This is a genomic window from Streptomyces sp. NBC_00009 (genome assembly GCF_045040855.1).
Taxonomy (GTDB): Bacteria; Actinomycetota; Actinomycetes; order Streptomycetales; family Streptomycetaceae; genus Streptomyces; species Streptomyces aureus.
This window is the reverse complement of the sequence record NZ_CP108312.1, coordinates 284,745-341,365: the sequence shown is the minus strand read 5'-3', so window position 1 is coordinate 341,365 and position 56,621 is coordinate 284,745. Positions and strand designations below refer to the sequence as shown.

Below are 56,621 nucleotides of genomic sequence, written 5' to 3'. Positions count from 1 at the left end.
TGCGGTACTTGGCGATGTGCAGGTCGCCGGGTGCCGCGAAGAGGGGTGCGGTGATGTCGGCGGACGGGCTGTCGCGTTCCAGGACTCTTGCCCCGGTGGGCAGTTGGGATCCGAGGCCGCTTCCGGTTCCTTCCTGGTCGTAGACGTGGAGGACGCCGGGCGGGAGGTTGGCGCGGTCGGGGCGGTTGCCCCAGTTGAGCCAGACGACGGGGACGTCGGCCTCCCGGAGGGCGGGGAGGAGCCGCTGGAGTACGGGGATGGGGGCGCGGGCCAGGGACACGTCCACGCCGATCGAGGCCAGCCAGCCGTCGGGCGAGCAGAAGTCGTTCTGCATGTCGATGACGACGATGGCCGTTGAGGCCAGGTCGAGCGTCAGGATTTGGGGCTGAGCCTCCACGGTCAGGGGGCGGGCCGGGCGTTGCGGGCGGCGGAGGTCGACGTGTGTGGCGTCCGCGCTCCAGGAGTTGCGGGAGTTGGGGCCGATTTCATGCATGGGTCAGCTCCAGGAGGGCGTGGTCCGTGCCCGGTGCGCCGATCGCGCAGAGGCCGACCGGGAGGTCGCGGACCCGCAGCCGGGGCATGGTGACGGCGGGCAGCCCGGCGAGCGAGGCAAGGCAGGTGAGGCGGAGGGTTGCGGCTCGTACGGTCTCGACCTCGGCCGGTGTCGCATCGGCGCGGGGGGCCGGGCTGCTCGTGGCGGGGAGAAGGAGCGCAGTGCCGGGCGGGAGGGCTTCGACGATGATCGAACGGGCGGACACGAGCCCGGAAGTGGCGTCACGCACTTCACCCTCCGCGACCTGGCTCCCCCCTGCGAACCGGGCCTCGATGTCGGACCCCAGCGCGCCTGGGTGCTTCTCGATCCACTCCCCATGCGCGGCCCACGCCTCGGCCGCCTGGACGGTACGGAAGGCGGGCAGCCACTCCTCCAAGTGGCGGGCCATGCCGGTGTCGGTCCGTACGAGCTCCAGGCCGATGCGGAGGGAGAGCGCCCGGCATGCCGCCTCGAAGGATGCCTGGACCTCGGGTTCGGCGAGCGCGGCGAGGGCGTCGTCGACCAAAAGCCTGGTTATCGGGGCTTCGTCGTCCCGGGGCAGCAGCACCTTCGCCGCTGTACGCAGCAGGTCCGGGTACCGGGCAAGCAGTCCCGCCGTGTCGAAGGACGGGGCCAGCGGGAGCAGGCCGCCGGTGGGGACGGCTCCGTGGGTGGGGCGCCAGCCGTAGAGGCCGCAGTAGGAGGCGGGGACCCGGATCGAGCCCGCGGTGTCCGTGGCCAGCCCCAGATCTGCCCAACCACGGGCGACCGCCGCCGCCGGGCCGCTGCTGGAGCCGCCGGTGATCCGGCCGGGGGCGGCGGGGTTGACGGGGGTGCCGTAGTGGACGTTGGTCCCGGCGAGACCGTAGGCGAGTTCGTCGGTTTGGGCGATCCCGGCGAGCTGGGCGCCGGAGCTGAGCAATTCCCTTACCGCGTCGGCGTGTTGGGACTCCATCGGCGCATCGGACAGCCACTGCGGGTTGCCCCCACCGATCCGCTGTCCGGCAACGGCGAAGAGGTCCTTGACGGCAGTACGTACACCGGCGAGCGGCCCCTCCTCCGCCCCGGCGACCAGCGGCTCACCCACGACCCGCCACACCGCGGGGTCCGGAGCCTCGTCCGCCACCGGATCCGGCACGGCGCTGACGTGCGCGGCCGCGATCCGCCAGCCCTCTCCCGTCAGCCGCCACACCTGAGTCTGTATCCCGCGCGACCCACCGGCCCGCAGCGTTTCGGCGGTCAGTACGGCGACGTCCTCGGCGATCCGCACCTCGTGGACGCGCTCGACCGTACGGGCCGGGGCTCCCCCGCCGCGGCCGCGCCGGAAGTCCGAGATGGCCGCGTGCCCGCTCAGCACCATCGAACCCTCGGCCCGCACCGTGTCCGGGGCGTCCAGGAACCAGTGGTCGAGGCCCGCCAGGTCATTGGCGCCGAGGGCCTGTTCGTACGACCAGAAGGCGTCGAGCAGTTCGCTGCGGTTCGCCCCGTCAGGGCGGTGGGGCGTGGCGGGCCGGCCCGCTTGCCCGGCCGGGGGTCCAGGGGTTGCCCCCCGGGAAGACACAGTGCTCATCGGGCGGCTCCGAGGACGGCCAGGTCCGCGTCGTCGAGCACCGCGCGGGGGCCGCGCTGGATCAGGTCGGCGAAGCCCTCGTCGGGGGACATGATCGTGAGGGTGTAGAGCCGGTCGGTGGCCGAGGTGTTGGTGATCCGGTGCTTGGAGCCGACGGGCAGGACCAGTACGTCGCCGGGTGCGAGGTCGCGTTCGTGCTCGTCGCTGACCGCGCGGCCCTCGCCCGCGATCACCACGAAGGTCTCCACGGACTCGGGGTGCCAGTTGAGCGGCTGGGCGCCGCCCGGTTCCCACACCTCGAAGACGACGGTGGTCGGTGAGCCGTCGGCCGGTCCGGTGAGGACGGCGAGCTTGACCGTGTCGCCTGCGGTGATGTGGTGGGCGGTGATCTCGCTGAGCGGCTTGTGGAGCGGGGGGATGGCCATGGCGGGTGTCCTCGACGTCAGGCGGTCAGGCAGGTGGCGGTCGGACGGGTGACGGTCCGACGGACAGTGGTGGAGAGATGGCGGTCAGGCGTACGGCAGGAAGCGGGCGCATTCGCGTAGCGCGGCCGCGTTGTTGGCGATGGCGGTGTCGACGAGCTTGCGGCCGAGTTCGGGGGTGGCTCCGGTGGGGTCGCCGATGATGCCGTTGCCCGTACCGAAGTCGTCGCTCGTCCAGCCGAACGAGACGGACTTGCCGAAGCCGATGTGCTCGTAGGCGGTGAGGTGTTCGGGGACACTGCGCGTGGCCAGCGACATGTCCACCGTCTCCGGGTGGAGGTGGAGCATCGCCGCGGTCTCGTTCAGCCCGCCGTGTACCCCCAGACCCAGCTCGCCGGACGGGGACGCGCCGCCCTGGTCCGCGGGGAGCGCGGCGTGCAGCAGGAAGGTGAACAGACCGTATTTGGTGCGGAGTTCGCGCAGAGCGACTCCCAGGAGCGCACTGTTGCCGCCGTGCGCGTTGAGGAACGCGAGCCGCCGGACGGGCCCCTTGGCGAGGGCTCGTCCGAGGTCGTCCAGTACCGCGAAGAGTGTCGAGGCGCTTAGCCATAGCGTCCCGGGCGACCAGGCGTGTTCGTCGGACTTGGCGTACGCGAGGCCCGGCAGCAGCGTGATGTCGCAGCTGTCGGATGCGGCCAGGGCGGCGCCCTCCGCTATAGCCTCCGCCATGAAGTAGTCGGTGGCGACGGGAAGATGGGGCCCGTGCTGTTCGATCGCGCCGACGGGAAGGACGGCCACGGTGTCGGCGGACAGGTCGGTGACCGACGGTCCGCTGAGGTCGGTGAAGCGGGTGAAGGCCATGGTCAGCGCGCTCCCAGGAGGTGGCCGGGGTTGAGCAGCCCCAGCGGGTCGGCGGTGCGGGCGGTGGCACGGACGAGGTCGAGGCGCCGGTCGACGTACCAGTTGTGGACGTCGTGGACGCCGACGCCCAGTGCCTCCAGGGCGGCGATCCCCTCGTACACGGTGGCTTCGTCCTGGTAGTGCGCCATGAGCATGCCGACGGTCCCCGAGCGCATCCCCTCCAGGTGCAGCACCGTCCCGGGGAAGACGGCCTTGACGGCCTCCGGGTCGCCGAGCAGTACGTCGCCGCCGATCTCCAGGTGGAAGTAGCCGTCCTGGGCCTTCATCAGGTGGTACGTGGGGTGGTTGAAGGAGAGCGAGGAGATGAGGGCGGGGCCGCGCGGTGCGGGACGTACCTCGGTCACCCGGCCGCCGTGCTTCTCGATGATCGCGCGGGCGTCGTCCTCGGCCCGCTCCTCGATGATCGCGCGGACGCTCAGCGCGGCCGGGTCGAGGGCCGGGTCGGCCTCGAAGGTCTCGACGAGGCCGGGCTCGTCGAGGGAGACCAGGCGCGGGGCGGGCTCCAGGCGTACGAGGTCGCCGAGCGCGGCGGTGGCGGAGGTCCACGTGTCGAAGGAGGCGAAAAGGCCGGTCCAGACGCGGGCCGGCTGAAGTGCGACGGTCGCGGTCGTGGTGATGCCGGTGGTGCCGTAGGCGTGGATGTACGGGAGTGCTTCCTCGCCGCGTACGGTGAAGGGCTCGGCCTCCGCTGTGCACGGGACGACGGTCAACTCCCGCACAAAACCGTCCCCGTTGGTGCCGTTGGCGAGCGATCCCGTGCCGCCGTTCCCACCGGAGAGGAAGCCGCCGAGCGATGTCCCGAAGGTGGAGGGGAACATCCACAGCTCCTGGCCCAGCGTGCGCGCATGCGCCTCCAGGTCGGACATCTTCGCGCCCGCCTCGGCCCTGATCCACCCGTCGCCCGCGCCCAGGATGCGTCCGCATCCGGTGAGGTCGAGGACGGCGCCGCCGTGCAGCGGGATCGCCTGGCCGTAGTTGCCGGTGCCTTTGCCGCGCGGGGTGAGCGGGATGCGCAGGCGGTGGGCGAGGGCGACGAGTGGCTGGATCTGCTCGTACGACGACGGGCGCAGCACCACCTCGGCGCGACCGGCGGGGAGCTTGGCGGCGAGGATCGGCGACATGTGCGCCCAGTCGCGGGACGCCTTGTCGAGGGCGGAGTCCTCGCGTACGACGGCATCCTCACCCAGGAGTGCGGCGGCCTCCGTACAGAATGCGTCGATGCCGGGGGTGCAGTGCGTGGCACCTGGGCCGGCGCCCAAAATCGCATCATCCGCGACCAGTTCGGTCATCCGGCGCAGTTCGGCGGCGGAGAGGGTAGTACCCCTGGAGTCGAAGGCCATCACTTCATTCCGATCTTGGTGTCGATGAATGCGTTGGTTGCCAGGTCGTCGGCGCTCAGCCCGGCCGGGATCTTGACACCGCTCTCGGTGAGGATCGGCCCGAAGGTCTTCAGGGAGTCGGTCACCCGCTTCTTGTCGAAACTCGCGATCGATCCGTCGGCCTCGTTGCCGAGGATGCCGAGCTTGACCATCTCCTTGGCGGCGTACTGGCCGGTGCCCTTGGAGTAGACCCAGCTCGTGCCGTACTGCTTGACGATGTCGTCGATGAGCGTGACCGCGGTGTCCGGTGCGGCGGCGAAGTCGGCGGCCGACTGCTGGATGACGGGGACCAGCTTCTTCAGGCAGGGGCTGAGCTTCTTCAGCGCACCGGTGCGGACGGAGAGTGCCTCCGGGTAGACGGTGTAGCCGACATCGGACAGCAGCTGGAACTTGACCGGCTTCTTCCAGGCGGCGACCTCGTGCTCATAGATGTACGGTTCCGCGGTCGCGAAGCCCTGCTGCGCGATGGAGGGGTCGGCGACGAAACGGGACGGTGCGCTGTCGTAACTCCCGTCCAACTGGCTCTTCTTGATGAGCCCCTTCGCCACCAGCATCGGGGCGAAGACCTCGCCGTCGCGGTACACGACCTTGGCGCCGCTCTTGCCGATGTCGGCGACGGTCTTCCAGCCCGGGTGGGTCTTGGGGTCCCACATCAGGACCTGCGGACTCTTCTTCATCAGCGCGGCGACCGCGGTGACGGGCTGCTTGCCGGCCGCCTGGATGGCGCTGTCGGTGGTGACCATGCCGAGGGTGATGGACTGGTCGATGTACATCTCCGAGGCGGGGGTCTGGTACCCGACGGCTGAACCTCCCGCCCGTACCTGGATCTTGACGCCGGTGTCCTTGCCGCCGATGACGAGGGGGCCGGTGACCCGCTTCTTGTCGGTGTCGACGGTGTAGCCGGGGCCGACGAGGTTGTAGATCGGACCATGTTCGGCCTCGGGCTCCCAGTCGGCCTGGACGACGACGGTGGCGGGGCAGACTTTGTCGAGGCGCTGGGCGGCGGGGGCGGGCTCGAGGTCGGCAGAGGACCCGGCTGTGGTGGCGCCGGCGCCGCAGCCGGTGGCGGCGAGGAGGAACGAGGCGCTCAGTCCCGCAACAAGGCTTCTTCTGGCGGAAATTGGCATGGCTGTCTCCCGGGAGGGGCTCTGACGAGGAAGCGGAGAGGAGGTGGGGCCGGCTCAGCTGCGGCCGGACGCGTGCCAGGAACCGACGGCGAGGCGGGACAGGAACGTGAAGAGCGCGAAGACGGCGACCCCGAAGAGGGAGGCGAGGATGATCGCGGCGAAGAGGTCCTCGGACTGGAGCCGTGAGCGGTAGACGTCCAGGACGGTGCCGATACCGGGCGCGCCCTGCTTGAAGAACATGTCGCCGACGATCGCGCCGATGACGGAGAGCCCGGAGGAGGTACGCAGCCCGGTGAAGATGGCGGGGAGCGCCGCGGGCAGTTCGAGCTTGCGCAGGCGGTCCCAGCGGCTCGCCTTCTGGAGGGTGAAGAGGTCGTGGTGGGCGCGGTCCACGGACTGCAGTCCGAAGAGGGTGTTCGCGATCATCGGGAAGAGGGCGATGAGGACGCAGACGACGACCCGGCTGGTGAAGCCGAAGCCGAACCAGAGGCCGATGAGGGGGACGATGGCCAGGATCGGGACGGTCTGCAGGATGACGGCGTATGGATAGAGGGAGCGCTCCAGCCAGCGGGCGCGGCTCATCACGACGGCCCCGGTGACGCCGAGGACGGCGGCGATGGCGAGCCCGGCGAGAGCGACCTGCGCGGTGAGGGCAAGGGCCTGGAGCATGGGCTGCAGGTGGGTCCAGTCGAGGACGGCGACCTGGAGGACCTGGTGCGGGGGCGGCACGAGGAAGCGGCGGGCAGGGGCGAGGAGCAGGTAACTCACCGCGTACCAGAGGCCGATGGCGACGGCGAGCGAGCCGATGGGGGCGAGCAGCGCGACGGTGCTGCGGCGTGTGCGAACGGACGCCTCGGCGGCCGGGAACGTCTCGACCGTGGCGCCGGCGGCAGCATCGGACTGGTGCCCGGGGGTCTTCCCCTCGTGGGCCGGAGCGGCAGCGCTCGAACCGGTGACGGCCGGTTCGGAAGCGGCAGACGGTTCGCCGCTCGGGCCGACGGTGGCCGAGGCGGCCGTGGTCGCATGGGCAGTCGGCGCGTCGGCGGCCGGGGTGTTCGTGGTCACTGGGCGTCTCCTCGCAGGGCTCCGGAGACCGCGCCCGCGATCGCGGCGAACTCCGGTTCGTAACGGAGCGATGCGGGCCTGGGGTGGGCGAACGGGACCTCGAATGCGGCGGTGATGCGTCCAGGTCGGGCCGACATCACCACGACCCGGTTGGCCAGGAAGACCGCCTCGGTCACCGAGTGCGTGATGAAGAGACCCGCGAACCCCGTCTCGGCGAAGATCCGCTGAAGCTCCTCCTGCATACGAAGCCGGGTCATCTCGTCCAGCGCACCGAAAGGTTCGTCGAAGAGGAAGAGCGCGGGGCGCATCATCAGCGCGCGGGCCAGCGACACTCGCATCCGCATCCCGCCCGAGAGCTGTCCCGGCAGCTGCTTCTCGAAGCCGTCGAGGCCAACGAGACGAATGGCGTCCCTGGCGCGCTCGTGCCGTTCGGCCTTGGGACGGCCGGCCAGTTCGGCTGGCAGCGTCACATTGGCGAGGACGCTGCGCCAGGGCAGCAGGGTGGCGTCCTGGAAGACGTAACCGATGTCCCCGCCGGGGGTGCTGATATCGCCCGCGCTGGGGGCATCGAGACCGGAGGCGAGCCGCAGCAGGGTGGACTTCCCGCATCCGGAGGGGCCGACGACTGCGACGAACTCCCCTGCACCAACGTGGAGTTCCACTCCCGAGAGCGCGGTGGTCCCGCCGTCAAAACGCTTGTCGACGGCTACGAAGCTCAGTGCCGTCTGCACTGCTGTCGCCACGTCGGCTCCTTCCTGTGGGCCTGTGATGCATTGCCAATGTTCATAGCATCAACATTCTTTGTTTCGGGGGGATGTCCCGGGCGTTTACGCCCGGGACTAGTCAGAGCGCTTCGCGGATCACCGTGGTACGGCTCACCGCTCGCCCGCCCTTGAAGACGATCCGGTCCGGGTACGAGGCCCCGACAGCCCCGGAGAGCGAGTCGGTCCGTACGGCGAGGAGGTCGGCGATCGCACCCTCGTACGGCCCTGCGGCGGGTAGCCCGAGGACCGTGCGGGCGCCCGTGGTCACCGCGTGGACAGCCTCGGCCAGTGTCAAGTGACCTGCCGTGACGAGGAGTCCGGCGGTCTCCAGGGGGTCGGCCCTGCCCACTGGATTGAAGGGGTCGCGGATGTTGTCGCCGCCCCCGGCCAGGGGCACGCCCGCGTCCAGGAGGGCGCGTACGGCGGTCAGACCGCGCGGGGTACGGGCAGGGATATCGCGGCCCTGGAGGTAGAGATTGGTGAGCGGCAGTGCGACGACCCCGATCCGGGATGCCGCCGTCTCCTTGGCGATCCGGGCGGCCTCGGCCGGGTCCAGGCCGCCCAGTCCCACGCAGTGGCTGGCGGTCGCACCGTGGGCGAAGCCCCGCTCCCGTACCGCCTGGGCGAGCAGCAGCAGATCCTTCGGGTCCGGACGGAGATGCTCGTCCGCGTGCAGATCGACGCCTACGCCGTGCCGCTCGGCGATGGCCAGGGCGCGGGCGACAGCGGCCTGCGGGTCGTCGGAGAGATGCGGGCACCCACCGAGCAGGTCGGCCCCCAACTCCAGAGCCTCGTCAAGGACTTCGTCGGGCGCCTCGATGTGCAGTACGGCGATCTGCAGTGCAACCCGCTCGCTCAGCTCCGCGCGCAGTCGCAATAGCGCCCGCAGCCCCCGGAGCGGATCGGGGCCAGGCAGGACATCGACGTGGGTGCGGACGGCGGTCGCACCATTGGCGACCAGCTCGTCCAGGGCACGGCGGGCTCTGACCAGCACGTCCTCCTCCGTCACCTGCTCGGCATAGCCGCGCCAGGCGGCGACCGCCCCCGGCAGGTCGCAGGGCGGTGCACCGGCCAGGTCCCAGGTGAGGGCCTTGTCGAGGTGGGCGTGGGGTTCGGCGGGGGCGGGCAACAGCATGAAGCCGGAGAGGTCCATCTCCTCACCGGCGGAGGGGAGTTGACCGGCCTGTGCAACGGCCGAAACTCGCCCGTCCTCGATCAGTACGTCCCGGACCTGCCCTTCGGGCAGCCGCGCCCCGCGCAGCAGCAGTGCCGTCGCCGTCATCGCACGTCCCCATTCTCCGGTGCGGTGAGTACCGCGAAGCCATCGAAGGCGTGCCACATCGCGGGCGCGCCGAACATGTCCTGGCTGCGGACCGGGCGGGTCCGTCCGCGTACCACCTGGTCGAAAGCTTCAGCGACCCGGCCCACGAAGTAATGGCCCTCACGGTGGCGGAGGTTGTGCCCCAACAGGGCGGCTCTGACCGGGAGTTCGGCAAGTCGCCGCGTCGATTCAGCGAATGCGGGTACATCGGCGCCCGGCACATGAGCGAAGAAGGTGCCGCTGATCAGGGTGTCGCCGGCGAGGAGCTGGCCGCTCTCCGGCTCCCAGAGGCAGATGCCGTCGGGCGAGTGCCCGGGGGTGTGCAGGACGTGCAGCCTCCGCCCGCCCAGGTCGAGCTGCTCCCCTTCCCTGAGCAGCCGGGTCGGTCGCACCGCGTCGATACGCCACTGGGTCAGTTCGGGGACGGGCCGCACCTCGATCCGCGAGTCTGTGAGGAAGAAGCCCTCGGCGGAGAGTGCGCTCAGTTCGATGTAGCGCTGCCGCATGTCCTGGGCGATGTGCTCGTACGTCTCGAGCCACTCGCGCGGTGCGGGCTCGCCGTGCAGGTCTGCGCCCGCCTCGTGGACGGCGAAGTCCTTGGCCTCGCCCACAAGCGAGGCGTTGCCGCCCCGGTGGTCGTAGTGGTGGTGGGAGTTGATGACGAGCAGCGGCAGCGAGGTCAGTACGCGCACCTCGCGCCCGATGTCCCCGATGCCCATGCCGGTGTCGTACAGCAGGGCGAGGTCGTCGCCGACGACGAGATAGCTGTTGACGTGCCCGGGCTCGGCGATGAGGAAGGTCCCGGGTCCGGTCTCCCGCACGGAGAACCAGTCCCGCCCGCTCATGCGCCGACGCCGTGGTAGCGGCGGGCGTGGTGAACGAGAGCGCTGACCCCGCCCTGCCCGGGGATGATCTCCTCGATGGCGGCTATCAGCAGCAGGTGGTCCCCGGCCGCCACCTCTTCCCGTACGCGGCACAGAACGGCGTACGTGCTCTGCGCGAGCAGCAGCGGTACACCCCCCTCTCCCGTTGTCCACTCCAGCCCGGCGAACCGGTCGGCGGCCGGATCGGCGAAGAGCCGCGAGACGGATTCGCCGTCCGCGGCAAGGATGTTGAGGGCGAGCCTGCCGCCGTCCTGGAGCAGCGGCAGAGTGCGACTGCCGCGCTGGACGCCGATCGCTATCAGCTGCGGCGTGCGGCTGAGGCTCATCACGGCGGTGCTGGTGAATCCGGCAGGTGTGCCATCGGCTGCGGCGGCGGTCACCACGCAGACGCCGCCCGCGAGGGCGGCCATGGCATCGAGGAATCCGGCCGTGGCGGGTCGGTCGGCGGTGGTCGCGGTCATTCGGGCTCCTCGCATAGAATGTTCGTCACATCAACATTGAGCGTAGGAGACATGTGTTTCGCGGGAGTAAATCCCACTCCGAAGTGACCGCTTAGGATTTCCGTCATGGCAGACCGCCCCACCGAAACCCCCGCCGATCCGGACCAGCAGCTCGGCAACGCGATCCGTCGGCTACGCAAGAAGCGCGGCCTCACCCTGGTCCAGCTCGCGAGCAGCGCAGGCCTTTCGCATCCCTTCCTTAGCCAGCTGGAGCGCGGGCTGACCCGCCCGAGCATGCCCTCGCTGCACCGGATAGCCCAGGCGCTCGGCACCACCCAACAGGCCCTGCTGGCGCACTCGGCAACCGCCCCCGCCGACATCCATGTCGTACGAGAAGGGACCGGCGCCCCCGTCGCCAACAGCGGCGGCTCGGCCCGGATGCTCGGGGCACCCCAATTCGCCGTCCACCCGGTCGAATACACGGGAGGACCCACCGGGTTCGAGGAGTACTACGACCACCCGGGCGATGAGTTCCTCTACGTGGTGCACGGCGCGATCGAGGTCGACCTACTGGGCCCCGGCGGCCGCGAACTGCACCGCCTCCACGCCGGTGACAGCCTGCTCTACCCAGGCGGAACCCCGCACCGCTGGCGAGTTCTGACGGAGGGTCAGGACCTCTCCGGGGTGCGCATCCTCGCCGTACAGAACGCCCCTCGCTAGCCACGTCGTTTCGGTCGGGGCTGGCGCGGATGCTGGCCGACACGCGAAAGTGCCTTCCTGAGCTGGGACGATGAACCTTGTCTAGGGGTTTGATCGTCGCCGGCGGAAGGCACTGCGTGCAGGATTTCGGTTCCCGTCCCAGGCTCATGGTGTCCGCTGACGGGACGGGGGTGGTCGGGCATGCCGGGGCACGGTTGCTGACTGATCTCGCCGATGCAACCGGACTGAACAGTGCCTGCTCGACCGCTCTGCGGCGGTTGAGGCCGCGCGGGACCGGCCACGATCCGGGCCGGATCGTCACTGCCGTCAAGTCCAACCAGCCGAAACTTTCCCTCCAGTTGAGCCGACTGCCCTGGAAGCAGGCTCCGGTGATGGACCGCTCCCGCCACCGGGCACACGGCCGGGAGGAGGTCCGCGAACTGCAGGTCGTCACCGTCGACGGACTGCTCTTCCCGCATGCCCGCCAAGTGGTCCGTATCCGCCGCAGACGACGTCGTATCGGCACCCGCACATGGTCGACGGAGACCGTCTACGCCGTCACCGACCTCGAAGCCCACCAGGCGTCACCGGCCGAACTCGCCGCCTGGAGCCGCGGGCACTCGATCATCGAGAACAAGAACCACTGGGTCAAGGACGTCACCTTCGGCGAGGACGCCGGCCAGATCCGACGCCACCACACACCAGCCGTCATGAGTGCCCTGCGCGACCTCGCCCGAGCCGCCCTGCACCGGGCCGGCTGGGCCAACATCGCCAGCGCACGACGCGCTCATACCCAGTCCGAAGCCACTCTCACACTCCACGGCATCCCATGATCAAACCGGAGCGAACAGGATTCTCCCCGGGGCCCTGGGTTGCCGGGACGGTCCTGGGTAGATACGTGCGTTGCTTGAGTAGGATCCGCTTCAGCGCAAGTACCGCGGAGGCTGAGTTGCCTGCCAGGCCTCGGTACCAGCGCAAGGGCTGAGGTCTGCTGCAGGGGTGGGTGACAGATCGACGCACTCCTCCGCCACGGCGTCGACCGCGACAACATCCACGTCGACGTCGCCAGCGGCGCGAAGGCGTCACGCCCGAAGCTCGACCTCGTCAGGCAGCTGCTGCGCGAGGGCGACACCTTGAAGGTGACCCGGCTCGACCGGCTCTCCCGCTCCGTGTTGCACCTGGTGACCCTCGGCGCCGAGCTGCGCGAGCGCGGCATCGGGCTGCACGTCATCGAGCAGGGCATCGACACCGCCACCATGGAGGGGCGGGCGATGTTCGGGGCAGGCAGCGCCATTCCAGGAGCCCTCGACGTACGCCTCAACAGCCAGGAAACCCAGAGGCAACTGCGCACCACATTGCGAGGGGCTCGGCAGTTCCTGGGCCTTCGTGTGTGACGCGCCTGGCGGACTCGAGCACTGTGTGACGGCACGGCACGGCATGTCATAGGCCGTCGCTATGGTGCCGGGAGTGGTGGGAACTGGAGAACAGGCTCCGCACCGGGAGAGCGCCAGACGGCGTTGTGCACTAGCGAACAAGGTCAGGAAGCCCACCACACCACGGCGGCGGCAAGGCCGGTTCCCGGGGCGCCCGGCAGCGCGGTTGACTATCAGGCTATGGGCGGGGCACTGCCATGACGGGCGGCTATGCCTGATCGGTGGGCCATTGCTTCAGGGCCTCGTAGGTGCCGTCGTGGCCTCGTTCTGCGAGGACGATTTTCGCCTCGGCTATGGTGCCGTAGCTGCCGATCCATGACCGGAACTTCCGGTCCGTAGCGGCGAAGTCGGGCCACGATCCCTGCATGGCGACGGCGCCCCTAGTCGTGAGGGTGAGCCGGTAGCGCTGTCGGTCGGCCATGCTTGGCATGGTGTCACGCCCCGCGCGGCGGGTAACGAGGGACCGCACCGCGAGGCGGAGCCTGGGCCGTCAGCCGATGGGGGGAGGATCGGGTCCGATTAGGCGCTGCGCTTGGGCGTTCTCTTCGTGGGTGCCTTCTTGCCGGTGGTCTTCTTCGCCGCGGTCTTCTTCGGCAGCTCGTGCACGGTGGCGTGCTCGCGGCTTTCGCCGCGGGATGGCTTCGCCTTCTGTACGGACTCCTGGAGGGCGGCCATCAGGCCGACGACCGCCCCGGCCGGCGCCTCTTCCTCGGCCGCGTGCGGCGCAGGCTTGCCCTTCTGCTTGGCGGTGATCAGGTCGGAGATCGCCTCCGTGTACCGGTCCGTAGCGACGTCCTTGGGGATGTCGTCGGTGGCCAGTGCGTCGGTAGAGCTCACTGAGGACGAGATCAGTAAGGCCCTTGCTCTCATGGGCAGGTCGGCCAGGTCATCGTCGGTGACGATCCCAACCCGGGCCCGCTCCCGCACCGGACCTACGCCACGCTCATCGGAGGGCCGTTGGACGGGCTGCTCCTAGACGTCACCGATTGGCGGCCGGAGGAGATCGACGGCGGGGTCGCCCTGTCCACGGAGCTCGGGCGGTGGCCCGGCGGCCGCGCGCTGTACGACCCGCGCCGGGGAGAACTGCGCGCACCCGGACCGGGTGTGATGTGCCGCTTCCACTACTCCGGCGACACGCCCTGATGGCTGCTCACGACGCCGGGCCCGGCCCTCCCACGGGAGGACCGGGCCCGGAGGGCTTGCCCGGTCGTCAGCGGGCGCTGCGTTCGATCACCGATCTGCCGCTGATCTTGAAGGGCATCTGCCACCCCGTCGAGGTCCGCCGCGCCAAGGACGGCGGCGTGGACGGCATCTACTGCTCCAACCACGGCGGACGCCAGGCCAACGGCGGCCTGCGTGCCCTCGACGCCGTGCCCGGCGGGGTCCAGGCCGCCGACGGCACGCCCGTCCTGTTCGACTCCGGTGTCCGTACGGGAGCCGACATCATCAAGGCCATCGCCCTGGGTGCCACCGCTGTCGGCGTCGGTCGCCCTTACGCGTACGGCCTCGCCCACGGCGGCGAGGCCGGCGTCGTTCACGTCGTGCGGGCTCTGCTCGCCGAAGCAGACCTGCTCATGGCCGTCGACGGCTACCCGCCCCTCGCCTACCTCACCCCGGACGCCCTCCGCCACCTCGCCTGACAGTCGCCAGCCAGCCGGGGTCAGATCCGCATGGCAGACGCGTCCAGTCAGGCCCATCACCGAATGGACCACGCGTCGCGACGAGCAGACCCCTGCCCGACAGGATCAGATTGTCCGCACCTGGTCTGGTCTCCCCACAACGTCGAAGAAGGCATCACGACGCCGAAGACGGCGTCCGGCCTCCCCAGCTAGAAAGTCGGTAGTAACCATGTCTGAGAAGTCCACAGTCCGCAGCGTGACCTATGACCTGCTGCGGACCCTGAACCTCACTACGGTCTTCGGGAACCCCGGCTCCACCGAGCAGCCGTTCCTGCAGGAATTCCCCGAGGACTTCACCTACGTCCTGGCGCTGCAGGAGGCGTCCGTCATCGCGATGGCCGACACCTTCGCCCAGGTCACCGGCCGCCCCGCGCTGGTCAACCTGCACTCCTCGGCCGGGATGGGAAACGCGATGGGCAACCTGGTGGCGGCCTACCACGGGAGCACGCCCCTGATCATCACCTCCGGCCAGCAGCACCGGGAACTGGTCATCGGGGACCCGTACCTCGGCAACCGCGAGGCAACCACGCTGCCCAAACCATGGGTGAAGTGGTCCTACGAACCGGCCCGCGCCGAGGACGTCCCCGAGGCGTTCATGCGGGCCTATGCGCAGGCGCTGCAGCCGCCGACGGGACCGGTCTACCTGTCGATTCCCATGGACGACTGGAAGCGGCCCCTGGCCGGCTTCACGCGGGTGCGGACGGTGAGCGACCGCTTCGCCCCGGACAGGGAGCGGCTCCGCGGCTTCGCCGAGCGCATCTCCGCAAGCCGGCGTCCCGCGTTGGTCTTTGGGCCGGAGGTCGACCGCAGCGGCGGGTGGGACGCGGCCGTCGCCCTCGCGGAGAAGCTGCGCGCGGCCGTCTACGGCGCCCCGCTGCTGGACCGTGCGTCCTTCCCCGAGGACCATCCCCTCTTCGGCGGCCCGCTGGGGATGTCGGTGAAGACCGTCAGCGACCGGCTGACCGGGCACGACCTGGTGGTTGTGATCGGCGCGGAGGTGTTCCGGTACTACCCCTACGTACCCGGCGACTACCTCCCCGAAGGCACCGGGCTTCTGCACATCACCGGTAATCCGGACGTCGCCGCCGCGGCGCGTACGGGTGACAGCCTCCTGGGCGATCCCGGGACGGCGATCGAGCTGCTCCTGGACATGGTCGGGGACGGATCGGCGCGGACTGCTCCGGAGCCGATGCCGCGGCGCCGGGAGCTGCCGCAGGAGCCGAACAGCCCTATGACCCCGCCGGAGGTCTACGCCACCCTGAGTAAAGTCCGGCCGCCCGACGCGGTCATCGTCAACGAATCGACCTCCACTATGGCCCAGCAGATCGAGTGGCTCCCGACGGTCAGGTCCGGATCGTTCTTCGCCACGGCAAGTGGGGGCATCGGATGGGGCACCCCGGCCGCGGTGGGGGTCGCGCTGGGCGATCGGGACAGGGGCGTCGAACGGCCGGTGGTCGGCCTGATCGGCGACGGTTCCTTCCAGTACTCCGTGCAGGCCGTCTACACGGCGGCCCAGCACAACCTCCCGATCGTGTATGTGGTCATGCGCAACCAGGAGTACTCCATCCTCAAGTCCTTCGCGGTGCTGGAGGAGACCCCGGGCGTACCGGGGCTGGACCTGCCGGGGCTCGACATCGCCTCCGTCGCCCGCGGCTTCGGATGCCGCGCCGTCGACGTGGAGACCGCCGAGGACCTGGAGCGGGAGTTCAAGTCGGCCCTGACCGCCGGCACCACCACCGTCATCGTGGTCGCCACGCAGCCCCAGAAGGCGATGTTGTAGGCCGCGAGGCTCGCACGGTCGAAGAGAGAAGAGCGGAGAGAGGACAGCAATCATGGACTTCGGACTGAAGGACCGGGTGTACATAGTCACCGGTGGCACCCGGGGGCTGGGCATGGCCGCGGCGCGCGAGTTGGTGGCGGACGGTGCGCGGGTGGTCGTCAGCGGCCGCAGTGAGAAGTCAGTCGCCGCTGCACAGGCGGAGCTCGGCGGCCCCGGGCAGGCGGTCGGCGTCGTGGCCGACAACGCCGAGACCGACACTCCAGACCGGCTGATCGCCTCGGCACATGATGCCTTCAAGCGGCTCGACGGGGTGCTCATCAGCGTCGGCGGGCCCTCGGCAGGCACGTCGGACACCATCGATGACGATCAGTGGCGCACCGCCTTCGAGTCGGTCTTCCTCGGCGCGGTGCGGCTGTCCCGCGCGGTGGCGGCGGAGCTGGGCGAGGGAGGCGCCATCGGCTTCGTCCTCTCCAGCTCCGTGTACGAGCCGATCCCCGACCTCGCGATCTCCAACGCCCTGCGGCCGGGCCTGGCCGGATATGCCAAGAACCTCGCGAACGAGCTGGGCCCGAGGGGCATCCGCGTCGTCGGCCTCGTGCCCGCCCACATCGAAACCGACCGCGTACACGAACTCAACGCACGGACCGGCGACGCTGACGCCGCCCGCGAGCGCGCCACCGCCGACGTCCCCCTGCGCCGTTACGGCGCGCCGGACGAGTTCGGCCGCAGCGCCGCCTTCCTGCTCTCGCCGGCCGCGTCGTACCTGACGGGCGTGATGCTGTCGATCGACGGGGGTGTGCGCAAAGGCTTTTGACGGAGCCCCCAGCGAACTACACGACCAGCTCAACACCCAGGGGGCCAGAAGCCCAAGCAACGGTGCAGATCAGAGGAATCCTTCCGGTCCGAACAGGACCGACAACGGCTCGCTGACCCGATCGAAACGAATCTCCTGCCCGTTACGACGCGAAAACCCGGCTCGAAGCGCGTCAACGATCACTGTCTGCTCAGGGCCCGGCCGCCAGCCAGCCGTGAACACAAGGCAGTTGAGGAGACATCATGCCCATCTACACGTGCACTACCACCCAGGGGTCGCTGACCAGCGAGGTGAAGGCCCTGCTGGCAGCCGAGATCACCCGGATTCACGTGGACATCAGCCACGTGCCACCGGCCTACGTCAACGTGGTGTTCTCCGAGCTGCCTACGGACAGCGTCTTCGCAGGCGGGCAGTCGGCGAAGCCGCTGATCCTCACTGGATGGGTGCGGCGAGGCCACCCGCAGAAGGAGGCGACCCGACTGGCCCTGGAGCTGTCCTCAGCGATCGCCCGGATCTCCGGCGTCGACGAGAGCCAGACCATGGTGGTACTGCAGGACGGCCCTGCACGGTCCGCTGTCGAGGGTGGGCACGTGCTGCCCGAACCAGGCGAGGAAGAGGAGTGGCTGCGCCGGACCGGGGCCTGAACAGCGTGCGCGTCTCTGTGCTTGTCCATGCCGGAGGCCATCGACCAGTCCACCGGACGGCAACTCGCCTTCGGAGCCGGAGTGTTTGGCATCGGCGTCGTCCCGCACCACTCACATCTGCACGGTGTGAAGCTGTGTGAGGGGGACTGCTTGATGGCGGCAGAAAGACCACGCGGTCTCGCAGTCGGTCAGCCCGGCCTCCAGGCGGGCCAGGCCGCGCAGGAAGCGTTCCATGTCGACAGGACCGCCCTCGCGCATGGCCTTCCCCGAGTGCGCGTACCGGTTCGCCCAGTCCTGCAGATGGCGCGCCTCACCGTCGAACAGGCCGTCCGCGTCCCGGCTGTCTGCGCCGGGAGCCGACGCTCATCGGCCGGATCCGGTGGTGCCGGGCGGCGGAGGGCCCCGGTTGCCAGTGCCGGGTGCAAGGCCGGGGCAGAGCGTTTGCCGACCGCCTCAGCGGCTGAGGCCTCACATCGTGGTAACAGCTGTTACCATGCGGGTATGGCGAAGACACAGCTGGGCGCGCGCGTGGATGAGGACGTTGCGGAACTTGCGAAGAGGCGTGCCTCCGACCTGGGACTGAGTATTGGGGACTACCTCGCCAGGCTGGTTCAGGACGATGTCAGCGGCCTGCGCGCCCGTGCGGTGGATGCGGCCGCCCGCTTCCTGAACGAGCATCAAGCGGTCTTTGACGACGCCGAAGAGGCCCAGGAGACAGTTCGCGGAGCGCGCGCGGCCTGATGGATCTGCACATCGACGTTCCGTGGATCCTGCAGGTCGCCGAGGCCGCCGGAGTGAACGATCCGGCCCCCGACGACTATGGCGTTCCTGTATCGGCGGTCGCCCGTCACCGGGCCGAGCTGTTCGAGCAGCCCGTCTACGACGGCCCCTACGCCAAAGCCGCCGCCCTGGTGCACAGCCTGGGCCGGTGCCGCTGGCTGGAGCGCTCCAACCTGGCCGTCGCCGCAGCCACCGGCGTCATGTACCTCGAAGCCGCCGGGATTCCCGTCAAGCCCGCGCGCGAGGATGCCGTCGGCCTCAAGGACCTGCTTCTCGACCCTGCCTGCACCGCCGGGAAGATCGCCGCGTTGCTACGGACCTGGCCCACCGCCACCTGACGCCCGCATCCCCGGCGCCACTTCGCCCAGAGCAGCACCGCTCGCGCAGGGTGGCCCCGGACCTGTCACTGACGTGCCCGGTCGCACTCCAAGGCGCCCTCGCGGAGGGGCCGTGCAGTTCACTTGGCTCCTGCTGCCTCCGCGATGAGGCGGGCCCGCGTCTCGGCACGCGGTTCGGCCTTCCAGCCGGGCAGGAACGCCGACAGGCGCGGGTCGCTTTCGATCTTCTGTTGGGTGAGCTGCATGCCTTCGTCGATGACCGCGTCCCACTTCTCCGTGGCGAACCTGACGCGGCAGGGCAAGTCCTTGATGATCTTCTCGTCCATGGTCAGGTAGTTCGACGCGCGCGCCCTGGCCCCACGGCCTGCAGGCACGTAGGCGTCGGCGCCGGCCTGGTCGGGAAGCAGGGAGATGAGAACCGCGTCCCCGTCCTCGGCGATCCTTCGGGCCGCCGTGGTGGCTGCCGAGATCTCTGCCTTGGAGGGAGCCCTTTCCAGCATCTCGAGCAGGGAGCCGCGGATGCTCACCGTCTGTCGGCTGGCCAGAGCAGTCTGCAGGGCCTGGCGGATGGTCTCCGTCATCGATGTCATGATCGCGATTGTCACGACCGGCTGGCCCGGGGCCGTGCGCTCGAGGCTGGCGCCCGGTGTGTGTTCCCCCGTACGGCAGATGCGTACGAGCCCCTCACCGGGCCGTGTTCTCCCGGCACAGCAGCTCGTGCTCAGTGTCCGTGAGTTCGCCGGACTCCGTGTGGGGCAACATCACGTGATCCCCCATCAGCCGCGCAAACAACGCCTCAGGGCAATACACCCAGGCAAGCCTTGGCTTCGCTTTCACCGGCAGGTGGCCACGATGTGGTGATCATCTGATTTGGAGCGAGGAGCGCACGGGTGCGGCAGGACTGGGAGCCGGAGGACCTCATCGAGGTCCGGACACTGCTCGAAGACGACATGAAGCGATTGCGGAACAAGTCCGGGGCGAACCGGCTGGGCTTCGCGATGCTGCTGAAGTTCTTCGAGGTGGAGGCCCGATTCCCGGAGGCCGGCAGGGAAGTCCCGGCTGCCGCGGTGGGTTACGTGGCCCATGCAGGTGAAGGTGCCGGCGGAGCAGTGGGCGGCGTACGACGGCAGGGCGACCGGATCAAGCGCCACCGCAAGGAGATCCGTAAAGCGTTCGGGTTCCGGGCGGGCACGGAGGAGGACCAGGAGCGGCTGGCGGAGGCGGTGGTGGCCCGCTGCCGCAACGACTTCGTCGAGCCGCCGGCCCCGGCCAAGGTGCGGCGGCTGGTGGGCAAGGCGTCGGTCGGCCGTCGTTCAGCAGCGTCAGCGGCCGTTCGGTCAGCGCGTGAGCGGCGTCCGCCGAGCTCTGGTCTGCGATGCTCGCTGCCGGGACGGTTTGGCTCTTCCTGTAGAGGGCTGAGAGCACGAGAGGGGCACGGACTCAGTTGATGTCTTGCCGCCCCTCTACGTCATCCTCGACGATCGCTGGGTGACCCTCTATCTCTGGCTTCCCATTGTGTTCGAGGTCTGTGCGGTGCTCTTCCTGGTCACGTCGGTGCTGCGGCGCCGCTGGGACGCGATCGTGCCGGACATCGCCATCGTGTTGGCGGCCGGAGTCTGGTTGCTGACAGCGGTTCGGCATTGGCACTGGTGGCTGGCCTGCCCCGCGGTTGTGCTGTTGCTGGTTGGCGGCAAGGCGTGTGGGAGGCATCGCGAGACATCAACGGCGGAGACGGGGTGAGGTTGGCGGAGCCTCGACGTCCGGTGCCGGCCGCCTGGTCGACGACGTCACCCCGAACGCGCACGGCAGATGTACGGCAGAGCAGACTTCACCCTCCTCCGCCACCGCATTCTCCTCGGATAGTGACACCCTCCGTCACCACCGAAAGTGAGACAGAGCCGTTGATTGGACAGTCCCTGCCGTGGAAGTGCTTGCGTGAGCGATGCGTGAGCGGAGGGGGCTCGGTCCTACTTCTCGGGCTTCTTTCGCTGGGCCTTCTTCTTGCTCTCGGCCTGGGCCTTCCGCCGGTGCGCTCCACCTTGCCGGCCGCCCCGAAGTTTCGCTGGACGGCTGGAAATAGCTGCATGTTTCCAGGTCGTGGATGGGGCAGCGAGGTCGGAGGGGGCGCGGCGGGGAACGCAGGACGGCGGATGCCTGGTCTCACGAGATGCCGTTCTTCTCGTGCTGACGCAGGCGGTATCCCGTAGCCGTCCCGTGGGCGCATTTAGTTTCAAACAATACTGTATTGAATGAAGTAGTCTGGGTTTCATGGCCGCCGACGTTCCTGACCACACCACCGCCTCGCGTGCGACTGACCGTCCTGGGGATCCCTCGCCCTTCGCTCTCGGCCTGCTGCTGCGCCGGGCGCACTGGCGTGCGGCCGCGGTGATGGGGGAGGCGCTTCGGCCGCTCGGCATCGAGTTGCGGCATTTCGCGGTGCTGATCGAGCTGGTCAATCACGGGCCCACGGTGCAGCGGGATCTGGCGGCGGCGACGGGGTCGGACAAGGCCGGGATCATGCGCATTGTGGACGACCTGGAGCGCAAAGGTCTTGCTGTACGCAAGGCCGTTGCGGGGGACCGGCGGGTCCGGGCGGTGGAGCTCACGCCTCAGGGGCTGGAGCTCTTCGATGCCGCCCACGTGGCCGCGGAGCCGCTGGCTGAGCGTCTGGTTGCCGAACTGGGGCGCGGTGAGCCCGAACAGCTGACGGATCTGCTGACCCGGCTTGCCCATCCCGCGGACGACGGGGCGTAGGCGCGCCGGCGCACCCGTTGCCGGCCGCGTCGGCGCTCTGGGTTTCGGGCGGCTCCACCGCGAATCCGGCCTTGAGGGCTGGTCGCTGCGCGTCGGCCCGGCGACCGGTCAGGGCTCCGTTGCCGACGGGGATTGTGAGCGTGGCTGACCGCCGCGTACCTGGCCGGTGTGCTCTTCACCCGTCGCCCGGCATCACCGTCGTCTCGATGTGAGCCCCGCTGACGGGCCGAACCTCCGGCCGCCCGCAGTGCCGGGCTGCCTGCCTCCCGGGTGCAGGGCGTCACTGGCACCGTCGGGGGGGGGTGCCAGTGACGAGGGCGCCGTGTGAGGTCCCGGCGCCGTGTGACGTCCCGGAGTGAGGCGTCACACGGCGTCTTCGGGCCGGGAGGGTTACGCGGCGAGACGTTCCGCGAGTTCCTTGGCCTTGGTGGTCGCCTCCTCGAAGGCGCTCCGGCGGGACGCCTCGTAGAGGGGTATCAGTTCGGACATGGCCGGGTTGCGGGGGGCCATGGTGAGTTCCGGGACGATGAAGTCGAGGTCCAGGCCGAGGGTTCCCTTGAGGACGGCCTCCAGGTAGTTCTGTACGAAGTCGTAGCCCTCGCGCGGGGTGCCCGGCGCGTAGGAGCCGCCGCGGCTGGCGACGACGATGACGGGGGTGCCCTGGGCGGAGGGGGTCTCGCCGGCGGTGCGGCCGAGCAGGAGCACGCTGTCCAGCCACGCCTTGAGGGTCGAGGGGATCGAGAAGTTGTACATGGGGGCACCGATCAGGACGGCGTCCGCCTGCTCCAGCTCCTCGATGAGCTGCACGCGCGCGGCGAACGCGGCGGACTGCTCCGGGGTGCGCTCGGACGGGGCGGCGTAACCGGCGGACCAGGCGTCGGCGGTGATGTGCGGGACCGGGTCGGCGGCGAGGTCGCGGTAGACCACCGTGCCCTGCGGGTGCTGCTCCTCCCAGGCCTTGCGGAAGGCAGCCGTGACCGAACGGGACGAGGACGCCTCGCCAGGGAAAACGGACGAGTCGATGTGCAGCAGCGTGGCCATGGACTTTCTCCAAGGTGCAGCGCCCGAGGCGGGGAACCAAGGGCTGAGGGTCGGTATGGAGATAGTTTCACACAATACGGTATTGAGTGATACTGTCTTTAGCGTAACGAAGGTAGATCCGTTGAGTAAGAGGGAGGCGGGCGATCATGGACATCTACGAGGCGGTCGCGAGCCGACGGGCGGTGCGCGAGTTCACCGACCGCCCTGTCCCGAGGGAGACGCTGGAGCGCGTTCTGTCCGCGGCGGCCTGGGCGCCGTCCGGATCGAACATCCAGCCATGGCGTGTGTACGTGGTGACCGGTATGCCACTGGCCGAGATCAAGAAGCGCGCCGGAGAGCGCCTGGCCTCAGGCGACCCCTGGGACGAGCCGGAGTACGAGATGTACCCGCCCGCGCTGAAGTCGCCCTACCGCGAGCGGCGGTCCGCCTTCGGTGAGCAGCGCTACGGCGCACTCGGCATTCCGCGCGAGGACCTGGAGGCGCGTCAGAGGGCCGCTGCCGCGAACTGGGACTGTTTCGGCGCGCCCGCCGGCCTGTTCTGCTACATCGACCGCACCATGGGCCCGGCCCAATGGTCCGACGTCGGCATGTATCTGCAGACCGTCATGCTTCTGCTGCGCGCCGAAGGGCTGCACAGCTGTCCGCAGATGGCATGGGCGAAGTTCCACAGGACCGTCGCGGAGGTCCTGTCACCACCGGAAGAGCTCGTCCTCTTCTGTGGCATGTCGATCGGGTTCGAGGACGTCACCGCACGTGACGCCCGTATAGGCCGGGCGCCGCTCGATGAGACCGTCACGTTCGCCGACGGCTTGTGACGGCGCCCCTCCGCGACTGATCGAAGCGCCGTCTCTTGCCCCATCCACGTAGCTGTTCATATGCCATATTCCGCACATAACCTCCATGAAAGGCATGCCATGAAGATCGCAGTCATCGGTGGTACCGGACTCATCGGGTCGCAGGTCGTCAAGAACCTGACCGCCGCCGGGCACGAGGCGGTACCGCACTCGAAGTCCACCGGCATCGACGTCATCACCGGCCAGGGACTGGACGAGGCAGTGGCAGGAGCCGACGTCGTCGTCAACCTGACGAACTCCCCCACCTTCGACGAAGCCTCCCCGGCCTTCTTTCAGACCTCGATGGACAACCTTCTGGCCGCGGCCCGCAAAGGCGGCGTCGGCCACTTCGTCATCCTCTCGATCGTCGGCACGGACCAGGTGCCGGAGCTGGACTACTACCGGGCCAAGGCGCTCCAGGAGAACCTCCTCGCGGCCGGGGCGATCCCCTACTCGATCGTCCGGGCGACGCAGTTCATGGAGTTCATGGGCGCCGTCCTGTCCTGGACCGCCGACGCCGACACCGTCCGGCTGCCCGCCACGCCGATCCAGCCGATCGCCTCCAAGGACGTGGCAGCCGCGGTGGCGGAGGTCGCCGCGGGCGCCCCGCTGAACGGCATCCGCAACATCGCCGGCCCCGAGATCTTCACCCTGGACGAGCTGGGCCGGATCACCCTGTCCCACAAGGGCGACCAACGCACCGTCGTCACCGACCCCACTGCCGGCATGTTCGCCGTCGTCAAGGGTGACGTCCTCACGGACAAGGACGCCCACCTCGCCGCCACCGGCTACGCCGACTGGCTCTCCTGACATCACCGCCTCCCCCGTGTCCCGTCCCAGCCCGGCAGTCTTTTCGTTGCGCCGGTGCCGGTGGGCCGAGGGGTCTTTCCGGGCGCGTTGCTCACCGCGTGGTCACCTTGCGGGATGCATCCCGGTACGGCTGTCGCTGATGAGGTTTCAGGTGCCTTGTCGCATTTCACGGTCCGGGATTGTCAATGAGTAGACACATGGAGCAGATGAGGGAGGTAGATGATCTTGGATGTCTATGAGGCGGTCACGAGCCGACGGGCGGTGCGCGGGTTCACCGACCGGCCCGTCCCGAGGCAGGTGCTGGAGCGGGTGCTGTCCGCCGCGGCCTGGGCACCGTCCGGAAGCGTCGTGCAGGAGCAGGTCGGCCTGGAACGCGGTGTCGTACGTCTTGGTCGTGGTGAGGGCGCGGGCGGTGGCTCCCCGGGTTGGGGCCGCGCGCCAGCCCAGTGGCCTCGTCGTCCAGCCAGTGAGGTTGGTGGTGACCGAGGAGAGGGAGGGCGGGCCGAAGGTGACCTTGCCGCCCTGGGCGAGCAGGCCCACCGATCCGGTGTCGTGGCGGTGGTCCTCGGTGTGGAGAAGCCGCTTGCCGTCGACTTGCACCGTCACCTCGGGTCCGTCGACCGCCACTTCGAGGTCGTAGGGCTTTCCGGCCTGCGCGCCCGGAAGTGGAGCGGTGGCGAGTGTGTCGCCGCCGGCCAGGTCGTAGAGCCGTATGCGGGAGCGGCCGGGGTCGAGGGCGACCGCGTATCCGGTCGAGCCGTCGGGGGCGGCCCGGGTACCAACGCGCCTACGGCGGAAGAGGATTGGGGCGTGACGCAGGCCGCGTACGTGCCCTTGGCCGCGAGTTGCTTCTCGGACAGGGCGAGGGCGGGCCCGCGACGGCCGGCGGTCGCCGTCTGGCCGCCGTCGGAGGTGCGGGTCCAGGTGACGGGGATCGGGTCGGGAATCGGAGTGGCGGCGGGGGCGCTCCGGTGGTGCTCAGGGCGGCGGCCTGTGCTGCGGGGAGGATGCCTCCGAGAGGCAGCAGGGTGGCGGCGGTTCCTCCGGCGAGCAGGAGGGTACGGCGGGACATGCTCATGGCAGCTCCTGATGAGAACAGGGAGGGGGCCACGGCCCGGGGGGACGTCCATCCCGGGCCCGGCACTGGTGGGCTCACCTGCTGAGGTGTCGCGTATTTCTGGGCGAGGTCGGCCTCGGCGTCACCGAGCGTGGTCGCCGGGGGCGTATCGGCTTCAGGTTCCGCCTGCTTCGGTGACCAGCCGTGTGGCTGTCTTGTCGTGGTGACCGAGCGCCTTCGCGATGACGGGGACCGGCGCTTGGAGGACAAGTTGGCGGATCGCGGAGGTCCTGCCACGCTGCGGCGGGACGCCGATCTTCCGCAAGTAAACTTGGAGGCTGACCGGGGTCATCGGCTGCCCGGGCTGACGGCCGGGGAAGAGCCACCGTGAGCTCCTGCTGCTGGCGCAGGGCAGGTATTGGCGGGACTGCATGTAGGCCCGCATCACGTCGGCGACCGGCTTCGGCAGTGGGGACGGCGGGTCGCCCAACTGGACGGTGACGGTGCCCTCGTTGTCGGTGACATCGTCGATGGTGAGGCGGACGATGCGGGTGACGGGTTGCGCATAGAGGAGAACGAGCGCGGCGGCGACCCGGGCCCGCGGGCCCAAGGAGTTGTCACTGAGGACCCGACGGAGCATCGCGAGCCGGCGGTGCTGGTGCAGCGGTTCCGAGTCCTGAGTGATGACCGCGGGCGGCAGCGTGAGGCGGGGCATCCGGCCGGTCTTCATGCACCACCGCAGGAATGACGGGGCCGGACAGCGGGTGGCCAGACGCTGCCACGTCAACAACGGCTTCCAGATGTGTCCGCACGGCAGCGTCGGCGGTGGAACCAACATCTTCACCATCTGGAACCGCAAGCGGTGACGAAAGGACCCAACAGATGACTCCCGAGCTGACCCGGCTCACTGAGCTGCTGCCGCGGCCTCAGGACGGCGGCCAGGCTCTGGACTGGAACGCCGCCGAAAGCACCCTGCAGACTGCGCGCCCCGCGGACTGCAAGGAGCTCATCGAAGCCTACGGAGGCGGCGCCCAGGAGGCGACATGCGCATCAGTTATTCGGTAAGGCTATTGACAAATCCGAGGCGTGGGCCGGAACAATCGCATCCGACATGTCGCGTCCGGCACGTCGGAGGTTCGCTCAGGAAGGCCGTCCATGCTTGTCGCCGGCAACGGGGTCGACCCCGCATGGCTGCCCGACGAGGCGCTGCGCGCGCTCGGTTCGCGGCGGGTCCGGGTCCGGGGTGACGGCGCCCTCGTCGACACGGTCCGGGACGAAGTCACGTACGCCTGCGCGCAGTTCGGCGGTGCGCAGGTTAACGACGACGGCGTGTGCGATCTGCTGCTGAGCCTGGACAAGGCCGGCGACGAAGGCCCGGACGGCTTCACCCTGGAGCGGGCGGGCGGCCGCACCACGGTCACGGCCGCCGACCCGGCAGGTCTGCTCTACGGCTACTTCGAGGTCGTACGCCTGGGAGAGGCCGCGTTCACGGACGCGCCCTCGCGGACCCACCGCCCCGCCCTCGCCCTGCGCATGCTCAACCACTGGGACAACGTCGCGGTCCACCCCGTCATGGGACAGGTCGAGCGTGGCTACGCGGGCGGATCGATCTTCTGGGAGGACGGGCGGGCGCGCGGCGACCTGGCGCGGGTGCGGGCGTACGCGAGGCTGCTGGCGGCCTGCGGGATCAACGCCCTCAGCGTCAACAACGTCAACGTCCACGAGGCCGAGGCGCACCTCCTCACCGACCGCATCGGTGAAGTGGCAGCCATTACATGCGAGTTGAGGGCGTACGGCATCCGCACCCACCTCTCCGTCAGCTTCGCCGCGCCCCTCGTCCTGGGCGGGCTTGACACCGCCGACCCGCTGGACGAGGGCGTACGTGCGTGGTGGCGCGCGGCCGTGGACCAGGTGTACGAGACCATCCCCGACTTCGGCGGCTTCGTCGTCAAAGCCGACTCCGAAGGGCAGCCGGGCCCCTTCGCCTACGGCCGCAGCCACGCCGACGGCGCCAACCTGCTCGCCGACGCACTCGCCCCGCACGGTGGCACCGTCCACTGGCGGGCCTTCGTCTACGACCACCGCCAGGACTGGCGCGACCGGAGCACCGACCGGGCACGCGCCGCGTACGACCACTTCGCCCCGCTCGACGGGCAGTTCAGGGACAACGCGGTCCTCCAGGTCAAGCACGGACCGATGGACTTCCAGGTCCGCGAACCCGTCTCACCGGTCATCGGCGCCATGCCCCGCACCCGCGTCGCCGTCGAACTCCAGGTCACCCAGGAGTACACCGGCCAGCAGCGGCATGTGTGCGCGCTCGCGCCGATGTGGTCCGAGGTACTGCGATTTCGGCCGGCGGGCGACCAGGGCCCCGAGGTGGGCGCGCTCGCGGACGACCTCGTGGCGGTGTCGAACGTCGGCGACGACCCGTACTGGACGGGACACCCTCTCGCCCAGTTCAACCTGTACGCCTTCGGCCGCCTCGCCTGGCAGCCGGACGCCGCCCCAGCCCCAATTCTCGGCGAATGGACGGAGTTGACCTTCACCCCCGACCGCACCACGGACCCCGAACGGCTCCGAGCCGGCCTGCGGGACGTGCTGGCCGGGTCCTGGGCGACGTACGAGAAGTACACCGCACCCCTCGGCGTCGGATTCATGGTGCAGCCCGGGCACCACTACGGTCCGAGCGTCGACGGCTACGAGTACAGCCCCTGGGGCACGTACCACTTCGCCGACCGCGACGGCGTCGGCGTGGACCGCAGCCGGGCCACCGGAACCGGGTACGCGGCCCAGTACGCGAAGCCGTGGTCCGAGACCTACGAGACCCCCGACACCTGCCCCGACGAACTCCTCCTCTTCTTCCACCACGTGCCGTACGAGCATGTGCCGCGCAGCGGGAAGACCGTCATCCAGCACATCTACGACACACACTTCGAGGGCGTTGAGGAGGCCGAGGCCGCGAGACAGGTGTGGACCTCCCTCGCGGACCTGGTTTCACCCGCCCGGCATGCGCGGGTGACCGAGCGGTACGAGGAGCAGGTGCGCTGCGCCCGCGAGTGGCGGGACCAGGTGAACAGCTACTTCCTGCGCAAGTCCGGGGTGCCGGACCAGAAGGGGCGGCACATTCACTGAGCGCGAAGTGCGGCTTGGAGGGCCGACGGCGGGTACATGCCTACGTGCAGCCGGGCGCGCTGCCCGCCCCGGCTCCGGCTCACCCGATCCGCAGCACGGCGACGCCCAGCGGGTCAAGAGTGAGCGGCTCTCCCTTCTCGTGGTGCTGGCCCGAGAGGAGGTCCGTCGCGGCCGTGTGCGCCGTCAACTGGGCATCTGTGGCCGCATGATTGAGGAGGAACAAGAGGTGCGTTCCGTCGGGCGTGACACGGGTCGACGTCTCCACGTCCGTGTGTTCGGCGTACGGGCCGACCAGACCGTGCCGGTCCAGGACCCGGCGCACCACCCGGTCCGTCCCGGCGTCGTCCAGATGCGTCGCCACGTACCAGCCCTCGCCGCCGCGGTCGCCGAAACGGTTGCGGGTGATCGCGGGCGTGCCCGCGTAGAAGTCGGAGGTGTACGCGCCGACCAGCTCGGCACCCTGGGGGACGACGATCTCGAAGACCAGGCGGGACGCCACCTCCTGGCCGTCCAGGTCGACCGGGTTCGTCACCTCCGGCGGACGTGAGTCCCACTCGTCCACGCGCACGCCGGTCAGCCGGCCGAGCGGGCCCGGCACGTCCGTCAGGAACGCCCGGTCGTGCTCGTCGCCGCGCCCGGACAGGAACGTCGTCAGGACCGTGCCGCCGCGCGCGGCCACCGCCTCCAGTCGCTCCGCCACATCGCCCTTCACCAGGTGCAGGACGGGGGCCAGGACCACGTCGTACGCCGACAGATCCGCGGTCACCGGGACGACGTCCACGTCCGCGCCTGCCACCCGTGCCGCCCGGTAGTAGCCGTGCACCACGTCGATGTACTTCATCAGCCGCGAGGGGCCGTCCGAGATCTCCAGCGCCCACCAGCTGTCCCAGTCGAAGAGCAGCGCGGTGCGGGCCGGGGTGCGGGCTCCGAGCGTCACATTGCCCAGCCGCTCCAACTCGCTGCCGAGCAGGGCTACTTCATGGAAGACGCGCGTGTCGTGGCGTCCAGCGTGGCCGATCACCGCACCGTGGTACTTCTCGCACGCGCCGCGCGACGCACGCATCTGGAAGTAGAGGACCGCGTCCGCGCCGTGCGCCACGGCCTGCCAGCTCGCGAGCCGCGACTCCCCGGGCCTGCGCAGCGGGTTGACGTCACGGCACGCCGTCGTCGACGGCGTCTGCTCCATCAGCCAGAACGGGGCGCCGTCCTTCAGGCCGCGCATCAGGTCGTGGGCGAGCGCCGGCCAGGACGGTGGCGCGTCGAGCGGCGGATAGCTGTCCCAGGACGCGAAGTCGAGGTGCGGCGCCCAGCGGTGGTAGTCCAACGGGCGGTACAGACCCATGAAGTTGGTCGTCACCGGCGTGTCCCTGCTGTGGGCGCGGATCGCCTCCTTCTCCGCCACGAAGCAGCCGAGCAGCGCGTCCGTCATGAACCGCTGGTAGTCGAGCGTGATGCCCTGGAACGCCGTGTGGTCGGGGCCGCGCCAGTGCTCCGTCAGCGCGCTCGGCGGTTCGATCTCCGCCCAGTCCGTGTAGCGGTGCGACCAGAACGTCGTCCACCAGGCGTCGTTGAGCGCGTCCAGCGTCCCGTGCCGTGCGCGCAGCCACTCGCGGAACGCCTCGGCGCACAGCTCGCAGTAACAGGCGCCGCCGTACTCGTTGTTGACATGCCAGGCGAGCAGCGCCGGGTGGTCGGCGTAGCGCTGCGCGAGGCGGCCCGCGAGCGCCGTGGACAGGCGGCGGTACGCGGGTGAGCTCGGGCAGAAGTTGTGGCGTTGCCCGTAGCCGTGCCGGCGGCCTTCGAAGTCGGTGCGGTTGACTTCCGGGTGGGCCTTCGCGAGCCACGGCGGCAGCGCGGCCGTCCCGGTGCCGAGCACGACCCGGCGGGCCTCGGCCGCGGCCCGGTCGAGAATCCGGTCCAGGAACGTGAAGTCGTAGGTGTCCGGCGCGGGTTGGAGCAGGGACCACGCGAAGACGCCGACCGTGAGTGTGTCGATCCCGGCCTGCGTGAACAGCCGGTGGTCCGCGCTCCACACCTCCTCGGGCCACTGCTCGGGGTTATAGTCCCCGCCGTAGGGGATCTTCGGGGTGCCGGGGGCGCCGCTCATGCGGTGAACTCCTCCTGGGTCTCGGTGATCATCGGGCGGCTGGTGCGCAGCAGCGAGAGCAGCAGCAGCGGGGTGAGGAGCAGGGGCAGGGCCTCGGTGAACCACAGCGTGGCCGCGCCCGCGACGACCAGCGCGCTGAGCGCCCCGGCCGTCGCTCCGCCCCGGCGCAGCATGAAGTACGCGGCGAGACGTGCTGTGTCCGCCGTACGGAAGCTGAACAGAGCCAGCAGGACAAGGGAGTTGGCGCCCCAGAGCGCCACGCCCACTCCGATCAGCCCGAGCAGGGCCGCCCACCAGCTGGGCAGTCCGGTCGCGGCGAAGTGCGTGAGGCTGTATGCGATGACCGTCAGCCATGCCAGGAGCGGCAGCCACATGCGCAGTGTGGCGGCGGAGTTGATGCGCAGCGCGTGCAGATACGCGCGGGCCGGACGCAGCTCTGTCAGGTCGCTGCTGCGGTGGTGAAGCGCGTACAGAGCGGCGGTCAGGGCGGGCCCCAGCGGAACCAGGCACAGCGCAGCCAGCGGCAGGCTGCCCGGTTCGCCGCTGAGGAACAGCAGGCCCACACCGCCGGGCGCCACCGTGGCAAGGAGCAGCACCTCGACCGTCAGGAGTGTGTGGACCAGCGCGCAGGCCCGAGAGAGCGGGCTTGCGCCGAAGTGGGTCGCGGCGGTGCTCATCGCGTATTGCCGCCCCCGAGCAGCCGCCCCTCGTCCCACCACGGCGGAGCCTCCTCCGCCACCGGCTCCAGCTCCACCAGCGTCACCTCGTTCTTCTCCAAGGCGATCTCGACGACCGCCGCGAAATCCCGTACAGGCAGCCGGAGATGGGAGCGAACCGGCTCCGCCGCCTCGTGCAGGACGTCCAGCTGGTGCGCGCGCGGCGAGCGCGGGCTGCCCATCCGTCGCCACGCCGTGTACGCGTTGCCGCGCTCCTCGTCCACGCTGGAGCGGCGCAGGAACACCTCGTCCCCGCCGACCGGCACGGACAGGTGCACCGTGTGACCGTCCGCGCCGGGCGCCGCCCACGCCAACGCCGTGACCCGGCCGTCCGTGTGCCGCGTCACCAGATGGTCTTCGCCGCGCGCGAGCACCTCGTCGCCCATGCGGGCCATGAAGGCGTAGAGGTGGTACGTGGGCTTCTTCACCTGGCGGTGCGTCAGGAGTCCGAAGCCGCCGTGGAACAGCGCCGTCGGCACCCCCACCTCCTCGAACATGTCGCTGAACGTCCAGTACGAGAAGGAGTCCACGAGGTCTCCGCCGCCGGCCAGCACCGGCGCCAGGTACGCGGCATGAAAGGCCGTGTCGTGGATGAGGTTGTCCGGGCGGTACGACGAGTTGAACTCCGTGATATGGACCGGGAGTTCGGACAGGGGCGTCCCCTTCAGCTCCTGCCTCGGCGCCGCGAACTGCTCCAGGAGCCGCCCCGCGGGCGCCAGCGTCTGATGCCTGCCGAACGGCACCTGCTGCGCCGGACCCGACGTGTACGCGTGCCGCGACACGAAGTCGACCGGCAGCCCACGCCCCCCGACGAACTCGGCGAACCGTGCCAGCCATCCCTCGTCGGCGCCCGGCGACAGCGCGGGCCCGCCCACCTGCAGCGACGCGTCGACGTCCTTCACCGCCAGGGCCGACACCTCGTACAGACGGTGATAGGCCGCCTGGTCCGCTCCCTCCCAGAAGTCCGGGAGATCCGGCTCGTTCCACACCTCGATCGGCCAGGTGCGCACCTCGTCCAGGCCGTAGCGGTCCACCAGGTGGGTCACGGTCGCGCGCACCAGATCCGCCCACTCCCGGTGCGAGGACGGCGGCGTGACGTTACCGCCCCACCAGAACACCGTCTGCTCGCCCGACGCCAACTCCCGTGGCATGAAGCCGAGTTCGACGAAGGGACGGATACCGAGTTCCAGGTACGCGTCCACGACCTGGTCGACGTACGTGAACGCGTGGTGCACCCGCCGCGCGCTCTGCCACTCGTACGGCCGGTACACGCCCATGCCGTCGCTCAGCAGGCCGTGCCCGCGGATGTACCGGAAGTCGATCTCGCGCTGGAGCAGGGTGAGGGAGTCCTGGTAGTCGCGGCGCAGGGCGAGTTCCATGCGGCCCGTGCCGACGCACTCACGCCAGGCGGTGCCGAGCCGGCCGACCGGCTCCGAAGGGACGTGGATCACCCGTTCTCCTTCTGGTACCGCTCGTAGGCCTTGGTGTGCAGATCCGCGAGGCGGTCGCTGTTCTTCGCCTTCGCCTCCGCCACGTAGGAGTCCCATTCGGACAGCGGGCGCTTGCCGAGTACGAACTTCAGCATGTTCTGGTTCATATGGTCCTTGAGCGGCGTCTCCCACAGCGTCGCCTGCTCCTGCTCCGCCGACTGCAGCGGGTGCGGCGGGTCGATCGGCAGTTGCTTACGCGTGGCCATCGCGTCCTGGAACTTCTTCTCGTCCGGGCTGAAAGAAGACGACACCAGATCCCAGCTGCCGCCGTACGTGAACACGCCGTTGAAGAAGCCGTAGTCCTTCTGCAGATCCTTCGGCGCCTTCGGGTCGGAGCCCATGAGCGAGATGCCGGGCTTGAGCTCGTACGTGCTCCCGGACTTGGTGTACGTGACGCCCTCGACGCCCCACTTGCAGAAGGCCTGGCCCTCGTCCGAGTACCAGAGCCAGTCCAGGAACTGCATCATCGCGACGAAGTTGTCGCTCTTGAGGGCCTCGCTGGAGACCATCACGCCGTTCTCCAGGCGGGCGCCGCCCAGGACGACTTCGCCGGCCGGGCCGAGCGGCACCGGGACCATCTCGATCTTCGCGCCCTTGACCTGCTTCTCCAGGTTGAAGCGGTAGTTCTGGACCAGCTCCTGCGGGTTCGCGCTGATCGCGAAGGACTTCTCGCTGAGGAGCTTCTTCACCGCGTCGTCGTCGGTCTGCGTGAAGCTCTCCGGGTCGATGAGCTTCTCGTCGACCAACTTCCGCAGATACTCGACCACTTGGCGGAAGCCGTCCGTGGCGCCGGTGTACACGAACCTCTTCGCCTTCGTGTCGAAGGTGACGTTGTCGTACGTCCAGCCGGCCTTCACCCCGTACGACTGCCCCAGATAGCCGACCAGCGCTCCCGCCGGATAGACGGTGTTGGTGCTCCAGCGGTCGGAGAGCGGATAGCGGTCCGGGTACTCGGCCTTGACCGCCTTGAGGACGTCGTACACCTCGTCCCACGTCGCCGGGAGCTCCACACCGATCTTGTCGAGGACGTCTGTGCGGAAGGCCAGCGAGTAGCCGGACTTCACCTTCTCGTGCAGACCGGGCAGCAGGTAGTACTTGCCGTCGGACTGGCGGAAGGAATCCAGCTCCGGCTCCAGCTTCCACTTCTTGACCTTGTCGCGGAAGTTGGGCATCAGGCGCACGTACTCGCTCACCGGCAGGATCGCGCCCGACGACACGAACGCGACCTCGGCAGGGTGGTACGTCTTCGGGATCAGGAACGGCGCGTCGCCCGAGCCGATCAGCAGGCTGCGCTTCTTCTCGTAGTCGCTCAGCGGCACGTCGACCGGCTTGAGAGTGACGCCGGTGCGCTTGCTGACCTCCTTCCAGAACAGCCAGTCCTTCTTCGTCGGGTACACCGGGTTGTTGTTGTGCAGCACGGAGAACGACAGCGCCTTGGTGGCCTTGAACCGCTCGCCGGCGCGGTAGTCCTTCATCGCGCCGTCCTGCTTCTTCGACAGGTCCTTGGAGTCGCCGCCGTCGTCGCCGCTGCCGCAGCCGGTGAGTGCGGCCAGGCCCGCGAAGCCCGCCGCGGCGAGCAGGGACCTTCTCGACAGCTGACCGTGGTTTGTCACGTGAACTCCCTTGATACGTACGTCAGGTGAGGTGGAGGAGGGGGTGCGCCGGGGTCTCAGCCATTGACCGCGCCGAGCATCACGCCCGAGACGAAGTACCGCTGCACGAACGGGTAGACGGCGAGGATCGGCAGCGCCGTGAGCACGATGGTCACCGACTGGATGTTCGCGGCGGCCTGCGAGAGCTGGTCCGTCCCGGCGCCGGCGTTGCCGCCCGTCGTGGCGCCCGCGATCAGGTTGCGCAGATAGACCGTGGCCGGCATCAGTTCGGTGCGGTCCATGTACAGGAACGCCGAGAACCAGGAGTTCCAGAACGACACGGTGTAGAAGAGCGCCATCGTCGCGATGACAGCCTTCGACAGCGGCAGCACGACCTTCCACAGAATCCCGTATGTGCTCAGGCCGTCGATCTGCGCGGCCTCCTCCAGCTCGCTCGGCATGTTCTCGAAGAACGCCTTCATCACGAGGAGGTTGAAGACACTGATCGCGTTCGGCAGGGCGATCGCCCAGAGCGAGTTCTTCAGGCCCAGGCTGGTGATCAGGACGTAGTTGGGGATCAGGCCGCCGGAGAAGAACATCGTGAACACGGCGATCCCGATGAGCATCCCGCGCCCGCGCAGATCCTTCTTCGACAGGACGTAGGCGTAGATCGTGGTGAGGGTCATCGCGACGACGGTGGCGACCACCGTGTACAGGACGGTGTTCCCGTACGAGCGCCAGAACGTGCCGTCGCCGAAGACAATCTTGTACGTGGTGAGGTTGAAGCCCTGGGGCCACAGCGTCACCTCGCCCGCCCTGATCTGCCGCTCCCCGCTGAACGAGCGGGCGATGATGTTGACGAACGGGTAGAGCGTCACCACCACGACCAGGGTCAGGACGGCGCCGTTGACGCCCTGGAAGACGCGGTGGCCGCGGGTCGGCCGGTTCACCGAGATGCGTGTGTTCACCACAGGCTCGTCCCCACGGTCTTGCGTGACATCTGGTTCGCGGACGTGATCAGTACGAGGCCGATGACCGCCTCGAACAGGCCGATCGCGGCGGCGTAGCTGAAGGAGTTCGACTCGATGCCCGTGCGGTAGAGGTACGTCGAGATGACGTCGGCCGTCGGGTACGTCAGCGGGTTGTAGAGCAGCATGATCTTCTCGAAGCCGACCGCCATGAACGTGCCGATGTTCAGGATGAGCAGCGTCATCATGGTCGGGCGGATGCCGGGCAGGGTGACGTGCCAGGTCTGCTGCCAGCGGTTCGCGCCGTCGATACGGGCCGCCTCGTACAGGTCGTCGTCGATGGTGCTGAGCGCGGCGAGATAGAGGATCGTGCCCCAGCCGGCCGTCTGCCAGACCTCGGAGCCGACGTAGATCGTCCGGAACCACTCGGGTTCCTGGATGAACCGGATCGGGTCGTGGCCGAACGTCGAGAGGGCGTGGTTGACCGGGCCGTCCGTGGCCAGCATCTGCATCGTGATGCCCGCGGTGATCACGACCGACAGGAAGTGCGGGAGATACGACACCGACTGCACGAAGCGTTGCAGTGCGGTGCGCCGGACCTCGTTGAGCAGCAGCGCCAGGACGATCGGCACCGGGAAGCAGAACACGAGCGTCAGCAGGCCCATCCAGAGCGTGTTCCGGAAGACCTGCCAGAAGGCGGGGTCCCTGAGGAACATGTCCACGTAGCGCAGGCCCACCCAGTCCTCGCCGAGGATCGATCCGCCCGGCTCGAAGCGGCGGAAGGCGATCACGTTGCCGATCATCGGCAGATATCGGAACACCAGGAAGAACAGGATCGGCAGGACGGCCAGGGAGTACAACTGCCAGTCCCGGCGCAGCGCTTGGCGCCAGGGGCGCTTGCCCGACGGTGCTTTGCGGGGCGGCGGCGGGTCCTGGGTCGGATCGGTACGGGGCGGGCTGCCCGTCATGGCGGAGGTTGTCATGCAGGGCCTTTCGTCACACGGCTGCGCGAGGTCGGGCATGCGCGGATACGTCGGCGGGCGCACGGAGCGGCTCACGGGAAGGGGAAGGCGCGACCGAGAACTTTCGGGAATCTTCCGGTAACGTCGCCGCAACCTAGATCCGCTCCCGAGCCCTGTCAATGGGTGTTGCCGTAACGGGAGTTGGCCCCACGACCCGCTGTGAGGTGTCTGTGCCCGCCTTCGACCTGCCCCTTGACCAGCTGGAGCGCTATCGGCCGGACCTCGAAGAACCTGCCGACTTCGACGCCTTCTGGCAGGCCACGCTCAAGTCCGATGAGCCACTTGAACCGATCGTCCTGGCCCGGCCCGTCGACAACGGCCTCAGCCTTGTCGAGAGCTGGGACGTGACCTTCCGCGGCTTCTCCGGTGACCGCGTCCGCGCCTGGTACACGCGGCCCGCCGGGGTCCCCCGACTCCTGCCCGGCGTCGTGGAGTTCGCCGGGTACGGGCGCGGCCGCGGCCTCCCGCACGAGCGCCTCACCTGGGCGAACGCCGGATACGCGCATCTGCTCATGGACAACCGCGGCCAGGGCGACCAGTACGGCAACGGCGGCGCCACCCCCGACCCGCACGCGCACGCCCCCGGCGGCCCGGGACCGGCCGTGCGCGGGCTGCTCGACCCGCACGACCACCACTACCGGCGCCTGATCACCGACGCCGTCCGCGCGGTCACCGTGCTGCGCGCCCTGCCCGGCGTCGACCCCTCGCGCATCGCTGCCGTCGGCAACAGCCAGGGCGGGGGAGTGGCCCTTGCCGTCGCCGGACTCGTCCCGGATCTCGTGGCGGCCCTGGTCACGGCGCCGCTGCTGTGCGGCATCCGGCGGGCCATCGATCTGACGGACGACGGGCCCTACGGGGAGATCGCCGCGTACCTCGCCGTGCACCGGGGCGCGGAGACGGCCGCGTACCGGACGCTGTCCTATCTGGAGGGCGCCTCGTTCGCGCGCCGCGCCCACGCCCCGGCCCACTTCGGAGTCGGCCTGCGCGACACGGTGTGCCCGCCGAGCGGTGCGTACGCGGCGTACCACCGGTACGGCGAGCTGACCGGGAGCGACCCTGTGCGGGAGATCCACGCATATCCGTACAACGGGCATGAAGGGGGCGAAGCTGCCCATGTGCGGCGCCAACTCGCCTGGCTGCGCGGGATCGTGGAGGGTGGGGCTTGACGGGCGGCAGGCCGGGGGCATGTCCTACGGTTTTCCGGAAAGCACACGGAGATCTTCCGGATGTACAGGTTGACGGAGGTGGGGAACGTGGCCGGGGAAGGCGCTCAGCGCAAGGCCGCCACGCGGAGCCCGGACGGGCCGGCCAAGGTGACGATCACCGAGATCGCGCGGGAGGCAGGGGTGTCCGTGCCCACCGTCTCGCGGGTCGTCAACGGGCGCTCCGACGTCTCGCCCGCCACCCGGGCCCGGGTCGAGGATCTGCTGCACCGGCACGGCTACCAGCGCCGGCCGGCCGCGACGGCGGAGCGGGCGGCCCTGCTCGACCTGGTCTTCAACGACCTCGACAGCCCCTGGGCCGTGGAGATCATCCGCGGTGTCGAGGAGGTGGCGCACGAGGCAGGTGTGGGCACGGTGGTCTCTGCGAACCATGACCGGGCGGGGGCCGCGCGGCAGTGGATGACCAATCTGCGGGCCCGCGCCTCCGACGGCGTGATCCTTGTGACGTCCGTCCTCGAACCCGGCCTCCACGACGAACTGCGCCGCCTGGGCGTGCCGTTGGTGGTGATCGACCCGGCCGGCTCGCCCGCCACCGAGGCGCCGACGGTGGGTGCCACCAACTGGGCCGGCGGGATGGCCGCGACCGAGCATCTACTGGGCCTCGGTCACCGGCGGATCGGTTTCATCGAGGGCCCACCCCGGCTGCTGTGCTCCCGGGCCAGGCTCGACGGCTACCGGGCGGCCCTGGACGTGGCGGGGGTGCCGGTCGAGGACGAGCTGATCGTGCCCGGGGACTTCTACCACGAGTCCGGATTCACTGGCTGCAACCGGCTGCTGGATCTCGCGGACCCGCCCACCGCCGTCTTCGCCGCCAGTGACCAGATGGCGTTGGGCGCGATCGAGGCGCTGCGCCGGAGCGGTCTGCGGGTGCCCGAGGACATGAGCGTCGTCGGCTTCGACGACCTGCCGGAGGTGCGCTGGAGCGCGCCGCCGCTTACCACGGTGCGCCAACCCCTTTCGGATATGGGCAAGTTGGCGGCCCGCGCCGTCCTGGATCTCGCGCGCGACGTCGCGCCCCCGTCGCCACGCATCGAGCTGGCGACGGAGCTCGTGGTCAGGGCCAGTACGGGAGCGCCGCGCGAGGCATAACGGAAGACACCGCTCCGGGGGTGTCAACGGCTTTTTTTGTCAAGGCCGTTGACACCCCCGTCGCACGTCCGTAACTTCCGTGGCCATCTCCCGATAGTTTTCGGATCTCTTCCGGAAGGCGTGCCATGTCAGCCTCAGATTTCTCCCGCCGACGTTTCCTCGGCACCGTCACTGTCGCCGGTCTGGGGACCGTGGTGCTCTCGTCCTGCGGGGACTCCGACTCCGGGTCCACCGACAGCCAGGGCCGCACCGTCGTCGAGTGGTGGAACATCCAGACGACCCAGCCGTCCAAGCGACTGTGGGCGGAGCAGGCCAAGGCGTACGAGAAGGCCCACCCCGACGTGCGGATCAAGCTGGTGACGCTGGAGAACGAGGCGTTCAAGTCGAAGCTGACCGCCCTGACCAGCTCCAGCAAGCTGCCGGACCTGTTCCACACCTGGGGCGGGGGTGTGCTCAAGCAACAGGTGGACGCCGGCCTCGTCGAGGACCTCACGGATTCCGTCAAGCCGTGGATCGACGACCTGGTGCCCGTCTCCAAGGAGGCCTACCAGTTCGACGGGAAGCTGTACGCGGTGCCGATCGACATCGGCGGCGTGGGCTTCTGGTACAACAAGGCGCTGTTCAAGAAGGCCGGTATCGCCGCCCCGCCCACGACCTGGTCCGCCTTCCTCGACACGGTCAAGAAGCTGAAGTCGGCCGGCATCACCCCGATCGCCCTCGCCGGCAAGGAGAAGTGGCCCGGCATGTACTACTGGGCCTACCTCGCGATGCGCATCGCGGGCGTCGACGGGATGCAGAAGGCCGGCGAGGCCAAGGACTTCACCGGCGACGACTTCGTCAAGGCGGGCGAGCACGTCAAGGAACTCGTCGCTCTCCAGCCGTTCCAGAAGGGCTTCCTCGGCGCCGCCTTCTCGGGCCCCACGGGCGAGGCCGCCCAGATGGGCAACGGAAAAGCGGCGATGGAGCTGATGGGGCAGTGGGCGCCCACCGTTCAGGCGGCCGAGGGCAAGGGGCTCGGCGACGGCCTCGACTTCTTCCCGTTCCCGTCGGTCGAGGGCGGCAAGGGCAAGGGCACCGACGTCTTCGGCGGCGGTGGCGGCTACGCCCTGCGCAAGGGCGCGCCCAAGGAGAGCATCGACTTCCTGAAGTTCTTCATGAGCGCCGAGTCGGACAGCAAGCTCGTCAAGGCGGGAGTCCTGATCCCGATCAACAAGGGCTCCATGGACGCCCTCACCGACCCCCATCTCAAGGCGGTCTCCGACATGCTGAACGCCTCCACCGGCTTCCAGCTCTATCTCGACCAGGCCTACCCGCCGGCCGTCGGCCAGGAGATCAACGACTCGGTGGCCGCGCTGATCGCAGGCTCGAAGTCCCCGGAACAAGTGACGCGTTCCATCACCCAGGTCGCCAAGAGCCAGTAGCCCAGGACCTCTTCGATGACTTCCATCCAGACGCGCGACGTCCGCCAGGACGTCGCCAAGGAGCCGAGCGGCGTCAGTACCGACCGGCGCCCGCCGATGAGGCGGCTACGGGACTGGCTGACACCCTTCGGCTTCACCGTGCCGGCCCTCGTCCTGTTCTGCCTGCTCGTCCTCACACCGATCCTGTACGCGCTCTACGTCAGCTTCTTCAACTGGGGAGGGATCGGGTCGCCCTCGGACTTCGTGGGCCTCGACAACTTCACCCGCCTCCTCGACGACCCGGTCTTCCTCGGCGACCTGTCGCGCGGCGCCGTGCTCGTCGGCCTGTCGCTCGTCCTGCAACTGCCTTTCGCTCTCGCCATGGCCGTGCTCCTGAACCAGAAGCTGCGCGGGCGGGCCTTCTACCGGATGCTCTTCTTCGCTCCGTACGTCCTGTCCGAGGTCATCACCGGCGTCCTGTTCTCCATGATCTTCCAGCCGGACCAGGGGCTCGCGGACAAGGCGCTCGGAGCGATCGGCCTCGACGGTACCGGCGGCCTCTGGTTCGCCGGACAGAGCAGCGTCCTGCCGACGCTCTTCCTGGTCATGACCTGGAAGTACTTCGGCTTCCACATGATGCTCTACCTGGCCGGGCTCCAGGGCATCCCCGCCGAACTCCACGAGGCCGCCCGCCTCGACGGCGCAGGCGCATGGCAACGGTTCCGCCACATCACGCTGCCGCTGCTCGGGCCCACGATCCGGATGACCGTCTTCCTGTCCGTGATCGGCGCCATCCAGCTCTTCGACCTGGTGTGGGTGGTGACCCAGGGCGGCCCCGACCACCACTCCGAGACGATGGCCGTCACCATGTTCCAGTTCGGGTTCAAGCGCTACCAGGTCGGCTACGCCAGCGCGATCAGCATCGCGATGTTCCTCATCAGCCTCTTCTTCGCCCTCGTCTACCAGCGGTTCGTACTGCGCCGTGACACCGAAGGAGCCCTCACCAACATGCGAGCGACCCGTTGAGCGCGCCGGCCCGAACCCTGACCGCACGCGGCGCGGCCCGTCGGCGCCGACTGCGCTCCTTCCCCCTGTACGTGACCGCGTGGGTGGTCGGCGTCGTCATGGTGACGCCGCTGCTGTACGCGCTGATCTCCGGCTTCAAATCCACCGACCAGCTCTCAAGGAACAGCTTCGGACTGCCGTCCCCCTGGGTGGTGTCCAACTACACCGGCATCCTCGGCGACAGCGTCTTCTGGCGGGCCATCGGCTCCTCCACCCTCATCGCCGTCGGCACCACGGTCCTCACCGTGGGCGCGGCCGCCCTCGCCGCGTTCGCCCTCGCCCGATTCGCCTTCAAGGGAAGGGAGTTGCTGTTCACTCTCTTCACCATCGGCCTGATGTTCCCGTTCGCCGTGGCGATCCTGCCGCTGTTCGTGCTGCTGCGCACCTTCGGGCTGCTCGACAATCCGTGGGGCGTGATCCTGCCGCAGGCCGCGTTCGGGCTGCCCATGACCATCGTCGTCCTGCGCGGCTTCTTCCGGGAGATCCCCGGCGAGCTGGAGGAGGCGGCCACGCTCGACGGGTGCTCCCCGTTCGGCTTCTTCTGGCGCATCCTGCTGCCCATGGCGCGGCCCGCCCTCGGAACCGTCTCCGTCCTTGCCGTGGTGGGGAGTTGGAACAACTTCCTGTTGCCGCTGCTCGTCTTCAGTGAACCCACCTGGTGGACGATCCCGGTCGGTGTCCAGCAGTTCCAGGGCCAGTACTCGACCGACGTGGCCCGCGTCTTCGCCTATCTCGTGCTGTCCATGATCCCTGCGCTCGGCTTCTACGCGGTCGCCGAACGGCAGCTGATCGGCGGCATCACTATGGGCGCGACCAAAGGCTGACACCGCCCCGCCCGGCATCGCCGACACCACCTGCACGCAACGCACTTGAGGAGTTCCATGGCCAAGCCCTGGCAGGACACCACCCTGCCCGCCCACGTCCGGGCGGCGGACCTGCTCGCCCGCATGACCACCGAGGAGAAGACCGCCCAGCTCTCCAGCGTATGGGTCGGCGCGGACACCGACGGCACCGATGTCGCCCCCGGCCAGCACACCTACGCGGCCCGCAGTGCGGCCCTCGACGCGCTCCTTCCGTACGGGCTCGGCCAGCTCACCCGCCCCTTCGGCACCGTTCCCGTCGAACCCGCCGACGGCACGGCCCGCCTCGCCGAACTGCAACGCACTGTCCGCGCCGGCAACCGGTTCGCTCTGCCCGCGCTCGCCCACGAGGAGTGCCTGACCGGCTTCACCGCCTGGCAGGCCACCGTCTTCCCGACCCCGCTGGCCTGGGGCGCCACCTTCGACCCCGCGCTGGTGACGGAGATGGCGCAGGCCATCGGTACGTCGATGCGCGCGGTCGGCATCCACCAGGGGCTCGCCCCGGTCCTGGACGTCGTACGGGACCCACGCTGGGGCCGCACCGAGGAGGCCATCGGCGAGGACCCGTACCTGGTCGGCACCATCGGCACCGCGTACGTGCGCGGCCTGGAGGCCGCCGGGATCGTCGCCACCCTCAAGCACTTCGCCGGGTACTCCGCCTCGCGCGCCGCCCGCAACCACGCGCCCGCCTCGATCGGCCCGCGCGAGCTCGCCGACGTGATCCTGCCGCCGTTCGAGATGGCGCTGCGCGACGGTGGCGCCCGCTCCGTGATGCCCGCCTACAACGACATCGACGGCCTGCCCGCCCATGCCCATGCCGGACTGCTCACCCAACTCCTGCGCGAACAATGGGAGTTCACCGGAACCGTGGTTTCGGACTACTACGGCGTCTCGCTCCTCGAGGAGGCGCACCGGGTCGCCCACGGGGAGGGCAGTGCGGCGCGGCTCGCCCTCGCCGCCGGCGTCGACGTGGAGCTGCCCGCGGCCCGCTGCTTCAGCCCCGCGGACCCGCTCCCCGAGGAACTGCTCGACCGGGCCGCGCTGCGCGTCCTCACGCAGAAGTGTGAACTCGGGCTGCTCGACCCCGACTGGGAGCCCGTCACGGGCGACGCGCCCGTCGATCTCGACCCCCCGCACATGCGGGAGCTTGCACAGAAGGTCGCCCAGGAGTCGGTCGTCCTGCTCGCCAACGACTCCCGGGTGCTGCCGCTGAGCGACGGGCTGCGCATCGCGCTCGTCGGTCCGCTCGCCCACGAACAGGCCGCCATGCTCGGCTGCTACACGTTCCCCCGGCACGTCGGAGTCCACCATCCCGACCTGCCGACCGGTGTCGAGGTGCCGACGCTCGCCGAGGCGCTGCGCACCGAGCTGCCGGGCGCCGTGTTCGTCGACGATCCGGCCGGTGCCGATGTCTGCCTGGCCGTGGTCGGGGACCGCTCGGGCCTGTTCGGGCGCGGCTCGTCGGGCGAGGGATGTGACGCCGAGGACCTGGAGCTGCCGTATGGGCAGGCCGAGTTGCTCGACGAGGCGATGGCCTGCGGTGCGCCGGTCGTCATCGTCGTACTCAGTGGCAGGCCCTACGCGCTCGGCCGCTGGGCCGACCGGGCCGCGGCGGTCGTCCAGGCGTTCTTCCCCGGACAGGAGGGCGGCGGCGCCGTCGCGGGCGTCCTGTCCGGACGGGTCGAGCCGTCCGGGCGGCTCCCCGTCGCCGTGCCCCGCAGCCCCGGCGGCCAGCCCGCCCCGTACCTCGCTCCGCCGCTCGGCCGCCACGGCTTCCCCAGCACCGTGGACCCCACCCCCCTGTTCCCGTTCGGGCACGGCCTGTCCTACACGGAGTTCACCTGGGGCACCCCCGAGTGCGAGGCTCCCGAACTGCCCACCGACGGCGAGACGTCCATCCGCCTCACCGTCCGCAACACCGGCGAGCGGTCCGGCACCGAGGTCGTCCAGCTCTACCTCCACGACCCCGTCGGCACCGTCGCCCGCCCCGAGGTCCGGCTCGTCGGCTACGCCCGCGTCACGCTCGACGCAGGTGCGTCGGCCGAGGTCCACGCCACGTTCCCGGCGGACCTCGCCGCGTACACCGGCGCCGAGGGCCGCCGCGTCGTCGAACCGGGCGCCCTCGAACTGCGCGTCGCCGCGTCCAGCGAACGCGTCCATCACACCGTGCCGCTCACCCTGACGGGGGCGGAGCGGGAGGTCGGGCACGAGCGGCGGATGCGGTGCGAGATGCGCGTCAAGTGACGCGCCGGCACCACATGTACGACGTGCCGCGCAAAGACAACCGTTCATCCCTGCAACCCAGTTGAGGAGATCACCATGCGCACACCCGCACGCCGCGCCCGTACGAGAACCGCCGCTTTCGCCGTCGGCGCGGCCCTGGTCCTCGGTGGCCTCGCCGCCCCGGCCGCCCACGCCGACGCCGACCGGCACAAGGCCGCCACGCTCGACTCCCTCGCCCAGCAGACCGGCCGCTACTTCGGCTCCGCCGTCGACAACCCCGAACTCGCCGACACCGAGTACGCCGATCTGCTCGGCACCGAGTTCGGCACCACCACCCCCGGCAACGGCATGAAGTGGTACGCCACCGAACCCCAGCGCGGCGTCTTCGACTTCACGGCCGGCGACGAGATCGTCGACTACGCCGTCGCGAAGGGGCTCAAGGTCCGAGGCCACACCCTCCTGTGGCACAACCAGCTGCCGAGCTGGCTCACGAACGGCACCTGGACCGCCGACGAACTGAACTCCATCCTCAAGAACCACATCACGAACGTCGTCCAGCACTACAAGGGCAAGGTCTTCGCCTGGGACGTCGCCAACGAGATCATGAACGAGGACGGCACGTACCGGGAGAACATCTTCTACAAGACGCTCGGCCCCGGCTACATCGCCGACGCCCTGCGCTGGGCCCACGACGCCGATCCCAAGGTCAAGCTGTACCTGAACGACTACAACGTCGAGGGGATCGGGGCGAAGTCGGACGCGTACTACACCCTGATCAAGCAGCTCAAGGCGGACGGCGTGCCGGTCGACGGCTTCGGGATGCAGGCGCACCTCGCGCTGCAGTACGGCTTCCCGAACCAGATGCAGCAGAACATCCAGCGCTTCGCCGACCTGGGCCTCGACGTCGCCCTCACCGAGCTCGACATCCGCATGGTTCTCCCGGCGGACGCGGCCAAGCTGGCCCAGCAGGCCGACTTCTACGGGCGGGCCACCAGCGCCTGCCTTGCCGTGCGGCGGTGCGTGGGCATCACCGTGTGGGGCTACTCCGACCGGCACTCATGGATCCCGTCGGTCTTCGAGGGCGAGGGCGCCGCGCTGCCCTGGGACGAGAACCTGCAGCACAAGCCCGCGTACGACGCGATCGTGAACGCGCTCGTGGCCGCGAAGGGGAAGAAGTGACGGGCGTGCGCGGGCGAGGAGCGCTCGTCTCCGTGCTCGCCGCCGTGGGCGCGCTGCTCGTCGCGCTCGGCGCGGCGCCCACCGCCACGGCTCAGGGCGACGACCTGACGCAGTCCTTCGCCTGGTCGTCCAGCGGCCCGCTGATCGCGCCGCAGCCCGACGCCACGCACCCCGTGGTCTCGGTCAAGGACCCGTCGGTCGTCCGTTACAAGGGGAAGTGGCACGTCTTCGCCACCACAGCCGACACCTCCGGCGGCTGGAGCCTGGTGCAGACGACCTTCACCGACTGGTCGCAGGCGGGCGCGGCTCGCCAGACCCCACTCGACACCACGGCGATCGGCAAGGGGTACCGGGCGGCACCGCAGGCGTTCTACTTCGCGCCGCAGAAGAAGTGGTACCTCGTCTACCAGACGGGGCTGCCCTCCTACTCGACGACGACCGACATCGACGACCCCACGTCCTGGAGCGCGCCGAAGAACTTCCAGGACTCCATGCCGCAGATCATCAAGGACAACATCGGCAACGGCTATTGGGTCGACTTCTGGACCGTGTGCGACGAGGAGAAGTGCTACCTCTTCTCGTCGGACGACAACGGTCACCTCTACCGGTCCGAGACCACCGTCAAGGAGTTCCCGAACGGCTTCGGCAACACGAAGATCGTCCTCCAGGACGACCGGTTCGACCTCTTCGAGGCGAGCAACGTCTACAAGATCAAGGGCACGGCCGACCAGTACCTGCTCCTGGTCGAGGCCATCGGCAGCGACGGGCGGCGCTACTTCCGCTCGTGGACGTCGCACGGCCTGGACGGACAGTGGACACCGCAGGCCGACACCGAGGCGAACCCCTTCGCCCGCTCGACCGACGTGTCGTTCCCCGGCGGCGCCTGGACCAAGGACATCAGCCACGGCGAGATGGTCCGCGACGGCATCGACCAGACGATGGAGATCGACCCGTGCCGGCTGCGCTTCCTGTACCAGGGGCTCGACCCGTCGGCATCGGGTGACTACTCCCAACTGCCGTATCGCCTGGGGCTGTTGACGCAGACGAACAGCAACTGCTGAAACGGCTGAACTAGGTCAGGTGGGGGCGCGGCGCCAGCGGGCGCCGTGCCCCCAGGGCCGTTTCAGAGTCCGGTTGCAGCCGCTGGAGCGCCTCTTCGGTTTCCTCACCTGGCAGCTTTGGCGGCCTGACCACCACACCGATGGTGTCCGTCACAGCGGAACAAGCTCACTCATGCCTGAGGTACGGACCCGCCCCGGGTGCGGATGAATATTTGACAGGCAGGAGGGCATGAGGTCGGCTGTCGGCCGGTCCGCTTACCGCCGCCCCGGAGGACGCCTCGCTGCTCCTGGCCACGGCCCCCGCTCGTCTCGCGCCGATTCCTCAGCTGCCGCCCACCGACAGCTTGAAGCCGCCAGCTTGCGACGCCGACGCCGGAGTTCGCCTTGGCGGCCTCGGGTTTCCGGTCGCGCGTGAAACCGGCTGAGACGGCAGGGCCCCACGGGAAGCCCTGGTGATCTCCATGGGCGCCCAGGAAATGGGTCACCCCGCGACGCCCCGCCGCTGCCGGCTCGGGATGCAGCCACGGCCGGGGACTTCCCCGGGCCTGGAGCGCTCTCGCGCGTCCAGCGTCCTCGACACGCGCAATTCGATCGCCTACGGACTTGATTCGAGCGTTACGATCGGACATTGTGCTTGAAACAAGCGCAGTGCCTGCTGTTTAGGCAAGAGTGAGAGGTACTTCATGGACGACATCGATCGGGCCATCCTGCGGGAGCTACAGGTCGACGGCCGGATTCCCTATGCAGATCTGGGACCGAAGGTGGGATTGTCGCCCTCGGCTGCGAGGCTCCGGCTGCAGCGAATGATCGACGCCAAGGCCGTCCAGGTCGTCGGGGTGACCGATCCGATGACGATGGGCCAGCAGGCGATGGCGCTTCTGGGGCTGCGTGTCGACGGCGATCCCCGGGCAGTGGCCGATGAACTGTCCCGGCATGAGGAGGTCGTGTACACGGTCCTGACGTCCGGCGGCTTCGATCTGTTCGCGGAGGTCGTGTGCGCTCAGACTCGGGATCTTCTGGACTTCATCAACGATGTCGTGCGGCCCGTCGAGGGTGTCGCATCCGTGGAGAACTTCCCCTACTTCGCGATCCATACCCACCGTTTCCTGTGGCACGTCGACTGAGGGCACCGGAGCGTCCCAGCCCAGCCCGCCCGTACGAGCCGAGGAATTCCGCATGTCGCACGACGAGCACCGCACCATCGACTTCTTCACCGAGGACGCCCTTCCCGCACCGCGGGTGACGCCGGCCGACGCCGAGCGCATCGCTGCTCAGCACCTTGGGTTCGACGCACACGCACAAGCGCTGGGAAGCCAGCAGGACGCCAACTTCCTGCTGCGCGACGGGAACGGGGCGGACCTGGCCGTTCTGAAGATCGCCAACCCCGCCTTCGGCGCTGTGGAGATCGAAGCCCAGGACGCTGCCGCCGACCTGGTCTCCTCGGCGCACCCGGAACTGCGCGTCGCCACCGTCCTGCGGCGTCCTGACGGCTCCCCGCGTCGTACGGCGGTGGACACCGAGAGCGGGCCGGCCGTCGCAAGACTGCTGCGGCATCTGCCCGGCGGGACGTTCTCGGGACCCCGGCACCTCTCCGCCAGCACCGTGGCGGCCATGGGCACGATCGTCGGAAAAGTCAGCACCGCGCTGCGGGACTTCCGGCACCCGGGCCTCGATCGTGTACTCCAATGGGACCTGCGGTACGCCGACCGCGTCGTCGCCAAGCTCGCCGGGCACATCGGCGAGCCCGAGCGGCGCGCCGCCGTCCGCGCCGCGACCGCCCAAGCGTGGGCACGCGTCCAGCAGGTTGCCGACGTACTGCCGTCCCAGGCCGTGCACCTGGACCTCACCGACGACAATCTGATCCGTACGCCCGACAGTCGGCCCCCCATGCCGGACGGCGTCATCGACTTCGGTGACGTGACCACCAGCTGGGCGGTCGGCGAACTCGCCGTGTCGCTCTCCTCGATGCTCCACCACGACGGGGTCGAACCCCACCACGTACTGCCGGCCATCCGCGCCTTCCACACCGTCCGGCCGCTCTCCCCGGAGGAGGCGGAGGCGTTGTGGCCACTCGTGGTCCTGCGCGCCGCCGGCCTGGTCGCCAGCGGGCGCCACCAGGCCGCCGTCGACGGGGACAACGCTTATGCCAAGGCGGCGCTCGACCGCGAGTGGCGCATATTCGAGCAGGCCACCTGCCTGCCCCTTCCGGTGATGATCCACCTCGTCAAGGACGCGACCGGCCTGGCCGGGGTACCCGCTCTGGCCGATTCACCGCCGCAGCCGCTTCTCCGGGACCTCGCCGCCGCCGACATCGTCCTCGTCGACCTGTCCACCGACGCCGATGCCATGGACGACGGAGCCTGGATCGACTCCGGCACCGAAGCCCGGCTGGTGACCACCGCGCTCGCGGACGGCGCGGCCGCAGTTGCCACACGGTATGCCCAGGCGCGACTCACCCAGGCCCCGGCACTGTCAGCCATTTCCGCAGCCACAGTGCCCACCGGTATCGACCTGTGGCTCGGTCAGGCCACCGTGGCACAGGCTCCCGCTGCGGGGGAGGTCCTCGTGGCGGACCGGGGCCAGGTCGAGATCGCCCACGGCTCACGGGTGCTGACCCTGTCCTTCCCGCCTACGGTTCGACCTCTCCTCTCTGTCGGCGCATCGGTCCAGGCGGGTGAGGACATCGCGCACCTCCCCTCTGGAGCCTCGATCCACATCGCGCTGCGTGCCGCTGCCGGTCCCGCGGTCCCTCCGCTGGTACGTCCCGAGTACGCCTCAGGCTGGCTGCCGCTCACCACCGACCCCGCACCGCTCCTCGGCCTCGCGGCCACCGGCCTCGCTGAGGGGACGGACCTGCTCGACCGGCGCGACGCCGTGTTCGCGACCGTGCAGGAGCACTACTACGCCAACCCTCCCCGTATCGAGCGTGGTTGGCGCCATCATCTCTTGTCCACCGACGGCCGCGCGTACCTCGACATCGTCAACAACGTCACCCCCTTGGGCCACGCCCATCCCCGCGTCGAGCGGGCGGTCTCCCGGCAGCTGCGACGGCTCAACACCAACTCTCGGTTCCACTACGCCTCGGTGGTGAAGTTCACCGAACGCTTCGCCGGCCTCCTTCCCGAACCTCTGGACACGGTGTTCCTGGTCAACTCCGGTTCCGAGGCGGTGGATCTGGGCCTCCGGCTGGCCATCGGCGCCTCCGGACAGCACGATGTCGTCGCACTCCGCGAGGCATACCACGGCTGGACGTACGCCTCCGACGCGGTCTCCACCTCGCTCCAGGACAACCCGAACGCCCTGGCCACCCGCCCCAGCTGGGTCCACACCGTGGACTCGCCCAACTCCTACCGCGGTCGGCACCGCGGCGCCGACGCCTTGCGCTACGGGCCCGAAGCCGCCGCGGTCATCGACGAGCTGGCCGCCGCGGGCCGCCCGGCAGGAGCGTTCATCGGCGAGACCTTCTACGGCAACGCCGGAGGAGTCGCCCTTCCCGACGGCTACCTCGCGCAGGTGTACGCCGCGGTGCGCCGTCACGGCGGCCTCGCCGTCGCCGACGAGGTCCAAGTCGGTTACGGCCGCCTGGGGAACTGGTTCTGGGGCTTCGAACAGCAGGAGGTCATCCCCGACATCGTGTGTGTGGCCAAGGCAATGGGCAACGGGCACCCCCTCGGTGCCGTCATCACCTCCAAGACGGTCGCCGATCGCTACCGCGAGCAGGGCTACTTCTTCTCCTCCACCGGCGGCAGTCCGGTCTCCAGCATCGTCGGCCTCACCGTCCTGGACACCCTGCGCGACGAGGACCTCCAGGGCAACGCGGTCCGCGTCGGCGGCCATCTGAAGCGCCGGATGGAGGCACTGGCCGACCGCTACGGCATCATCGGCGCCGTCCACGGCTCGGGCCTCTACCTCGGCCTCGAACTCGTCAGGGACCGCACCACCCTGGAACCGGCCACCGAAGAGACCGCCGAGCTCTGCGACCGCATGCTCGACCTCGGCGTCATCGTCCAGCCCACCGGAGACCACCTCAACATCCTCAAGATCAAGCCGCCGCTGTGCATCGACACCACCGCTGCCGACTTCTTCGCCGACATGCTCGACCAGGCCCTCACCCAACTCGGCCACGGCCACACCTGCTGACACCGGGCTCGGCGTCGGCGCTTCGCGCTTCGGCGCCGAGGTGATGTTCGACCTGCTCGCCAACGAACGCGCCGCCTCGACCTCGTACGCCGCAAGCCGCTGCCCTTCCCGCCCGAGCCCGTCCGCTCGATCGGCATCGTCCTGACCCAACACTCCCTCGGAACACGTCTCTCGAACGCATGGCTATCGGTCGGCATGCAGGCTGACAGACCCCGCTCTGCGGCCTTGGGCGGCTGCGGATCAGCCGGGGCAGAGTGTCCTTGCAGGTGCCGCAAAAACTTCGCAGCACTGATCAGGCCGACGCACGCCTCGACCAGTTCCGGGCCGGAAAGGCTGCTCCCCGTTCTCACCCCGACTGCGGGAGCTGGTCGTGGCGGGTGGACTGTTCCTACCTGCGGTTTCCCGTTGATGTTTCCAGTGCGGGCCGGTCTCGTGAGGGAGGAACGTCTTCCTCGCACGGCAACGGGCATACAACGGCGTCGCAGCACGGGGCATCCGTGGCGTTCCTGTCCGTTTACCGCACGGCGGGCGGGTCCTGGTCCCCGTTGAGCAGTTGGTCGAGTTCCGCGTCGGCCTGTCTGGCTGTGCCTCGCTGCCGAACGGCATCATGGCGTGGCTGCGCTCCAGGTAGAGCAGCAGCGCCTGGTGGTCGATGTGGATGCGGGCCTCGCCCTCCTCACTGCGGACTCGTAGCAGGACCGCGAGCGGCTTGCTGTGCTCGGCCACGGGCTCCGCGGTGATGTCTCCTATGCCCGCTGTACCGGTGAGGCCGGCGGACAGCAGGTCCCGCGAGACGACCCAGCAGGCGCTGCTGTGGCCGGGCCGGGACACGATCAGGCCGACGACGAGCGGCTCGTCGGTGGAGTACCTGAGCATGATGTCGCACCGTTCGCGTTTGCCGCCGGACAGGGTGACGAACCCCCGTGCGATGCCGTCGAGTTGACTGTCATTGTCCGGACTCACCCTGGCCATCACCTTCTCCGTTGCAGCCGCACGCCGACGACTTGCGCCGTCGCACGTACGTCTCAGAGATCGAACCCGGGCGACAGCGGACCCAGGACCTGGGTGCCGCAGGAGGTCTGGAAGTTCTTCACGCAGTTCTAGGCCTCTCAGGGCCGACTGCTCGCGTCGGTTGCGCACCGGAGCGGTGCGCAACCGACGCGAGGCGGCCGGATCAGCTGTTCACGGTGATGTTGGAACTGCCGCTGCTCTGGTACCCCTCGGTCGCCAGCATCATGTAGTAACTGAAGCTGCCCAGAGGCATGCCGGCGCGTGCCCACGCGTCAAAGTGGTTTCCGGTGGTGATGGCACCGCCGGTGCGCTTCGACTGCCGCACGCTCCAGTACTGGTTGAAGGTCTTGGTGCCCTCGACGGACGGCGCGTTGTACCGCGTCGTCTGGTAGATGTCGTAGGTGCCGCCGTCGCTGGTCACCGCTCCCTTGTAGGTGCCGGTGGGCCGGTAGGTGCCCCAGTTGTCGACGATGTAGTACTCGACGAGCGGGTTCGACGTCCAGCCGTAGAGGGCCAGGTAGCCGTTGCCGGACGGGCTGAAGCTCCCCGAGTACTGGACGGTCCTGCGGCTGCCGTTGCTCCAGCCCTTTCCACAGACGAAGTTGCCGCAATTCGTCCAGGACGTGCGGTAGTTGCCGCCTGAGGCCAGGGTCATGGAGACGGAGCCGCCGCCGTCGGTCCAGAACGAGTAGTAGAACCCGTTGTTGGTTCCGGTCTGGTTCGTCGTGATGGTCGTGTCCGCATGTGCCGAAGCGGGGAGCAGCAGGCCGGACGCGGCGCCGAGCGTCAGTGCGCCGACGCCGCCGATGACGCCTCTGCGGCTGATCCGGGTGCGGGTGTCGTCCTCGTGCACGCATCCTCCTCGTGAAGGTGATGGCCGAGCACAAGAGAGCACAGGGCCATCTGTTGCCGGGATCGGTGCGGCACATGCTGGCGTTGAGGTTCGGTCGAGTCAATAGTTTCGGAACTTGACGCGAAAGATTTTGCTGTCTTGGGTGAGTGGAAAAGCGCCGCGACCTTTGGAAGTATCTGCCTGACCCAGGTTCTCGCGCCATCAGTTGTTAGCTGTAAGGGAGTTGGGGCTTCCAGGTGAACCGGGGCGGCTGAAAAGTTTCGATCTGTCGGATCTATGGTTCGACAGTGAACGCGAAGTGCGCGTGCAGGCGGCGCCGGTGATCGACCTCCCGGACGGGCCCGGTGAGAGCGAACCGTGCCGTCAGGCGCGGCTCGGTGCTCGACGCGCTGAGCCGCAACTCCAGTTCGCCGGGTTCGACGAGGCGCAGCCCCTCGCGCCCGGTGAACGAAGCGAGGTCGGCGGGCACGCGCACCCGGACCCGTACGGCTTCGTCCGGCGCCAGTTCCGGCAGGCGTACGTAGCCGATGAGCCGCTGCACCGGCTGCACCACGGACGCGACCGGGTCGTGCAGATACAGCTGTACGACCTCGGCCCCGGGCAGTGTGCCGGTGTTGCGGACGGTGCACTCGAGCTCGAACTCGCCGTCGGTGGCGCTGAGTTCGTTTCCGTTCCGCAGGTCGCTCCAGTCGAACGTGGTGTAGGTCAGACCGTGGCCGAAGCCGAAGCCGAAGCCGAAGCCGAAGCCGAAGCCGAAGCCGAATGCCGGGGCCGAATGCCGGGGCCGGGTCCAGGTTCGAGACCTCGGTGGCCTGGCCGAGGCGAGGCGCGAGATATTCAGGGCGGGATCGTCGGCGATGAAGTGGTCCAGCGGTATCAGCAGGTCCGCGTCGACGAACGGCTTGATGCTGCCACCGCCCCAGTTGAAGAACGCGTCGGGCGCCTGCTTGCTGTTTTGGTCATCGTCTGCAGCTTCGCCTGGTAGTCCGCGCCGGGGATGGTGTCCAGGACCGCCTTCAACTTCGACTGCTTGTTGAAGGTGGCGATCAGCTGCTTCTCGACCTTGTTCGCCGCGTCCCCGTAGACCAGGACGTGGATCTTCCCGTCGTTGCAGCCTGCCGCGGACGAGCCGCCAAACCGCACCCGGACAGGGACAGCACAGGGCCAGGGCAGCACCGCCCGCTGCGACCGATCTCGGCAACCGTGCGCGTAGAGTCATCGCTCTCGAAACTGTTTCGGTATTATTGTCGAAAGTTCACGAGTCTAGCTAGGTCGCGCCCGGTGGGCGGTCAAGCCCGATTCGTCGAGTTATCAAAGCGTTACGACGCCGAGGGGTCTGACCGTGCCTTATGCTCCAAGGCATGCGTGATGACGAGGACTTGGGCCGCATCACCCTCGCCGAGGTGGCCCAAAAGGCAGGCGTCTCCATTTCGACAGTTTCGAAGGTGCTCAACGGGCGGCAGGATGTGGCCGCCCCGACCCGGGTCAAGGTGGAGCGCCTTCTGGAGACGCACTCCTACCGGCGCACGACGCGGGCCGCCCGCGAGGCGCCCCTCATCGAGTTGGTCTTCCACGAGCTGGACAGCATCTGGGCGATGGAGCTGATCCGTGGCGTGGAGAACGTCGCCAAGGCGCACCGGGCAAGCGTCGTGCTGACCGAGAGCGGCACCCGCCACGCACCCGCCCCCGACTGGATCGAAGGCGTCATGCAGCGCAGGCCGCGCGGCGTGGTGCTCGTCTTCTCTGCGCTGCCCGCCGAGGTCAAGCAGCGGCTGCAGTCGCGCTCCATCCCGTTCGTCATCGTCGACCCGGCCGGCGACCCCGACCCGGACGTACCCTCGGTCGGCTCGGCGAACTGGACCGGGGGGCGGGTCGCCACCCGGCACCTGGTGGAACTCGGCCATCGCCGCATCGGGATCATCACGGGGCCAGACGACATGCTCTGCTCCCACGCCCGCCTCGACGGCTACCGCTCCGCGCTCGGCATGGCGGGCATCGAAGCCGACCCCGCCCTCGTCCGCTACGGCGACTTCCATGTCGAGGGCGGCTTCGAGCGCGCCCTCGAACTCCTCGATCTGCCCGAGCCGCCCACCGCGATCTTCGCGGGCAGCGACCTGCAGGCACTCGGCGTCCTGGAGGCGGCCCGAGTCCGCGGTCTCCGGGTGCCGCAGGACCTGTCGGTGGTCGGCTACGACGACGTGCCGGTGGCTCGCTGGTCGAGCCCGGCCCTGACGACGGTGCACCAGCCATTGCGGGAGATGGCCGAGGAAGCGGTGCAGATGATCATGCGGTTGCGTGACCAGGAACCGGTGACCACGCGTCTCGAACTGGCGACGAGCCTCGTCGTCCGCAAGAGCACGGCGGCACCTGCTTCTTGAGGGGCGCCGCCGTGCGGCACCGCTCACGGTTGACCTTGGCGACATCGTTTTGGGCTCGCCGCGCCTGACGCACGGCAGCGGTGCCGTCCACGCCACGGTGGAGCGAGGGTGGTCCCGAAGCGCCCGGTGCTTGTCCTGATCTCGTTGGCCGGTCTCCAGGACGCGCCGCGCGATGGTGATCCTCTACTCCGCGCTCCAGGCGGTGCCCCGCGAACTCTTCGAGGCCGCTGCCAGCTCGGTGTACATCGCTGTCCAGTTCGGACCGAAGACCCAGTCCGTGGTCACGGTGCCGAGGCTGTCCGTCACGACCTTCTTGGCGGGCTCGTAGTTCTTGCCGAGCAGCTTCTCGGAGATCGACTTGCCTACGTACGCGTTGCTGTCGGCGAGGGCGGGCATCACTCCGTTGCCCGTTTCCGGGCTCGCCATCGTCTCGACCGCGCCGGTGTCCGTGGACATCCACAGGGCCACCTCGGCCGCCTGCTCCTGGTGCGCGCACTCCTTCGTCACCAGCGTGACGCCGCCGCTCTGGTTCGTCCCGGCCGGCGTCTTCGCCGCATCTCCAATCGACCTTCCAGGAGTCGCCGTCGATGGCGTACCAGTGGGGCGCCCGCCTGCATGGCGAGCACCTCGAGCGTGCTCGGGTCCTCGTCGGCGTAGTTGGTGACGTAGACGCCGTGCTTCTTCAGCTTCTCGCCGGCGGCTATGAAGTCGTCCCACGTGGCGGGCGCCTTCAGGCCGTACTTGGCGACGAACGCGCCCAATTGGCCTGGGAGATGCACGACGTCGTCTCCCACCAGGTCAGCCTCATCGCCGTGCAGGCCGGAGCACTCCAGGTCGCCGCCAAGGAACCCGATGCCCGCGACGCGGCCCGCACGATCCGCTCCCTGAGCGTGAACACCCTCGACGAACTCCGCCACATGGTCACGCTGCTGCGCGCCTCCGGCGGCAAGGAAACCGAGCTCACCCCCCAGCCCACCCTCGCCGATCTCCAGCAGCTGATCGCCAACAGCGGCATCGAAGGAGACCCTGACCGAAGAGCTCCCGACCGACATCGGCACGACCGCCCAACGCATCGTCTACCGCACGATCCAGGAAGCCCTCACCAACGTACGCAAGCACGCCCCCGGAGCCCGCGCCCAGGTACACCTGTGGCACGACGCCCACCACTTCACCGTCACCGTCACCAACACGGCGCCCACCCGCCCGGCCGTAGCCCCGCCCAGCTCCCGCCAGGGCCTGATCGGCCTGCGCGAGCGCGCCGAGCTGCTCCACGGCACCTTCACCGCCGCGCCCACACCGGAGGGCGGATACAAGGTCGCACTGCGGGCTCCGTCCCGGCCCGACTGATCAGTGGGATTCCCTGTGTACGTGTGCTGCGGCGAGCAGGAGATAGGCGGCGGCGGTCCAGGTGTACGCGCGGTCGCGCAGCCCGGTCCCGGTGAGGGCGTCAAAGTTCTCCGCGAAGCCGTGGGTCTCGCACAGGGTGCGGAAGCGGGCGCTGATGTCGTCCGCGAGCCGGAGGTGCCCGGCGCGGCGCAGCCCGTCCTCGACGAGGACCGTGGCGGGGGCCCAGATGGGCCCGCGCCAGTAGCCGTCGGACAGGTAGTGCGGCGAGGAGGGGCGTTCGGTGGCCAGGCCGTGCGGGGTGAGATGGGCCTCGATGCGGGCGGCCAGTACGTTGCTGATCCGGGCCGGGAGGTGTTCGCCGACCACGATGGGCATCAGGTCGAGGAGGCCGGCGCTGGACCAGGTCTCGCCGCTGTCGACGCCCTGGGTGACGAAGCGGTCTTCGCGCCACAGCTGGTCGAGCATCGCCGTCTGGATCTCCTCGGCGGCGCTCGCCCAGCGCTCGGCGCCGTCCGGACGGCCCAAGTCCTGGGCGAGGGAGGCCAGTTCACGCATCTGCAGGGCGAGGAAAGCGGCCAGGTCGGCGGTGACGACGACGCGTTCCGGGTCGAAGGCGGTGGCGTTGTCCCAGCCGCTGTCGTTGCCGTGCTGGTAGTGGGGGAGTGCGGCGCCGGGTGC

Annotated in this window: 51 protein-coding genes and 7 pseudogenes (2 of these 58 cut by a window edge); 30 read left to right on the top strand and 28 right to left on the bottom strand. The window is 69.3% G+C overall.

Annotation, left to right across the window (positions count from 1 at the left end; translation table 11 throughout):
* The 11 genes from OHA58_RS01575 to OHA58_RS01525 form a co-directional block, all read right to left on the bottom strand.
* Positions 1-493 carry the 5' portion of a cysteine hydrolase family protein gene (locus OHA58_RS01575; protein WP_405475523.1) on the bottom strand. The gene continues 260 nt to the left of window position 1, outside the view, so 493 of the gene's 753 nt are visible here — the first part of the coding sequence; it begins with the start codon at positions 491-493; its stop codon lies beyond the left edge, outside the window.
* The gene (locus OHA58_RS01570) at positions 486-2,102 is read right to left on the bottom strand and encodes an amidase (RefSeq protein WP_405475521.1); all 1,617 of its coding nucleotides are present in this window, start codon (positions 2,100-2,102) and stop codon (positions 486-488) included. Before OHA58_RS01570 ends, OHA58_RS01575 begins: the two co-directional genes overlap by 8 nt.
* Positions 2,099-2,527: a cupin domain-containing protein gene (locus OHA58_RS01565; RefSeq protein WP_405475518.1), complete on the bottom strand. Its 429-nt coding sequence runs from the start codon at positions 2,525-2,527 to the stop codon at positions 2,099-2,101. Before OHA58_RS01565 ends, OHA58_RS01570 begins: the two co-directional genes overlap by 4 nt.
* An 84-nt stretch (positions 2,528-2,611) precedes the next feature.
* Positions 2,612-3,385, bottom strand: coding sequence for a creatininase family protein (locus OHA58_RS01560; RefSeq protein WP_405475515.1), 774 nt, complete (start codon positions 3,383-3,385; stop codon positions 2,612-2,614).
* Positions 3,386-3,387: 2 nt separating this feature from the next.
* Positions 3,388-4,785 (bottom strand): FAD-binding oxidoreductase, encoded by a 1,398-nt coding sequence (locus tag OHA58_RS01555; RefSeq protein WP_405475513.1) that lies wholly within the window; start codon positions 4,783-4,785, stop codon positions 3,388-3,390.
* A complete protein-coding gene (locus OHA58_RS01550; RefSeq protein ID WP_405475510.1) occupies positions 4,785-5,951 on the bottom strand; it encodes a hypothetical protein in 1,167 nt (388 codons plus the stop codon). Before OHA58_RS01550 ends, OHA58_RS01555 begins: the two co-directional genes overlap by 1 nt.
* A gap of 54 nt (positions 5,952-6,005) precedes the next feature.
* Complete coding sequence (locus tag OHA58_RS01545) at positions 6,006-7,016, bottom strand: ABC transporter permease (protein ID WP_405475507.1); 1,011 nt, start codon at positions 7,014-7,016, stop codon at positions 6,006-6,008.
* A complete protein-coding gene (locus OHA58_RS01540) occupies positions 7,013-7,759 on the bottom strand; it encodes an ABC transporter ATP-binding protein (RefSeq protein ID WP_405475504.1) in 747 nt (248 codons plus the stop codon). The genes OHA58_RS01545 and OHA58_RS01540 overlap by 4 nt, the downstream gene beginning before the upstream one ends.
* 100 nt (positions 7,760-7,859) lie before the next feature.
* Positions 7,860-9,062: an amidohydrolase family protein gene (locus OHA58_RS01535; RefSeq protein WP_405475501.1), complete on the bottom strand. Its 1,203-nt coding sequence runs from the start codon at positions 9,060-9,062 to the stop codon at positions 7,860-7,862.
* Positions 9,059-9,946 (bottom strand): MBL fold metallo-hydrolase, encoded by an 888-nt coding sequence (locus OHA58_RS01530; protein WP_405475498.1) that lies wholly within the window; start codon positions 9,944-9,946, stop codon positions 9,059-9,061. Before OHA58_RS01530 ends, OHA58_RS01535 begins: the two co-directional genes overlap by 4 nt.
* Positions 9,943-10,446, bottom strand: a complete 504-nt coding sequence (locus tag OHA58_RS01525; RefSeq protein WP_405475496.1) for a flavin reductase family protein — start codon at positions 10,444-10,446, stop codon at positions 9,943-9,945. The genes OHA58_RS01530 and OHA58_RS01525 overlap by 4 nt, the downstream gene beginning before the upstream one ends.
* A gap of 105 nt (positions 10,447-10,551) precedes the next feature.
* Between OHA58_RS01525 and OHA58_RS01520 the strand changes: the two genes are divergently transcribed.
* From OHA58_RS01520 to OHA58_RS01510, 3 genes are all read left to right on the top strand, one after another.
* Complete coding sequence (locus OHA58_RS01520) at positions 10,552-11,145, top strand: helix-turn-helix domain-containing protein (RefSeq protein ID WP_405475493.1); 594 nt, start codon at positions 10,552-10,554, stop codon at positions 11,143-11,145.
* A 146-nt stretch (positions 11,146-11,291) separates the two neighbouring features.
* Entirely contained in the window at positions 11,292-11,957 is a 666-nt protein-coding gene (locus OHA58_RS01515) for an ISAs1 family transposase (protein ID WP_405475490.1), read from the top strand.
* 177 nt (positions 11,958-12,134) lie between these two features.
* Positions 12,135-12,518 carry a recombinase family protein gene (locus tag OHA58_RS01510; RefSeq protein ID WP_405484681.1) on the top strand — a complete coding sequence of 128 codons (384 nt, stop codon included), beginning with the start codon at positions 12,135-12,137 and terminating at the stop codon, positions 12,516-12,518.
* A 247-nt stretch (positions 12,519-12,765) separates the two neighbouring features.
* On the opposite strand, the gene OHA58_RS01505 is transcribed toward OHA58_RS01510, so the two are convergent.
* Together OHA58_RS01505 and OHA58_RS01500 are read right to left on the bottom strand one after the other, a co-directional pair.
* A complete protein-coding gene (locus tag OHA58_RS01505; RefSeq protein WP_405475487.1) occupies positions 12,766-12,978 on the bottom strand; it encodes a hypothetical protein in 213 nt (70 codons plus the stop codon).
* A gap of 98 nt (positions 12,979-13,076) precedes the next feature.
* Entirely contained in the window at positions 13,077-13,394 is a 318-nt protein-coding gene (locus OHA58_RS01500; protein ID WP_405475485.1) for a hypothetical protein, read from the bottom strand.
* A 51-nt stretch (positions 13,395-13,445) separates the two neighbouring features.
* On the opposite strand from OHA58_RS01500, the gene OHA58_RS01495 reads away from it, so the two are divergent.
* From OHA58_RS01495 to OHA58_RS01465, 7 genes and pseudogenes are all read left to right on the top strand, one after another.
* Positions 13,446-13,700, top strand: a complete 255-nt coding sequence (locus tag OHA58_RS01495) for a hypothetical protein (RefSeq protein WP_405484679.1) — start codon at positions 13,446-13,448, stop codon at positions 13,698-13,700.
* 77 nt (positions 13,701-13,777) lie between these two features.
* Positions 13,778-14,197, top strand: a pseudogene (locus OHA58_RS01490) (alpha-hydroxy-acid oxidizing protein); the annotation flags it as partial.
* A gap of 235 nt (positions 14,198-14,432) precedes the next feature.
* Positions 14,433-16,016: a benzoylformate decarboxylase gene (gene mdlC / locus OHA58_RS01485; protein WP_405475482.1), complete on the top strand. Its 1,584-nt coding sequence runs from the start codon at positions 14,433-14,435 to the stop codon at positions 16,014-16,016.
* Between the two features lie 52 nt (positions 16,017-16,068).
* Positions 16,069-16,830 (top strand): SDR family oxidoreductase, encoded by a 762-nt coding sequence (locus OHA58_RS01480; protein WP_405475480.1) that lies wholly within the window; start codon positions 16,069-16,071, stop codon positions 16,828-16,830.
* Positions 16,831-17,072: 242 nt separating this feature from the next.
* Entirely contained in the window at positions 17,073-17,474 is a 402-nt protein-coding gene (locus tag OHA58_RS01475; RefSeq protein ID WP_405475477.1) for a tautomerase family protein, read from the top strand.
* A 501-nt stretch (positions 17,475-17,975) separates the two neighbouring features.
* Positions 17,976-18,215, top strand: coding sequence for a hypothetical protein (locus OHA58_RS01470; RefSeq protein WP_405475474.1), 240 nt, complete (start codon positions 17,976-17,978; stop codon positions 18,213-18,215).
* Positions 18,215-18,592 carry a fic family toxin-antitoxin system, toxin component gene (locus OHA58_RS01465; RefSeq protein ID WP_399981565.1) on the top strand — a complete coding sequence of 126 codons (378 nt, stop codon included), beginning with the start codon at positions 18,215-18,217 and terminating at the stop codon, positions 18,590-18,592. The genes OHA58_RS01470 and OHA58_RS01465 overlap by 1 nt, the downstream gene beginning before the upstream one ends.
* A 119-nt stretch (positions 18,593-18,711) precedes the next feature.
* Here the strand turns inward: OHA58_RS01465 and OHA58_RS01460 are convergent, their stop codons facing one another.
* Positions 18,712-19,182 (bottom strand): hypothetical protein, encoded by a 471-nt coding sequence (locus tag OHA58_RS01460; protein WP_405475470.1) that lies wholly within the window; start codon positions 19,180-19,182, stop codon positions 18,712-18,714.
* A 300-nt stretch (positions 19,183-19,482) separates the two neighbouring features.
* On the opposite strand from OHA58_RS01460, the gene OHA58_RS01455 reads away from it, so the two are divergent.
* From OHA58_RS01455 to OHA58_RS01445, 3 genes are all read left to right on the top strand, one after another.
* Positions 19,483-20,040: a DUF4158 domain-containing protein gene (locus OHA58_RS01455; RefSeq protein ID WP_405475468.1), complete on the top strand. Its 558-nt coding sequence runs from the start codon at positions 19,483-19,485 to the stop codon at positions 20,038-20,040.
* 40 nt (positions 20,041-20,080) lie between these two features.
* Positions 20,081-20,332, top strand: a complete 252-nt coding sequence (locus OHA58_RS01450; RefSeq protein ID WP_405475467.1) for a hypothetical protein — start codon at positions 20,081-20,083, stop codon at positions 20,330-20,332.
* 528 nt (positions 20,333-20,860) lie between these two features.
* The gene (locus OHA58_RS01445; protein WP_405475464.1) at positions 20,861-21,346 is read left to right on the top strand and encodes a MarR family winged helix-turn-helix transcriptional regulator; all 486 of its coding nucleotides are present in this window, start codon (positions 20,861-20,863) and stop codon (positions 21,344-21,346) included.
* Between the two features lie 390 nt (positions 21,347-21,736).
* Here the strand turns inward: OHA58_RS01445 and OHA58_RS01440 are convergent, their stop codons facing one another.
* Positions 21,737-22,387: an FMN-dependent NADH-azoreductase gene (locus OHA58_RS01440; protein WP_405475461.1), complete on the bottom strand. Its 651-nt coding sequence runs from the start codon at positions 22,385-22,387 to the stop codon at positions 21,737-21,739.
* A 146-nt stretch (positions 22,388-22,533) separates the two neighbouring features.
* Here OHA58_RS01440 and OHA58_RS01435 point away from each other — a divergent pair, with 146 nt between their 5' ends.
* The 3 genes and pseudogenes from OHA58_RS01435 to OHA58_RS01425 all read left to right on the top strand — a co-directional run.
* Positions 22,534-23,202, top strand: a complete 669-nt coding sequence (locus tag OHA58_RS01435; protein ID WP_405475458.1) for a nitroreductase — start codon at positions 22,534-22,536, stop codon at positions 23,200-23,202.
* Positions 23,203-23,301: 99 nt separating this feature from the next.
* Positions 23,302-24,030 (top strand): SDR family oxidoreductase, encoded by a 729-nt coding sequence (locus OHA58_RS01430; RefSeq protein ID WP_405475456.1) that lies wholly within the window; start codon positions 23,302-23,304, stop codon positions 24,028-24,030.
* A gap of 225 nt (positions 24,031-24,255) precedes the next feature.
* Positions 24,256-24,384 (top strand): annotated as a pseudogene (locus tag OHA58_RS01425) (nitroreductase family protein); the annotation flags it as partial.
* An 878-nt stretch (positions 24,385-25,262) separates the two neighbouring features.
* On the opposite strand, the gene OHA58_RS01420 reads toward OHA58_RS01425, so the two are convergent.
* Positions 25,263-25,817, bottom strand: coding sequence for a hypothetical protein (locus tag OHA58_RS01420; protein ID WP_405475453.1), 555 nt, complete (start codon positions 25,815-25,817; stop codon positions 25,263-25,265).
* A gap of 425 nt (positions 25,818-26,242) precedes the next feature.
* Between OHA58_RS01420 and OHA58_RS01415 the strand changes: the two genes are divergently transcribed.
* On the top strand, positions 26,243-28,219 hold the full coding sequence (locus tag OHA58_RS01415; protein WP_405475451.1) for an alpha-glucuronidase: 1,977 nt from the start codon (positions 26,243-26,245) through the stop codon (positions 28,217-28,219).
* Positions 28,220-28,298: 79 nt separating this feature from the next.
* On the opposite strand, the gene OHA58_RS01410 is transcribed toward OHA58_RS01415, so the two are convergent.
* Genes OHA58_RS01410 through OHA58_RS01385 form a run of 6 tightly spaced genes read right to left on the bottom strand, consistent with a single transcriptional unit; the run spans position 28,299 to position 36,060 of the window.
* A complete protein-coding gene (locus OHA58_RS01410; RefSeq protein WP_405475448.1) occupies positions 28,299-30,326 on the bottom strand; it encodes a beta-galactosidase in 2,028 nt (675 codons plus the stop codon).
* The gene (locus tag OHA58_RS01405) at positions 30,323-31,003 is read right to left on the bottom strand and encodes a hypothetical protein (protein WP_405475445.1); all 681 of its coding nucleotides are present in this window, start codon (positions 31,001-31,003) and stop codon (positions 30,323-30,325) included. Before OHA58_RS01405 ends, OHA58_RS01410 begins: the two co-directional genes overlap by 4 nt.
* Positions 31,000-32,493, bottom strand: coding sequence for a GH39 family glycosyl hydrolase (locus tag OHA58_RS01400; protein ID WP_405475443.1), 1,494 nt, complete (start codon positions 32,491-32,493; stop codon positions 31,000-31,002). Before OHA58_RS01400 ends, OHA58_RS01405 begins: the two co-directional genes overlap by 4 nt.
* Positions 32,490-34,145, bottom strand: coding sequence for an extracellular solute-binding protein (locus tag OHA58_RS01395; protein WP_405475441.1), 1,656 nt, complete (start codon positions 34,143-34,145; stop codon positions 32,490-32,492). The genes OHA58_RS01400 and OHA58_RS01395 overlap by 4 nt, the downstream gene beginning before the upstream one ends.
* A 56-nt stretch (positions 34,146-34,201) precedes the next feature.
* Positions 34,202-35,074, bottom strand: a complete 873-nt coding sequence (locus OHA58_RS01390; protein WP_405484677.1) for a carbohydrate ABC transporter permease — start codon at positions 35,072-35,074, stop codon at positions 34,202-34,204.
* A 14-nt stretch (positions 35,075-35,088) separates the two neighbouring features.
* The gene (locus tag OHA58_RS01385; protein ID WP_405484675.1) at positions 35,089-36,060 is read right to left on the bottom strand and encodes an ABC transporter permease; all 972 of its coding nucleotides are present in this window, start codon (positions 36,058-36,060) and stop codon (positions 35,089-35,091) included.
* Between the two features lie 224 nt (positions 36,061-36,284).
* On the opposite strand from OHA58_RS01385, the gene OHA58_RS01380 reads away from it, so the two are divergent.
* The 11 genes and pseudogenes from OHA58_RS01380 to OHA58_RS01330 all read left to right on the top strand — a co-directional run.
* Positions 36,285-37,280 (top strand): acetylxylan esterase, encoded by a 996-nt coding sequence (locus OHA58_RS01380; protein WP_405484673.1) that lies wholly within the window; start codon positions 36,285-36,287, stop codon positions 37,278-37,280.
* Positions 37,281-37,340: 60 nt separating this feature from the next.
* Positions 37,341-38,426: a LacI family DNA-binding transcriptional regulator gene (locus OHA58_RS01375; protein WP_405475438.1), complete on the top strand. Its 1,086-nt coding sequence runs from the start codon at positions 37,341-37,343 to the stop codon at positions 38,424-38,426.
* 125 nt (positions 38,427-38,551) lie between these two features.
* A complete protein-coding gene (locus OHA58_RS01370; protein WP_405475435.1) occupies positions 38,552-39,847 on the top strand; it encodes an extracellular solute-binding protein in 1,296 nt (431 codons plus the stop codon).
* A 15-nt stretch (positions 39,848-39,862) separates the two neighbouring features.
* Entirely contained in the window at positions 39,863-40,852 is a 990-nt protein-coding gene (locus OHA58_RS01365) for a carbohydrate ABC transporter permease (RefSeq protein WP_405475433.1), read from the top strand.
* A gap of 98 nt (positions 40,853-40,950) precedes the next feature.
* Entirely contained in the window at positions 40,951-41,715 is a 765-nt protein-coding gene (locus tag OHA58_RS01360; RefSeq protein ID WP_405484671.1) for a carbohydrate ABC transporter permease, read from the top strand.
* Positions 41,716-41,772: 57 nt separating this feature from the next.
* Positions 41,773-43,995, top strand: a complete 2,223-nt coding sequence (locus OHA58_RS01355; protein ID WP_405475430.1) for a glycoside hydrolase family 3 N-terminal domain-containing protein — start codon at positions 41,773-41,775, stop codon at positions 43,993-43,995.
* A gap of 75 nt (positions 43,996-44,070) precedes the next feature.
* Positions 44,071-45,153 carry an endo-1,4-beta-xylanase gene (locus tag OHA58_RS01350; RefSeq protein ID WP_405475427.1) on the top strand — a complete coding sequence of 361 codons (1,083 nt, stop codon included), beginning with the start codon at positions 44,071-44,073 and terminating at the stop codon, positions 45,151-45,153.
* A gap of 5 nt (positions 45,154-45,158) precedes the next feature.
* Positions 45,159-46,214 (top strand): non-reducing end alpha-L-arabinofuranosidase family hydrolase, encoded by a 1,056-nt coding sequence (locus tag OHA58_RS01345; RefSeq protein WP_405475425.1) that lies wholly within the window; start codon positions 45,159-45,161, stop codon positions 46,212-46,214.
* 683 nt (positions 46,215-46,897) lie between these two features.
* Positions 46,898-47,338, top strand: coding sequence for an Lrp/AsnC family transcriptional regulator (locus OHA58_RS01340; protein WP_405475422.1), 441 nt, complete (start codon positions 46,898-46,900; stop codon positions 47,336-47,338).
* Between the two features lie 52 nt (positions 47,339-47,390).
* A complete protein-coding gene (locus OHA58_RS01335; protein ID WP_405475419.1) occupies positions 47,391-50,354 on the top strand; it encodes an aminotransferase in 2,964 nt (987 codons plus the stop codon).
* 1 nt (position 50,355) lies between these two features.
* Positions 50,356-50,534: pseudogene (locus tag OHA58_RS01330) on the top strand (FAD-dependent oxidoreductase); the annotation flags it as partial.
* Between the two features lie 60 nt (positions 50,535-50,594).
* Here the strand turns inward: OHA58_RS01330 and OHA58_RS01325 are convergent.
* The 4 genes and pseudogenes from OHA58_RS01325 to OHA58_RS01310 form a co-directional block, all read right to left on the bottom strand.
* Complete coding sequence (locus OHA58_RS01325; protein WP_405484669.1) at positions 50,595-51,230, bottom strand: SsgA family sporulation/cell division regulator; 636 nt, start codon at positions 51,228-51,230, stop codon at positions 50,595-50,597.
* Between the two features lie 298 nt (positions 51,231-51,528).
* The gene (locus OHA58_RS01320) at positions 51,529-52,218 is read right to left on the bottom strand and encodes a glycoside hydrolase family 11 protein (RefSeq protein WP_405475417.1); all 690 of its coding nucleotides are present in this window, start codon (positions 52,216-52,218) and stop codon (positions 51,529-51,531) included.
* 274 nt (positions 52,219-52,492) lie between these two features.
* Positions 52,493-53,054 (bottom strand): annotated as a pseudogene (locus OHA58_RS01315) (fibronectin type III-like domain-contianing protein); the annotation flags it as partial.
* Positions 53,036-53,437, bottom strand: a pseudogene (locus OHA58_RS01310) (extracellular solute-binding protein); the annotation flags it as partial. The pseudogenes OHA58_RS01315 and OHA58_RS01310, both read right to left, overlap by 19 nt.
* Positions 53,438-53,567: 130 nt before the next feature.
* Between OHA58_RS01310 and OHA58_RS01305 the strand changes: the two are divergent.
* Positions 53,568-54,596: a LacI family DNA-binding transcriptional regulator gene (locus OHA58_RS01305; protein ID WP_405475414.1), complete on the top strand. Its 1,029-nt coding sequence runs from the start codon at positions 53,568-53,570 to the stop codon at positions 54,594-54,596.
* A gap of 231 nt (positions 54,597-54,827) precedes the next feature.
* Here the strand turns inward: OHA58_RS01305 and OHA58_RS01300 are convergent.
* Positions 54,828-55,339, bottom strand: a pseudogene (locus tag OHA58_RS01300) (ABC transporter substrate-binding protein); the annotation flags it as partial.
* Here OHA58_RS01300 and OHA58_RS01295 point away from each other — a divergent pair.
* A pseudogene (locus OHA58_RS01295) lies at positions 55,328-55,943 on the top strand (sensor histidine kinase); the annotation flags it as partial. The pseudogenes OHA58_RS01300 and OHA58_RS01295 sit on opposite strands and share 12 nt — an antisense overlap.
* Here the strand turns inward: OHA58_RS01295 and OHA58_RS01290 are convergent.
* Positions 55,944-56,621 carry the final stretch of an amylo-alpha-1,6-glucosidase gene (locus OHA58_RS01290; protein ID WP_405475412.1) on the bottom strand. 1,056 nt of this gene lie beyond the right edge of the window, so the window shows 678 of its 1,734 coding nt (coding positions 1,057-1,734); its start codon lies off the right edge, out of view; the stop codon is at positions 55,944-55,946. It lies immediately after the preceding pseudogene.

Excerpts from the sequence above, each read along its gene's own strand:
- OHA58_RS01440 (WP_405475461.1), bottom strand. The coding sequence starts at position 22,387 with ATGGCCACGCTGCTGCACATCGACTCGTCCGTTTTCCCTGGCGAGGCG.
- OHA58_RS01445 (WP_405475464.1), top strand. The coding sequence starts at position 20,861 with ATGGCCGCCGACGTTCCTGACCACACCACCGCCTCGCGTGCGACTGAC.
- OHA58_RS01525 (WP_405475496.1), bottom strand. The coding sequence starts at position 10,446 with ATGACCGCGACCACCGCCGACCGACCCGCCACGGCCGGATTCCTCGAT.
- OHA58_RS01335 (WP_405475419.1), top strand. The coding sequence starts at position 47,391 with ATGTCGCACGACGAGCACCGCACCATCGACTTCTTCACCGAGGACGCC.
- OHA58_RS01420 (WP_405475453.1), bottom strand. The coding sequence starts at position 25,817 with ATGAAGACCGGCCGGATGCCCCGCCTCACGCTGCCGCCCGCGGTCATC.
- OHA58_RS01405 (WP_405475445.1), bottom strand. The coding sequence starts at position 31,003 with ATGAGCACCGCCGCGACCCACTTCGGCGCAAGCCCGCTCTCTCGGGCC.
- OHA58_RS01360 (WP_405484671.1), top strand. The coding sequence starts at position 40,951 with ATGGTGACGCCGCTGCTGTACGCGCTGATCTCCGGCTTCAAATCCACC.
- OHA58_RS01565 (WP_405475518.1), bottom strand. The coding sequence starts at position 2,527 with ATGGCCATCCCCCCGCTCCACAAGCCGCTCAGCGAGATCACCGCCCAC.
- OHA58_RS01520 (WP_405475493.1), top strand. The coding sequence starts at position 10,552 with ATGGCAGACCGCCCCACCGAAACCCCCGCCGATCCGGACCAGCAGCTC.
- OHA58_RS01430 (WP_405475456.1), top strand. The coding sequence starts at position 23,302 with ATGAAGATCGCAGTCATCGGTGGTACCGGACTCATCGGGTCGCAGGTC.
- OHA58_RS01350 (WP_405475427.1), top strand. The coding sequence starts at position 44,071 with ATGCGCACACCCGCACGCCGCGCCCGTACGAGAACCGCCGCTTTCGCC.
- OHA58_RS01415 (WP_405475451.1), top strand. The coding sequence starts at position 26,243 with ATGCTTGTCGCCGGCAACGGGGTCGACCCCGCATGGCTGCCCGACGAG.
- OHA58_RS01570 (WP_405475521.1), bottom strand. The coding sequence starts at position 2,102 with ATGAGCACTGTGTCTTCCCGGGGGGCAACCCCTGGACCCCCGGCCGGG.
- OHA58_RS01370 (WP_405475435.1), top strand. The coding sequence starts at position 38,552 with ATGTCAGCCTCAGATTTCTCCCGCCGACGTTTCCTCGGCACCGTCACT.
- OHA58_RS01435 (WP_405475458.1), top strand. The coding sequence starts at position 22,534 with ATGGACATCTACGAGGCGGTCGCGAGCCGACGGGCGGTGCGCGAGTTC.
- OHA58_RS01560 (WP_405475515.1), bottom strand. The coding sequence starts at position 3,385 with ATGGCCTTCACCCGCTTCACCGACCTCAGCGGACCGTCGGTCACCGAC.
- OHA58_RS01325 (WP_405484669.1), bottom strand. The coding sequence starts at position 51,230 with ATGCTCAGGTACTCCACCGACGAGCCGCTCGTCGTCGGCCTGATCGTG.
- OHA58_RS01470 (WP_405475474.1), top strand. The coding sequence starts at position 17,976 with ATGGCGAAGACACAGCTGGGCGCGCGCGTGGATGAGGACGTTGCGGAA.
- OHA58_RS01535 (WP_405475501.1), bottom strand. The coding sequence starts at position 9,062 with ATGACGGCGACGGCACTGCTGCTGCGCGGGGCGCGGCTGCCCGAAGGG.
- OHA58_RS01385 (WP_405484675.1), bottom strand. The coding sequence starts at position 36,060 with ATGACGGGCAGCCCGCCCCGTACCGATCCGACCCAGGACCCGCCGCCG.
- OHA58_RS01555 (WP_405475513.1), bottom strand. The coding sequence starts at position 4,785 with ATGGCCTTCGACTCCAGGGGTACTACCCTCTCCGCCGCCGAACTGCGC.
- OHA58_RS01550 (WP_405475510.1), bottom strand. The coding sequence starts at position 5,951 with ATGCCAATTTCCGCCAGAAGAAGCCTTGTTGCGGGACTGAGCGCCTCG.
- OHA58_RS01365 (WP_405475433.1), top strand. The coding sequence starts at position 39,863 with ATGACTTCCATCCAGACGCGCGACGTCCGCCAGGACGTCGCCAAGGAG.
- OHA58_RS01530 (WP_405475498.1), bottom strand. The coding sequence starts at position 9,946 with ATGAGCGGGCGGGACTGGTTCTCCGTGCGGGAGACCGGACCCGGGACC.
- OHA58_RS01515 (WP_405475490.1), top strand. The coding sequence starts at position 11,292 with ATGGTGTCCGCTGACGGGACGGGGGTGGTCGGGCATGCCGGGGCACGG.
- OHA58_RS01305 (WP_405475414.1), top strand. The coding sequence starts at position 53,568 with ATGCTCCAAGGCATGCGTGATGACGAGGACTTGGGCCGCATCACCCTC.
- OHA58_RS01460 (WP_405475470.1), bottom strand. The coding sequence starts at position 19,182 with ATGACATCGATGACGGAGACCATCCGCCAGGCCCTGCAGACTGCTCTG.
- OHA58_RS01475 (WP_405475477.1), top strand. The coding sequence starts at position 17,073 with ATGCCCATCTACACGTGCACTACCACCCAGGGGTCGCTGACCAGCGAG.
- OHA58_RS01505 (WP_405475487.1), bottom strand. The coding sequence starts at position 12,978 with ATGGCCGACCGACAGCGCTACCGGCTCACCCTCACGACTAGGGGCGCC.
- OHA58_RS01375 (WP_405475438.1), top strand. The coding sequence starts at position 37,341 with ATGTACAGGTTGACGGAGGTGGGGAACGTGGCCGGGGAAGGCGCTCAG.
- OHA58_RS01480 (WP_405475480.1), top strand. The coding sequence starts at position 16,069 with ATGGACTTCGGACTGAAGGACCGGGTGTACATAGTCACCGGTGGCACC.
- OHA58_RS01340 (WP_405475422.1), top strand. The coding sequence starts at position 46,898 with ATGGACGACATCGATCGGGCCATCCTGCGGGAGCTACAGGTCGACGGC.
- OHA58_RS01465 (WP_399981565.1), top strand. The coding sequence starts at position 18,215 with ATGGATCTGCACATCGACGTTCCGTGGATCCTGCAGGTCGCCGAGGCC.
- OHA58_RS01410 (WP_405475448.1), bottom strand. The coding sequence starts at position 30,326 with ATGAGCGGCGCCCCCGGCACCCCGAAGATCCCCTACGGCGGGGACTAT.
- OHA58_RS01355 (WP_405475430.1), top strand. The coding sequence starts at position 41,773 with ATGGCCAAGCCCTGGCAGGACACCACCCTGCCCGCCCACGTCCGGGCG.